This window comes from Dactylosporangium sp. NPDC000555 (assembly GCF_040300025.1).
In the GTDB taxonomy this organism is placed as follows: Bacteria; Actinomycetota; Actinomycetes; order Mycobacteriales; family Micromonosporaceae; genus Dactylosporangium.
In genome coordinates this window covers 1-48,545 of record NZ_JBEPDB010000071.1, presented here as the reverse complement: position 1 = coordinate 48,545, position 48,545 = coordinate 1, and the positions used below count along the sequence as shown (strand labels likewise).

Sequence of the window (48,545 nt, the reverse complement as noted above, 5' to 3'; positions counted from 1 at the left end):
GGCACCCCGCGGCCACGCCCGCGCTGGTGACGACCGGCGGCAGGTGGACAGCGTTGGCCAGCACACCCAGCGCCGCCGGCGGCGCGAGCGTCTGAAGACTGAGCACGGCTCGGACCGGTTGCAGGCCGAGCCGGCCGAGCGTACGTTCCATCTCTTCGAGCGGGTGCGCGACCTTACTGTCCACATGATTGCGCAGCTTGGCCGCTCGCACGTCCGGGTCCCGGACCCCGCTGATCGCCACGAGGTCCGGTGTGAGCGAGTTGAGGAACTCGCGATAGCGCATGAGCTGTGGCAGCAGCCTCCGTCGCGCCTCGATGATCCGCTCGACCGGCACCTCGGCCAGGTCTCGCGGAAGAACTGTCTGCAGAGCCAGCACCGCGAACACCTGGCTGTAGTCCGTCCGACCCTCCGGCGCCACCTCGGTGTCGTCGGCGAGCAGGATCTGTGCCATCGCCTCGATCGTCCAGCCCGAGGTGACGGCGGATACCAGTGGCTGATCGGTGACCAGCGTCATCCCGTTCTCGCGGGCGACAACGTCCGCCAAGATCGCCAGATAGACCCCGGCCAAGCGGGCGTGCATCGCCAGGTCGCGGACATGGAGCAACTGCCCGTCGGACGCGCGGCGCCACTGGTAGCTCCGGGACACCAGCAACCCGTCCTTCGCCAGCCGTTGCGCCAACCTGTAGGACATCTTGCCCGGATGGACCTTTTCCAGACGGGAATCGAGCGGCAGGAGCTCGTCGTACACGTCCCAGGTATAGAGGGATTCGACACCGAGCGCCTCGGCCCCGTACCGAGGTGTCAGCTCGTCCTTGTACCGGTCGAGGAAGTCGTAGAACAACGCATCGATCTGGTCCTCGGTGCCCGGCCACGGGGACGGGCGACCCACCCTCGCGAGGACGTCGTCGTCCACCCAGGACCGGCGGCTGCCCCGGCCGGGTCGCACCTCGATGACGAAGTCGAGCTCGTCCCGGAGCCGCTTGACCGTATCGGAGTCGCGCAGGCCGTAGTAGTGAAGCGGTCGGATCCGGCCGAGCCGGGGCCAGAGCAGGGCTGCGGCCTTCACCCAACTGTCACCGGGCAGATTGACATAGGGGAAGTAGAGGGCAACGTCACTCACAGGGACCACAATGCCTTCTCCGCGCTACAGCCGGGAGGTAGCCGATCGAAGCTCTGACGCCCGCGCTGTCCGCGAATCAGGGCTCGGTCGGCGCCGTATCGTCGTCCGACGAGGACGAACGGGGACGTGAGGGCTTGGCCTTCTTCGCCTTCTTCTTCACGGGAGGCGTGGCCCGGGCCTTCTTGGAGGAGGTCCGGCCTGACGGGGTATGCGTTGCGGCCCCGTCCGTCGAGGACTCCTCCGGTGCTGGTGCCGCCGGCGCCACAGCCGCGGCCATGGCCGGCAGCGGAGCCGGGGTCGGACTCGGAGTCGGAGGCGAGTCGTCGTCGATGGGCTCCGGCTCGCCGGCGGCCAGCAGGGCGCGACGGCGGCGGCGGGATCGGATCACCGCGGCCACGCCGATGACGATCATCAGCACGCCGAGCAGGCCGATGCCGATCACGATTCTCGTGATGTCGCGCAGGGACAGGCTGTCGCGGAACGAGCGGTGCGCCGCCGTCGGGGCCTGGGTCTGAACGGCCGGGGCCGCCGAGGGCGGGGCCGGGGGCTGATGCGGGGTGTACCGAAGGATCGAGCTCGTCTTCGGCTGGTCCGACGCGGTCAGGTAGTACGCGCCGTCGCGGGTGAAGGCGATCGCCTCTCCCTGAGGCTCGTTCGGCAGGGGCGTGATCCGCGGGGTACCGGTCGTGATCGCAGCGACGACATCACCGTCGGTCACGTCGAACTCGTACGCGTCGGACATCGTGCGCACGACCGCGCGCTTGCCGTCGGGGCTCATCGCGGCGCCGGTCACGACCGCGGTGCCGACGATGCCGTACGGATTGGGGGTACCCGTCGACTGAGGCTTGAACGATCCGGCGCGGGTCAGCGGCACCGGATTGACGTTATTGGCCGGCAGCGGCTGCGTCAGCGTGTACACCTCGCCGATCGGGTCCTTGGTGATGATGACCGGGCGGCCCTCGCCGTCGATGATCAGGGCCTCGGCGTCGCGGGCACGATCGTCCGGGTACGCCAGGCGGTGGATGACCGGGGTGCTCGCGCCTGGTGCCAGGCTCCACAGCGCGATCGACGAGCGCCGGGTGCCGGAGCCGCCGGTCAGGGTGGTGTTGTCCCCGACGTCGGCGACCCACAGCGTCCCGTCCTCGGCGACGGCCAGGTCCTCCGGGTCGAAGGCGCTACTGGGGTACCCCACGCTGCGGATCAGCCGGCACTGCTCGTCGAGGAAGAAGATCTTCTGCCGGGATCGATCGATGTTACTGTCGTTGATCACGGCGTAACCGTTCGCCGTCGCGACCAGGCCGGACACCTCGGTCACCTGCGGGTCGCTGATCGTGCACATCACGGTGCCGTTGACGGCGGGTCCGATGTTCGGGTTCGTGGCCGCCGAAGCACTCGGCGACGGACTGGGCGCCTTCGCCGCCGCCGGTGACCCGAACGCCACGACCCCCGCCGGCAACACCATCAACGCCGACACCACTGACGCTCCGAACGCGCCCCCGACCCGCTGCAGCATGCGCGACAGTCTCGCAGACGCGTCTGGGAATTCAGCCGGAGGTTGCCCCGGTGCCGACGCCGGGTGCCGCGCCCCCGCCGGACGGGCAGGCGACCAGCCCGTCATCGAGCGTGGTGATACCCCCTTCACCGGCGTCAATGACGTCGGTGCCACTGGATGCGTGGCGCGGATCGTTCGCGGCGGCCGCGGCGGCGAGGCCAGAAGACCGGCCGAGCAGGCCACCCGGCGTAGCCGGGTCCGTACCACGGGTCGTCGAACGCGTGGGCCCGGGCGGTGCGGGTGCCGGCTCCTGCCGTACGCCGGCCGGGGCGGGACGCAGCACGAACACCGCGCCGGCGATGGACAGTGCCAGCAGGACCGCGCCGATCGTGAAGGCGAGGCGGTAACCGTCGGTGAGTGCGACCGCCTCGGCTGCGCCGGCGTTCAGGCGGTCGCCGGTGCGCGCTGCGGCGACGGTGGACAGCACGGCGACGCCGATCGCCATGCCGAGTTGCTGGGTGGTGTTGAACAGGCCCGATGCGAGGCCGGCGTCGTCGGCGCGGGCGCCGGACATGCCCAGGCCGGTGATCGCGGGCAGGACCAGGCCGCCGCCGGCGAGGAGGAACATCACCGGGAGTATATCGGTGGTGTACCGGGCGTCGAGCGGTAGCCGGGTGACCCAGCCGAGCGCGCCGGTCAGCATGACGAGGCCGGCGATGAGCACGGCGCGTTCGCCGAAGCGATGGATGAGGCGAGCTGACACGCCGAGCGACACCGTGGCGATGGCGAGCGCGGCGGGCAGCATGGCCAGGCCGGTCCGCAAGGCGGTGTAGTGCTGGACTCGCTGCAGGTACAGGGCTATGAGGATCTGGAACGAGAACAGCGCGCCGACCATGAGGATCTGCAGGGCGTTGGCGCCGGAGACCTGGCGGGAGCGCAGCACCCGCAGCGGCATGAGGGGCGTCTTCGCCGTGGCCTGCCGCAGCACGAACCCGGCCAGCAGCGCGGCGGCGACACCACCGGTGAGCAGCCGGCTACCGCTGGTCTGCACGACCGCGTGGATGCCGATCATGAGACCCGCGGTGACCAGGAGCGCACCGAGCGCGTCCGCGCCGGCGCGCAGGCCCAGGCCGCGATCGGCGGGCAGGTATGGCACCGCGAGCGCCAGCGTGGCGAGGCCGATCGGCACATTGACCAGGAAGATCCAGTGCCAGCTCAGCATGTCGGTGAGCACGCCGCCGAGGACCTGGCCGAGGGAGGCGCCGGCCGCGCCCGTGAACGAGAACACGCCGATCGCGCGGGCCCGTTCGCGCTGGTCGGGAAAGAGCGTGACGAGGATGCCGAGGCTGACGGCGCTGAACATCGCGCTGCCCGCACCCTGCAGGAAGCGGGCCGCGATGAGCGTCGCGGGGCCGGTGGCCAGGCCGGCGAGCACGGATGCGACGACGAAGACGCCGGTGCCGGCGATCAGGACACGCTTGCGGCCCAGCAGGTCACCGAGCCGGCCGGCGAGCAGCAGCAGGCTGCCGAACGCGATCAGGTACGCATTGATCACCCACGTCAGTCCCTCCGGCGTGAAGCCGAGTTCACGCTGCATGGAGGGCATCGCGACGGTGACAATGCTCCCGTCGAGGACGACCATGAGCATGCCGGTGGCGAGGACGACGAGGGCGAACCATCGGTTCTGTCTCATGAGACCGACCGTAGCAGATCGTCTACTACGGAACTATATTTGCAGAGACGAGATGTTGTGACGTTTCCCGAGCCGACCGTGCCCGCCGCCGCCGGGCGGGCCGAGGTCTTCCTGCGCTACCTCGACTACTTCCGCGAGACCCTGCTGCACAAGGTCGCATCACTGCCGGCGGACGCGCTCGGCCGCAGCTCGCTGCCGTCCGGATGGACCCCGCTCGAGCTGCTCAAACACCTTCGGTACGTCGAGCTGCGCTGGCTGGAGTGGGGCTTCGCGGGCCGCGCCGTGCCCGAGCCGTGGGGCGATCGACGCGACGAGCGCTGGTACGTCGCACCGGGCGAGACCCTCGACACGCTCAGCGAGCAGCTGCGCCGGCAGGGCGAGACCACCCGCCCCATCATCACGGGTGGCGATCTCGACACGCTCGGTGCGCCCGGGCCGCGGTGGGACGGCGCCGACCCGCCGCCGCTGGAGCGGATCCTGTTCCATTTGCTGCAGGAGTACGCCAGGCACGCCGGCCACATCGACATCGTCGCCGAGCTGGCGGGCGGCACGCAGGGGGAGTGACCGGAGTCCGCCGGCCCGCTCAGGCCACGAGTGCGGGCTGCGGCGGGAAATACGATGCGTGCGGACCGGGCGGAACGGTTGAATCCGAGGCATGAGGCACGATCTTGTTCGCCCTCGCAAGGCCCGTCCGGGGGATCAGGTCGCCGTCATCTCGCCGTCCTTCGCCGCGGCGGGTACCTACCCCGAGGTTCATGAGCAGGCCATGCGGCGGCTTGCCGAGGTGACCGGCCTCGTTCCGGTCGAATACCCGACCACCCGTGACGTTGGTGCGACGCCGGCAGCGCGGGTGGCGGACATCAACGCCGCCTTCGCCGACCCCCGAGTCCGTGGAATGCTGTCCGTCGTGGGAGGCGAGGACCAGATCACGGTCATCCCGCACCTGGACGCCGACCTCGCCCGCACCGATCCGAAGCCGTTCCTCGGTACGAGCGACAACACCAACCTGCACCATTGGCTTTGGGGACTGGGCATCGCGAGTTTCTACGGCGGTTCCTCCCAGGTGCATCTCGGGCCCGGACCGGCCGTCGACGACATTCATGCGAAGCGGCCCCGTCACCGTTGATGGTGCAGCACGCCGAGTCTTCGCCGACTACCGGTAACCGGTTGCGTCGACGCCGCCCGACTGATAATTTCGCGCGGCGATCCGTGCATCAGGCGCGCGATCCCCGAGTGCTCGAGAGTGTGAAGCCTGTGACCCCCGCGGTCTCCAGCGGCCTCTGCCGCTGACGTCTGTCCTCGCTTCGCCTTCTCTTCCGAGCCCTCGAAAGGGTCAGTTCACCATGGATCTGCGCATTCAGCGCGCCGTTGTCGCCAACCTGTGCACCCGCCCGAACGCCGTCAAGTCCGGCCCGTTCGTGCTCGGGTTGGACCACGGGACCGACAGTCCGCACATCAACTACGCGACGCCGGTTCCCGGCGCCGAGATCACCGCGGCCGACGTCGCCGACCTGGTCGCGGCCTTCGCGGGTCGGCTGCCGCGGCTGGAGTACGTCACCAGTTGCGCCCCGGGGCTCGAGCAGCTGCTGCTCGACGCCGGGTTCGCCGTGGAGGCCCGCAACGAGTACCTCACCTGCACGCCGGCGACGCTCGTCGCGCAGTCCGTTCCGGTGGGCTTCGAGCTGTTCGTCCCGGAGACCGATGGTGAGATCGCCGGCGTGATCGGCGTCCAGAACGAGGCGTTCGGTTCGCCCGGCGACGCCGGCCCCGCGGACATCGACCGGCAGCGCCGCGTCAGCCGGCGCGGCGGGGTGTTCGTGGGCGCCCGCACCACCGGCGGCCGGTACGCCGGTGGTGGCGGCACGGTCGTGCCCAGCGACGGCATCTGCGAGGTCGGCGGCATCGCGGTCGGCGCGGCCCACCGTGGCCGGGGCCTGGCCGGGGCGATCACCGCCGAGATAGCCGGGCGGCTGTTCGACGGCGGCATCGAGGTGGCCTGGCTGGAGGCCGGCGGCGACGACTCGTGGCGGGTCTACGAGCGGGTCGGCTTCCGACCGGCCGGGCAGCGCCTCTACATCGCCAAATACTGAGCGATCGCCGTCCCCGCCGCCGTCCCGGCTTCGGCGGGCCCGCCACCGGTTACCGTAGAGCGTTACTGCCTGGCGCGGCGTACGCCCTGCGCCTCGACCGGGTTGGCCAGGTGCCCCTGCGCCAGCCTGGTCAGCGCGCGCACGAATACTCCCCGCTCGTCCTCCGGCAGCGCGTCGAGGACCGCGGCGTGTACCGAATTGGCGATCTCCTGACTGCGCGCGGCCGTCTCGGCACCCTTCGGGGTGACGGCGATGATCCGCGCCCGGCGATCGGTGCTCGACGGGCGTCGCTGTGCTAAGCCCGCCTTCTCCAGCGCGTCGACGGTCACCACCATCGTGGTCTTGTCCATGCCGCCGATCTCGGCCAGCTGGATCTGGGTGCGCTCCTCGCCGAGTGCGTGCGCGAGCACGCAGTGCATCCGCGGCGTCAGCCCGATCTCGGCCAGCGCCGCGGTCATCCGGGTGCGCAGCACGTGACTGGTGTGGTCCAGCAGGAACGACAGGTCCGGCGTGAGCGTTGCGGCCATTCACCCAGCATAGATACCCGCGGCCGGCGCCCCTTTCCGGTCGATGTCCGCCGGCCCGCTCAGGCACGGCCGAGAGACGAACGGTGACAGCAACCCGGGGTTCTGCTGAGAGCGCTCTCGGCCGTACCGTGCAGGTGTCGTGGCAGCTGCTGCGCGGGGTGGCGGGAAGAACGAGTGCCGGAATGAGCAGATCCAAGCCAACCATCGAGGACGTCGCGCGAGCGGCTGGGGTGTCCCGCGCGACGGTGTCCCGGGTGATCAACAACGTGCCCGGCGCGTCCGGGCAGTTGCGTGCGCGAGTGCATGAGGCGGTGGCCGAGCTGGGCTACATGCCCAATCAGACCGCGCGGGCCCTGGCGTCCGGCCGTCAGCGGGCCGTGGACGTCGTCGCCGTCACGTACAGCCCGGCGACGGGGTGGCTGGGTACGCACCCGTACTACAGCCGCGTCCTGGCGGGCATCATGTCGGTGCTGGAGGGCGCGGGCGTGCAGCTGCGGGTGCACGCGGTGGGCGAGGCGGGCGCGGCCGAGGCGATCGACGCGATCGCGGCGAACGTCACGGTGGGCGCGGTGCTGACCAACATCACTCCGGTGCTCGCCGCTCGGTTCCATCGGCGGTGCCGGCGGGCGATTTCGATGGTGGCCACGGCGGCGTCGGTGCCGGCGGTGGAGGTGGACAACGTCGGTGGCGCGTACGCGGCCGTCGAGCAGTTGTACCGGCTTGGTCGCCGCCGGATCGCCGCGATCCACGGGCCCGACGCCAGCACCTGCGCACTCGACCGCCGCACCGGCTACGCGCGTGCCGTGCGGCAGCTGGGCCTGGCGGACCTCGGCGTCGACGGCGGGGACTTCGTGCGTGAGAACGGGTACGTCGCGGCGGGCCGGCTGCTCGAGCGGCACCCCGACGTCGATGCGATGTTCGTGGCGTGCGACCTGATGGCCGCCGGCGCGGTCCAGGCGATCACCGCCGGCGGCCGGCGCGTACCGCAGGACGTCAGCGTCATGGGGTTCGACGACAGCCTGGCCGCGGTGTGCTCGAATCCGCCGTTGAGCACGGTACGCGTACCCGTGGAGGAGATGGCGGCCGCCGCGACGCGGCTGCTGCTGGACGGCGAGGTTCCGGCGGGCTACCGGCAGCAGTTTCCGGTCGAGCTGGTGCTGCGGGAGAGCACCGGCCAACCCGCTGTCCCATCCTTTCTCTGAAACCGCTCTCGCCCCTACCGTGCGGGCATGGCCGACCCGCTCCGCGCCGCCACCCGGTCCACCTACGTCGTGTTCGCCGCCTGCGGGTTCCTGCTCGCCGGCTGGGTCGCGCGGATCCCACAACTGCGTGACCACCTCCAGTTGCAGCCCACGCAGCTCGGCTGGGTGCTGCTCGGCGCCGCGGGCGGCTCGCTGGTGTCCCGACCGCTGTCCGGTCCGATCCTCGCCCGCTTCGGTCAGCGCAGGACGGTGAGCGCCGCCGGAGCCCTGGCCGGCGCCGGTCTCGTCGTGACCGGGCTCGGTGATGTGGCCGGGCTGGGGGTCCTCGTCGCCGGACTGCTGGCGATCGGCTTCACCGTGTCGGTGTGGGACGTCGCGATGAACGTCCAGGGCGCCGAGGTCGAACGCCGGCTCGGCCGCTCGATCATGCCGCGGTTCCACGCCGCGTTCGCGGCCGGCACCGTCGTCAGCGCGGCGCTGGCCGCGGCACTGATCGCGCTACACGTCCCGGTCGCCGCCCACCTGACGGGTGTCGCCCTGCTCGTACTGGTCGCCGTGCCGGTGGCCGCCCGCGACTATCTGCCCGAGTCGCACGAGCCGGGCAGGGAGCACGCCGGCCCGGCCGCCACGGGACGCCGGAGCGCGCTGCGGGCGTGGCGGGAACCCCGGACCGTCCTCATCGGGCTGTTCGTGCTCGCCTTCGCGTTCGGCGAGGGCGCCGCCGGCGACTGGATCGGCGTCGCGCTCATCGACGGTCACGGCGCCGCCGCCGCGATCGGCAGCCTCGGATACGCCGTCCACCTGGCCGCGACGACCGCGGTGCGCTGGTTCGGCGCCGGCCTGCTCGACCGCTACGGCCGGGTCGCCGTCCTGCGCGCCCTGGGGATCGTCACGATCGCCGGACTGCTGCTGTTCATCTTCGGCCCGAACCTGACCGCCGCCCTCACCGGCGCGCTGCTGTGGGGCGTCGGTACCGCCTTCGGGTACCCGGTCGGCATGAGCGCCGGCGCGGACGACCCCCGACACGCCGCCGCCCGCGTCACCGTCGTCTCCACCCTCGGCAAGCTGGCCTCTTTCGCCGGGCCGCCGCTGATCGGGATGATCGGCGAGCACGTCACCGTCCTGCGCGCGCTGCTCGTCGTCGCCGCGCTGCAGGGCGTCGCCGTACTGATCGCCGGCGTCACCCGGCCGCTGCGACCGGCGGAACCGGCGCATGCGCCGCGGGGAGCTGAGGTCAGTGTAGGGCCGGAGGCGGGTTCTCCACGATCGTGAGCCATGCGGTGGCCTCCGCAGGCAGGGTGCCGCACCGTCACGCCGCGGATCGCGGACCGCAGTGCGGCGGAGCGCGGCGAGTGCGACGCCGGCGGGGTGTGGAGGCACAAGTCAGGGCGGGGTTGCCTTCGCCGCATCGATTCGCACAGGGGGCCGCCACCGGCTATCGTAGAGCGTTCAGGCAACAAAAAGACGCCCTTAGGCGCCTGACTAATGCAAATGTTAGCCGACTGGAGACGGATTGTCAAACTCATCCGACACAGCCGACATCGTCGAGGAACAGGGGCACCTGGACACGCTCTACGAGCACCTCGACACCCTGCGTGAGGACACCTCGGGACAGCTGACGAAGGCGCTGCTGCAGACCGGGGGCACGCCGTCGGATCGTTCGCACCGGGACTCGGCGACCACGCTGTACACCGACCGGCTGGCGCAGTACAGGGCCGTGGAAAACGGGCTGTGCTTCGGCCGCCTCGACTTCACCGACGACGAGAAGCGCTACATCGGCCGGATCGGGATCTTCGACGAGGAGAACGACTACGAGCCGCTGCTGATCGACTGGCGGGCCCCGGCGAGCCGGCCCTTCTACCTGGCCACGGCCGCCGCGCCGGACGGGGTGCGCCGCCGCCGGCACATCCGCACCGACCTGCGCACCGTCACCGGCCTCGACGACGAGGTACTCGACCTCGACGAGGCGCACGGCACCGGCCGCGGCGCCCACGACGGGGTGACCGGCGAGGCTGCGCTCATGTCGGCGCTCAACGCGTCGCGCACCGGCCGGATGCGCGACATCGTCGAGACGATCCAGGTCGAGCAGGACCACGTCATCCGCGCCGACCTGGGCGGGGTGCTGGTCGTGCAGGGCGGGCCCGGCACCGGCAAGACCGCGGTGGCGCTGCACCGGGCCGCCTACCTGCTGTACAACCATCGGCAGATGCTGTCCTCACGGGTCGTGCTCATCGTGGGGCCCAACGCGACGTTCCTGCGGTACATCTCCCAGGTCCTGCCCTCGCTGGCGGAGACCGGCGTGCTGCTGGGCACGATGGGCAGCCTGTTCCCGGGCATCGTCGCGCGCCGCGAGGAGCCCGCCGAGGTCGCCGCGATCAAGGGCCGGGCGGAGATGGTCGACGTGCTCGCCGCCGCGGTCCGCGACCGGCAGCGCGTGCCAGACGAGCCGATCACGCTGCACCTCGGCCTGCTCGACGGCGGCGGGATCATCCTCGACCCGGAGGTGATCGAGGACGCCCGCGAGCGCGCCCGCCGCACCGGCAAGCTGCACAACCTGGCCCGCCCGACGTTCGACACCGAGATCATCCACGCGCTGTCGCTGCTCGTCGCCGACACCATCGGGCTGGACCCGTACGCCGACGACCCGCTCGGCGGCAACGATGCCCCCGGCGATCCGCAGCTGCTGGACGAGGCCGACCTGGCCGAGGTCCGCCGCGAGCTGCGCGGCGAGGCCGAGGTCCTGGGCGCGCTGGACTGGCTGTGGCCGATCCTCACCCCGCAGCAGCTGGTGGCCGGTCTGTTCGCCTCCGACAAGCGGCTGGCCGCCGCCGGCGCCGATCCACGGTTGCGGCGCTCCCCGAAGGGGGGCTGGACCCCGGCCGACGTGCCGCTGCTGGACGAGGCCGCCGAGCTGCTCGGCGAGGACGAGACCGTGCTGGAGATCCTGGCCGAGCGCCGTCGCAACAGCCTGATCGAGTACGCCGAGGGTGCGCTGGAGATCGCGTTCGGCTCCCGGTCCATCGACGTGGAGGACGAGGACGACCCGGAGCTGCTGTCCGTCACCGACCTGCTCGAGGCCGACCGCCTGGCCGAGCGGCAGGACGGCGGCGAGGCGCTCACCCCGGCCGAGCGCGCCGCCGCCGACCGCAAGTGGGCGTTCGGGCACGTCATCGTCGACGAGGCGCAGGAGCTGTCCGCGATGGCGTGGCGGCTGCTGATGCGCCGCTGCCCGAGCCGCTCGATGACCGTCGTCGGCGACGTCGCCCAGACCGGCGACCTGGCCGGCGCGTCGTCGTGGGCGCAGGCCCTCGCCCCGTATGTCGGGGACCGGTGGCGGCTGCGCGAGCTCACCGTCAACTACCGCACCCCGGCCGAGATCATGTCGGTGGCCGCCGGCGTGCTCGCCGGGATCGACCCGGATATCCAGCCGCCCCGGTCGGTCCGCGAGGCCGGCGTCGAGCCGTGGGTGCGCGGCGTCGCCCCGGCCCGCCTCGCCGACGCCCTGGCCGAGGCGGTCGAGCGGGAGGCGGCGGAGGCCGGCGAGGGCCGCCTGGGCGTCATCCTCCCCGCGGGGATTTTCGAGGATTTGGTACCGCATGTGCGCAAGGCGGCCGCCGACGCCGCGCTCGGCGAGCAGCCCGACCTCACCGCACGGGTCGTCGTGCTGACCGTCAAGCAGGCGAAGGGCCTGGAGTTCGACGGCGTGATCGTCGTGGACCCGGAGCGGATCGTGGAGGAGTCGCCGCGCGGCGCCAACGACCTGTACGTGGCGCTGACGCGGGCCACGCAACGGCTCGGCATCCTGCACCCTGGTTCGCTGCCGGACTCCCTGCACGCCGTGGTGGGAATGTAACCTTCGGGGGTGATGGCGCTCGCCGAGCGCCTCGCCCTCACCCAGCCCGGCACCTGGAAGCACCTGCGGGTGCTGCGGGAGGCCGGGCTGGTGCGTGTCCGGCCCGAGGCGCAGCGCCGCATCTATGAGCTGCGCCGCCACCTCGAGCGGGCGCCGGCGGAAGAAGAAGTCGGGAGCGTGATGGGTCGGACTCCAGCACGCTCACCGAACCGACGTGAGCGTAGCAACACCCTGGATGAGCCCTCCCGGCGCGGGGTCGCCCTGCGCCGGAAATCCCACCTCGGCCGGCGCCGCGACCAGGCCCGCCGCGACACACGACCCGCCGTGGGCCAGAGGTGTCGAAACCGAACATCGACTCATGCTTGACGATGCATGGCGGCCGCCGACCGTGTTGCTCGCGGTTGAGCTGGGCATGTTCGCCCTCCCCGGCGGCTTCCTGGCCCACGCTGCGAAGGACCTGTCCGCGGGAGCTGACGGAGGAGGCCGCCCTCCGGGGGAGGTGCTGCGTTTGGAGCAGCTCGGGGTGTACGGCACACCCGGGCGCGATCCTCGGGGCGAGTCGTCTCGGTCGCTTGCCTGACGATCGCCCCACCGCTGCCCGAGCCGACCGCAGACCAAGCTGGAGTACACGGCGCTCGCGGCGGCATTCTGCGGCCCGACGTTCACCATCGCAGAGCTACAACTGGTGTACATCGTTCCCGCCGGACCGATGCGGAAGCCGGTCAACGGGCGCCCGCCCGGCTGTTCCGCACCGTGTCCCGGCCGGGTGCGGCTGCACCCGCCGATCACGCGTCCCGTTGTTGCGGCGACGGAAGCGGCCGAGGCCATCAGCACCGATGCCGTCGTGATCCTCACCGCCCTCAACCTGGAGTACGACGCGGAACGCCAGCATCTGACCGACCCGCGCATGCACCCGCACCCGGCCGGGACACGGTTTCGAGGTCGGCCGGCTCCGCCCCGGCGGGCGCGCGGCCCTCGACGCGGCACTACCGGCTGCGGCCGAGCCAGGTGATCGCACACGCCTTCATCGAGGCGCCCGGCCGGTCCTACCGACGGGCGCGGGTCACCGGCGGCCCCTGGCGGTACTCCAGATACCGTCTGCTGTGTTTCTGCTGACCGACGACGGGGTGCGGCAGGTCGACATCGACCTCGACTTCGTCGGCGGAGAGGCCAGCCTCACGCAACGGCTGAACTATCGTTTCGACGCTGTCGCGGCCGTCCGTATCCACGGCCTCGCCCAGCCTCAGCAGACCTTCGAGCTGATTCTGGTCAACGGCGAACCGATCAGCGTCCGCGTGACCGAATCGAGCGCCGAGACGCTGCAGCCGGGCGAGGATCCGTGGACACTTTCCGCGGTCGCGGTCGACGCTTCCGGGCTGCCGCACACGCTGAATGTGCTGGAGGGCATCGCGGCGGAGGGCAAGGAGTGGATCAAGCACCAACATCGCCGGGCCGACGACAGGCTCGCCGAGCTGGATGCGACCGTCCGCGACCTGATCGGATGACGCTACCGAATATCGAATGACGCTTCGTCAGGGCGAGATTCATGCGGGAGACGGCTGGAGGATCAGCTCCGCGACGACGGCGCGGTGGTCGCTGTTCGCCGTGCGGCGGGTGTCGAACTCGCGCACCCCGATACGGCGGTCGGCCAGCACGTGGTCCAGCGTCACCGGCGGCGTCCAGAACGGCAGCGTCACGATGCGATACGGCCAGGTCGGCCGCAGGCCCCGGCCGCGGACCGCGGCCGCGTCGCGGTAGCCGGCGCGCAGTAATCGGCGCAGCGGCGCGTGGTCGAGCGTGGCGTTGAAGTCGCCGAGCAGCACCCGCGGCGGGCCGTCCGGGTCCGGCACGGGCTGGGCGGCGAGGTTGGCCGCCCAGACGTCGACCCGGCCCGGGCGCGGCGGGTAGGGGTGCGCGGACTCGACCACGACCGGGCCGGCGCCGGGCACGAGCACCGTGGCCCACGGCTGGGTCATCGGGACCAGCTCGAGGGTGCGCACCCCCGGCCCGTCGATCGGGTGCCGGCTGAACAGCCCGGCGCCCCCGCCGCCCGGGGCCGGGCTGACCACCCGGTGCGGCAGCAGCGCGTCGATCCCGGCCTCCTCCAGCGCCGCCAGGCCCTCGGCGGTGAGCTCCTGCAGCGCGAGGACGTCGACGTCGTCGACCTTCACCTGCTCGACCAGCGCCGCCGTGCCGCCGCGGCCGAAGAGCAGGTTGGCCGCCATCACCCGCAGCCGCACCCCCTCGCCGGCCGCCCGGCGAGGGACCAGCCGCGGCGCGACCAGCGCGGCGAGCACGAGGCCGCAGGCCAGGCAGACCAGCCCGGGGGTCGTGGCGCCGGCGGCGAGCAGGATCCCGCCGGCCGCGAGCCCACCGACGGCGGCATACGGCGTGTAGGACACGAGCTGCACCATCGGCGTCCCCCGCTCGACGCCGAGGGCCCGCACAGCCGTGAACGCCGCCGTCAGCCCGGCCACCACCCAGAAGACCACTGTCACGCGGACGACCGTACCCAAGGGGTGTGACAGTTTCGGGCCGCTGCTCCGGTCCGGTGCGGCCGGGAGCTCACCGTGACCCGGCAAGTTCCTTCTCGAGCGGTGCGCGGAAGCGCGGGGTGACCCGGGCATCGCCCAGCCAGCCCTCCAGCTCCTGCGCGGCGCGGTCCACGGCCCGGCGCGTCGCCGCGGGCACCTCCTCCACCAGTTCGACGGCCACCTGGCCGGTCGGGCGCTGCGCCCAGGCGCCGACGACGCGCCCGCCGGCCCACACCGTCGGGCCGGCGTTGCCGGTGCGGTCGAACAGGGCGGGCGCATGGCTCCCGAGGTACCACATCCGGCTCTGAAACCCCATGACCGTCGGGTCGAGACTCGGCAGCAGGGCCACCCACGGCCCGGGGTCGGGCACCGGGTCGGTGTCGCCGGGCAGCACGAAGCCGGTCTCGCCCCCGTCCAGGGTCACCTCGACCGCCTCCAGGGCGCGCAGCGCGGCCTTGGTGTGCGTCATCGTCCAGCCGGTCCACCACTTCAGGTCGGCGGCGGTGCCGGGGCCGTAGCGGGCCAGCCACGCCCGGGCCAGCTCGGTGCGCGCCCGCGCCGGGTCGAGCTCCGGCAGCGGCTCGGGCAGCCAGTCCGGCAAGCACGACCAGGCGTACTGACTGCTGATCCACGTGCCGACCGGCCGGCCGCGCACGATGCGCCCGTCGGCGGCGAGCAGGAACAGCAGCCGGCTGGTGACGTACTGGGTGGCCTGCGGGAACACCATGGGGGTGCGCAGCCGCGGCTCGTCGGCGGCCAGCTGGGCCGCGGTCGCGGTGCCCCGGCGGCGCAGCGCCGCGTACGTCGACTCCTCCACGTCGGCCAGCCATGCCGCGTCGCCGACGCCGGACTCGGCGAGGTGGCGCAGCAGCAGCCGGCGCTGCTCGGCGGCGATCGCGCGGGTGGCGCCGGCCTGCACGACGGCGGCGAAGCCGACCGGCACGACGAACATCGTGCGGCGCATCCCGAGCATCCGCAGCAGGCTGCGCCGCTCGTACAGGGCATCCTCGACGGTCGCGACGAGCGGCGCGTGCAGGCGGGCGGCGACCGAGAGGTGCACCGTGGCGGGGTCGGTGGCGTGCAGCGCGACCAGGTCGGCCGCGACGTCCTCGGGGCCCTTGCCGGGCGGTGTCGGGCCGGCCAGGCCGTGCCGCCAGGCCAGCCGCGCCCGGCGCTGGGCGTTGTCGATGTGGAGGGTCACGCGGTCGAGTATCGTATATCGTCACCGTACCGGGCGGTAACGTGTGTGGCATGACGCGATTCGTGCAGACCGGGCCGTCGCTGCGCGACCCGTATACCGCCGATCCGCAGCTGCGGGGCTGGCTCGACCGGCTGCTCGGCGAGGACGGGCACGCCGCCGCCAAGGAGCGCCTGGCCGACCTGTCCGCCGAGGTCGTGGGGCCGCTGCGGGCAGCGCACCACGACGCCGAGACGCACCCGCCGTCGCTGACCCGCTTCGACGGGTGGGGCAACCGCGTCGAGCGGGTCGACACCTCGGCCGGTTGGCAGGCGCAGCGCGCCGCGGCCGCGCGGCACGCCGTCGTCGCCCTGCCCTACCTGCCGCCCGGTCCGGACCTGACGCAGGGCGCACGCGCCGCCTGGGGCCCGGGCGCGCGGGTCGTCCAGCACGCGCTGCTGCACCTGTGGGGGCCCGAGTCGGCGACGTTCTCGTGCCCGGTCGCGATGAGCGACGGCGCCGCCGCGCTGCTGACCCAGGCCGGCGTGCAGGGTGAGTGGCTGGCCCGGCTGGTGTCCACCGACCCGGCCGTCGCGGTCACCTCCGGGCAGTGGATGACCGAGTCGCAGGGGGGTTCCGACATCGCCCGGTCCACCACCACCGCGCGGCCCGACGGCCGCGGCGGCTGGCTGCTCACCGGCGACAAGTGGTTCTGTTCCGCGATCGACTCGGCGATGGCCGTGGCGCTGGCCCGGCCGGAGGGCGCCGGTCCCGGCAGTCGCAACCTGGTCCCGTTCCTGGTACCGCGGTACGCCGCCGACGGCCGCACGCCCGCACCCGGCCTGCAGGTGCTGCGCCTCAAGGACAAGCTCGGCACCCGCGCGGTACCGACGGGGGAGGTGCGCCTCGACGACGTCGCCGCGTTCCCGCTCGCCGACCCGGGCACGCCCGGCCTCGCCACGATGATGACCCTGGTCGTGGTCACCCGGCTGCACAACGCCGCCGCGGCCGCCGGCGGGATGCGCCGCGGCCTGGAGTACGCGCTGAGCTATGCCGCCGAGCGCACCGTCGCCGGCGGCCGGCTGGCCGGCAACCCGCTGCACCGCGCCACCCTCGGCGGCCTCGCCGTCGACGCCGCCGGCGCGTTCGCCCTCGCCATGCACGCCTTCGCGCTGCTGGGCCGGGCCGAGCACGGCGACGCCGCCGCGGCCGCGGAGCTACGCCTCGCCGCGCCGCTGGCCAAGCTCACCACCGGACGGCTCGCGGTCGCCTCAGCCAGCGAGTATCTCGAGTGCTTCGGCGGCGCCGGCTACGTCGAGGACACCGGCATCCCCCGCCTGCTGCGCGACGCCCAGGTGCTGCCCATCTGGGAGGGCACCACCAACGTGCTGTCCGTCGACGTGCTGCGCGCCCTGTCCAGTGGCCCGCCGAACGACCCGTCCGGCGGTGCGGGCGCGGCGCCGCTGCTGCACCGGCTCACCGCCGCCGCGGACGCCGCCGCGCACCGGCTGCCCGGGGTCGCCGACGCCCTCGCCGCCGCGACCCGCCGGCTCGCCGGTGACGTGGCGACGGCCGCCGCCGACCCGCGCGACCCCCGGGTGGTGGCCGGCGCCCGCGAGCTGGCGCTGCGGCTCGGGCACGCGCTCGCCGCGGCGCTGCTGCTGGAGCACGCGGCGTGGGCGGCGGAGCGCGGCGACGAGCGGCCGGCCTTGCTGGCGTCGCTGTGGATCCTGCGCCGGCTCGGCCAGGCCGACGTCTCGGCGGACCTGCACGAGCACTTCGCGCAGCTGGCCTAGGGTTTGGTACGCCGGGAACGCGCCGCGGCGAGCGTGTACGCCGGGTCCCGGTCCAGGTTGTGCCGGTCCCGGTCGTAGCGACGGGTGGTGCGCGGGTCGGCGTGGCCCATCGCGTCCTGCACGTCCTCCAGCGGCACGCCCTCGTCGCGGGCCGCGGTGGCGAACGCGTGGCGCAGCGAGTGCGGCGAGAGCCGCTCCCAGGCCGGCACGCCCGCGTCCCGCGCGAGGCGGCGCACCAGCCGGAACACCGCGTGCCGGTCGACACGCCCGCCGGTCGCGGTGGCGAACAGCGGGCCGGGCGCGTCGCCGCGCACCTCGAGGTACTCGTCCAGGGCCCACACCACGGCCGGGGTCAGCGCCCGGCGGCGGGCCTTGCCGCCCTTGCCGGTGAACCGCACCGTGCGGTGGCCGCGCTCGGCGCCCAGGTCGCCGAGGTCGAGGGCGACCACCTCGCCGACGCGCAGCCCCAGGTCGGCCAGCAGCGCGAGCACGGCCCGGTCCCGGGCGGCGGTCGGCCCGTCGAGGCGCCCGGCCGCGGCGAGCATCGCGTCGACCTCGCCGGCGCTGAGCCCGACCGTCGCGGACACGTCCCGGGCCACCCGGGGCCGGTCGGCGCCGCCGACCGGGTTGGCGCTCACCGCCTCCAGCCGCGCCAGGAAGGCGTACCAGCTCGACAGCGCCGAGAGCTTCCGGGCGACGCTGGCCGGGGCGAGCACCTTGCCGGTCCGGCCGTCCACGGTCGACTCCAGGTCGCGGGCGTACGCGTTGACGTGCAGGAACGACGCCCGCAGCGGGTCCAGGTCGCGGCCGGCGCACCAGGCGAGATACTGCTGCACGTCGCGGCGGTACGCGGCCCGGGTGTGCACCGACAGCCGGCGGTTGGCCAGCCACGCCTCGGTGAAGTCGTGTTCGCCGGCCGCGGGCAGGCCCGGCGGCGGGATGCGCGAGGGGGTCGACATCTACGGGTTGACCGCCCACACCGTGGTGCGTTTGACCGGCGCGTCCTCCAGGGTCCGCGGCACCGGCACGTCGTACTCGGCCAGTAGCGTCAGATGGTCCTTCGGCAGGTACGCCCGGCCGGGGTCGCCGACGAGCACCGTCGTGCCCTTGCCCGCGGCCCGGCGCAGGTACGCCAGCATCCGCCGGGTCATCTCCCGGCTGTAGAAGACGTCGCCGGCCAGCACGACGTCGGCGTCCGGCTCCTGCTCCAGCACGTCGCCGAGCAGCGCCGTGACCACCACGTCGTTCGCTTTCGTGTTGACGTCGATCGCGGCGATGGCTAGGGGGTCGATCTCCACGGCGGTGACCCGGGCGGCGCCGGCCTTCATCGCCGCAATCGCCACCAGCCCCGACCCGGCGGCCAGGTCGAGCACGTCGCGCCCGGCCAGCAGCGCCGGGTGGTCCAGCACGTAGCGGGCCAGGGCCTGCCCGCCCGCCCACGCGAACGCCCAGAACGGCGGCGGGAGCTGCCCGCCCTGATCGGATTCGGTCCGCTCCCACAGCTCGATGGCCTCGTCGGCCAGGTGCAGGTGTACCTCGGGGGTCAGCGGCACCGGCGAGAGGCTCGTGTTGGCCAGGACGAATTGCGCGGTCATCGCAGCGGACGGTATCAAGCCCGGCTGTCACTCGTGCGTGCGACGCCCCGTGCCGGGTGGCTTCGGTACGGTTCCCGCATGGCAGGCAGTGCCGCATTCGTCTGGATCATTCTCGGCCTCGCCACGGTCGTGCTGGTCCTCATCGCCGTGTACGTCGGCTCGTGGCGGAGCAACGACGACGCCTGAGTTATCCACAGCGGTTATCCACAGCCGCCGATTGCCTCTTCCGGGGCCGCGCCCGTCCGTGATGTCGTCGGCACATGGCACCACCCACACCGCAACGCATCGCCGCCGGCATCGCGGCACTGCGCGACGACGCCACGGCCTGGCTGACGGCGGCCGCCGCCATGTCCACCGCGGCCACGGCCGCCCCGCCCCTGGACGGCGGCCAGTTCTCCGCCCTCGGCGACCTGACCGGCCTGGCCGGCGTCCACGCCGAGCTGCGGCACACCGTCGCCACCCTGCTCGCCGAGGCCGCCCGCACCGGCGCCGCGACGGCCGCGGCCCTGCACGAGGCCGCCGACGGCTACGAGCGCGACGAGCGCGACGCCGTCCACCTCCTGCGCGGGATCTGGTGAGCCGTGCTGAACGATTTCGGTCACCTGCCGCGCGCCGCCGAGGACCTGCTGGACGCGGTCGCACGGCACGCCGCCCGGGTCGTCGCCGACTGCCACCGCTGGCTGCGCCTCCTCGGCCCCGCCGCGGCGGTCCTGGAGCGGCCGCTCGCCGAGCTGGAGCGGGCCGCCGCCGACGTGGCCGGTCACCTGCGCACCATGCTCGACCGCCCGGGCGACCCGGTCGCCCTGTGGCGGGCCGGCGAGCGCTGGCGGCTCGCGGTCGCCGTCCCGGCCGCCGCCCGCGCCGCCACCTTCACCGCCGGCTCCCTGCACGCCGACGACCGCTGGCAGGGCCCGGCCGCCGAGGCGTACACGCGGACCCTGCCCCCGCAGCACGAGGCCCTGCTGCAGCTCGCCGACGCCGCCGGCGACACGGCCGCGTCGCTGCGGGAGGCGGCCGCGGCCCTGGTGGCGTACTGGACCGCGGTCGGCGTGGCCCTGACCGGCCTGACCGCCCAGCTGGCCACGGCCGCGACCGCGACCGCCACCCCGGCGACGGCCCCGGCGGGCGCCCTGCTGGCCCTGACCGCGGCGTCGGAGTGCATCGCCACGCTCAACGCCCTCCACCGGGCGCTGACCCTGGAGCTGGAACGGGCCCGCCGCACCCAGCAGACCCTGCTGACCCGCCTGACCGACGGCCCCGCGTTCCCGTCCGGCCACTGGCCGGTCGTCGCCGCCGCGTCCCTGTCCGACGCGAGCCTCACCGACGGCGACGCCTCGGACTGGAGCCTGCGACGGTGACGTCCGGCGGCCGGGAATCCCGCTCGCGGCCACCGCGCTCGTTGATCCTGTGTAGGAAATGGCCGCCATGACAGCCGTTTCTTACACAACGGTCACGACCGCAATCCACCGACGACGCCCTGCGGGGGCTGCGCTGCGCTCCGGCGTGATGCCCTGCTTCACCCGCTACGAGCGGACCTCCGCACCGCCGCGGCGACGAGCTGCGGCAGGCACCGGCCGGCTGACCCGGCCCTGCCCGGCCTGCGGCCTGCCACCGCGGACGGAAGCCGTGCGGGTGATCAGACCAGGCGCAGCTGCCCGCCGGCGCGGGCGGCGGGGCCCAGGTTGCCGGCGCGGTGGTGACGGCGGCACAGCACCTGGTAGTGCACGTCGGCCGGGGGCGTGCCGGCCACGCCGTCGGCCGTGGTGTCGCCGAGGACGACCTGGTCGCCCTCGCGGGCGATGACGCCGTCGACGACCCGGGCGTTGAGCAGGCCCGAGCGGCCGCACCAGCACAGCACCTCGACCTGGACCCGGGTGACCTCGTCGGCGAGTTCGAAGAGCCGCTGCGCGGCCGGGAACAGGGCGGTGCGGAAGTCGGTGGCCAGCCCGAACGCGTAGACGTCGACGTCGGAGTTGTCGACCAGATCGGCCAGTTGCTCGATCTGCTCGACGGTGTAGAAGCTCGCCTCGTCGCAGATGAGGTAGTCCACGCGGATGCCGCGCGCCCACCGGTCGCGCACCAGGGCGCGCAGGTCGAGTCCGGCCACGTCGACGGCTTCCTTGCCCAGGCCGATGCGGGTGCTGAGCCGGCCGGGGCCGGCCCGGTCGATGGTGGTCAGGACCAGGCCGTGGCGGCCCTGGCGGGCGTGGTTGTAGTCCATCTGCAGCGCGAGGGTGGATTTTCCGCAGTCCATCGGGCCGTAGAAGAACTTCAGCCGGCCGCCGCGGCGCAGGCGGCTGTCGCCGGCGGCCACGCAGGCGTCAGGGGCGTCGTCGGTTGCAGTCACGGCCTGAGAGACTACTTGCCGGGCGGCTCGTCGATGGCTCGCAGGCGCGCCGCGACCACGTCGCGTCCCGTGACGCCCATCGCGTCGTAGAGCTCGAGGGCGGCCTGCAGCCGCTGCCGCGACAGCCGCGGGTCGGTGCTGCACAGTCCGAGGCCGTAGTAGGCGCGGGCCTGCTCGTAGCGGTAGCCGATGCGCATCGCCCGCTCCAGTGCCCGGGCGTGGACGAGCTTGGCCTCCTCCACCCGGCCGGCGGTGAACAGGCCGGCGCCGAGGTTGTTGCCGGTCAGGCACGCGGTGTGCGGGTCGAGGTGCTCGGCGTCGCGCTGGGCGGCGTGCAGCAGCTCGAGGCCCTCCGCGGTGCGGCCGAGCGCGGTCAGGCTCAGCCCGAGGATGCTGCGGGCCTCGCACTCCACGGAGGGCCCGACCTCGGGGCCGGAGTGGCCGAGGATCCAGCGCAGCAGCAGTACCGCCTGCCGGTGCTGGCCGAGCCGCTGCCGGATGATGCCGAGCTCGAGGGCGCCGTTGACGGCCAGCCGCGCGGAACCGCTGGCCCGGCCGGCGGCGTGGGTGTGCCGGGCCGCGGCGATGGCCTCCTCGGTGCGGCCGAGCTGCCACAGGACCGTCGACAGGCAGGTCCACTGCACGCCGAAGATCACCGCCTCGTCGGCGTAGATCGCCGCCATCGAGCGCTCCAGCAGCTCCAGGGCCTCGGCGAGCCGGCCGGAGAACTGGTACACCGCGGCGAGGTTGCTCTGGGCCCGCGGCCCCCACACCGGGTGCTCGACGATGCGGTTGAGGTGCCCGGCGGCGGCGTCCTGATGTCCGGCGCGGGCGTAGGCGGAGGCGAGGTAGTTGTGGGTCATCGCGACGAGGTTGTCGTCGCCGATGGCCTCGGCTGCGGCCAGGGCACGGCGGTGCAGGTCGATGGACACGTCGTTCATCGAGTTGCGGAACAGGTAGGTCCACAGGGCCCGGGTGAGCAGGCAGGTGTGCCGGTGCCGGCCGAGCCGGTCGGCGAGCAGGGTGACCCCGACGAGGTTGCCGATCTCCAGGTCGAGCCAGCGGCGGGTGCCGGCCATGTCGGTGAAGCGCGGCACCGACGGCAGCACCTCGCCGGTGTCGATCGCGCCGCGGTGGCGGTTCTGCTCCCACCGGCGGGTGGCGGCGGCCGTGGACTGCAGGTAGAAGTCGAGCATCCGGCCGGTGGCCGCGTCGCGCTCGGGATCCTCACCGGCGAGCCCGGCGGCGTATTCGCGCAGCATGTCGTGCAGCCGGAACCGCCCGGCGACGGGCTCGATGAGCAGGTGCGTGTCGACGAGCCGGCCGAGCAGCTCGTCGGTGTCGCGGACGGGCAGGTCGGCGAGGGCGGCGGCGACACGGACCGCGAACTCCCCGGACGGGTGCAGGCCGGCGAGCCGGAACATGCGCCGGGCCGGCTCGTCCAGTTGCCGGTAGGACAGCTCGAACGCGGCGTGCGGGGACCGGCCGTCGACGGTGAGGTCGATCGGGGCGGGGTTGGCCTGGCGCAGCCGTTCGGCGAGGTCGGCGACGCTCCACGACGGCCGGTGCGCCAGCCGGGCGGCGGCCAGCCGCAGCGCGAGCGGCAGCCCGCCGCACAGCCGGACGACCTCGGCGGTGGCGTGCGGGTCGGCGGCGGCTCGGGCGCCGACGACGGTGGCGACGAACCGGGCGGCGTCGGTGTCGTCGAGCACGTCGAGGGAGACGGAGTGCGCGCCGTCGAGGCCGCCGAGACGCCGCCGGCTGGTGACGATGACCAGGCTGGCGGAGGCGCCGGGCAGCAGCGGGGTGACCTGGGCGGGGTCGGCGGCGTTGTCGAGCACGACGAGCATCCTGCGGTGGGCGAGCTCGCTGCGCCAGCGGGCGACGCGCTCGTCGGGGTCGGCGGGGATGCGTTCGGGGTCGATGCCGAGGTGGCGCAGCAGCAGCCCGACGGCGTCGTGCGGGGCGTGGGGCGGGCGTTCGCTGTGGGCGCGCAGGTCGACGAAGAGCCGCCCGTCGGGGTAGCGGTCGGCGACGAGATGCGCGACGTGCACGGCGAGGCTGGTCTTGCCGACGCCGGCCATGCCGTCGATGGTGAGCACGACCGGCAGGTCGTCGCGGACGGCGCGGGCGGCGGCGACGAGCCGGGCGACGAGGGCGTCGCGGCCGGAGAAGTCGGCGATGTCGCGGGGCAGCGTCCACGGGGTCGGCACCGGCACGACCCGGGCGGGGTGGCCCAGCGGCACGGCGTGGGCGGACCGCTCGGCCGGGGACACCGCGGGCTGGGGCTGCAGCAGCCCGCGGTACAGCTCCTGTGACGCCGCGCTGGGGACGAGGCCGAGCTGTTCGTCGAGGGCCTCGGCCAGACGTAGGTAGACGCTGATGGCGTCGGCGGTGCGCCCGACCCGGGCCAGTGCCGTCATCAGCTGCCCGTGCAGCCGCTCCCGCAGCGGGTGCTGCTCGGTCAGGCCGGTGAGCTGGCTGATCAGCTCGGCCTGCAGGCCCAGCTGCAGCTCAACGTCGATGCAGTCCTCGACGGCGGCGTTGTACCGCTCCTCCAGCGTGACGGCGGCGGCCTGGACGCCGGGGCTGGCGACGCCGGCCAGCGCCGGGCCGCGCCACAGCTCGAGGGCGTCGCGCAGATGCTTCCGGGCGGTGTTGAGCTCCCCGGCGTTCAGCGCGGCCCGCCCGTCGGCGACGAGCTGGGCGAAGACGAGGGTGTCGAGGTCGTCGTCGGCGACGACGGCGCGGTAGCCGGCGGTGTCGGTGTGGATGGTGCCGGGCAGCTGCCGGCGCAGCCGCGACACACAGGTGTGCAGCTGGGCACGGGCAGTGACCGGGGCGGCGTCGCCCCAGACGGCGTCGACGAGCCGGGGCAGCGTGACGACCCGGTTGGGGTGCAGCAGCAGCATGGCCAGCAGGATCCGGTCGCGGGCCGCGAAAATCTCCAGCCGCCGGCCGGCGACGTCGACCTCCAGCGGACCGAGCAGCCGGTATCGCACGAAGCGAACAGTAACGCAGGGTGTCATGTAGGCGACACCCTCCGGTCACAAGCGGGCCGGAGGGGTGTTACCTGCCTGTTCGATGGCGCGGCGCATCGGCACGGCGGCGAGGACCACGAACCCGACCACGAAGAACACCAGCAGGGAGACGATCGCGACGCGGTAGCTACGGGTCAGGTCGTAGGCGAGGCCGAACAGCAGCGGCCCGAGCCAGCTGGTGCCCTTGTCGGATATCTCGTAGATGCCGAAGTACTCGCCTTCCTTGCCCTTCGGGATCAGCTGGGAGAACAGCGACCGGGACAGGGCCTGGCTGCCGCCGAGCACGAGGCCGATGGCGCCGCCGAGCACCACGAACAGCACGGCCTGCTTGGCGGGCAGGAAGAACGCCACGAGGACGACCAGCGTCCACAGCACGAGGCTGACCAGGACGGTCTTCCAGGCGCCGATGGCGCGGGCGAGGCGGCCCAGGGCCAGCGCGCCGACGAAGGCGAGGAACTGCACCATGAGGATGGTGGGCACCAGCACGCTGTCGGCCAGCTGCAGTTCCTGGGTGCCGTACTGGCTGGCCAGCGAGATGACGGTCTGGATGCCGTCGTTGTAGATCAGGTACGCGACGAGGAAGAGCAGGGTCAGCGGGTACGCCTTGAGGCTTTTCAGGGTGCGCCACACCTGCCGGAACCCGTCGGTGAGGACGTTGCCGGCGGCGCCGAGGGCCTCGGCGGCGGGGGGCCGGTTCCGCAGCGTCAGCAGCGGGATGGTGGTGAACCCGGCCCACCACAGACCGGCGGAGACGAGACTGTAGCGGGCGACCTCGCCGGTGGACAGGCCGAGGCGCTCCTTCATCAGCACGGCGGCGACGTTGAACAGCAGCAGCAGGCCGCCGCCGAGGTAGCCCCAGGCCCAGCCGAAGCTGGAGACCCGGTCGCGGTCCTCCTCGTCGGCGATCTGCGGCAGGAACGAGTTGTACACCACGACCGACGCGCCGAAGGCGACGTTGGCCAGCAGGAACAGCCCGGCGCCGAGCAGGTATCGGTCGCCGGTGAGGAACAGCATGGCGGTGGTGGCGCCGGCGCCGATGTAGGCGAACAGGGCCAGCAGCTGCTTCTTGCGCGGCGAGCGGTCGGCGATGGCGCCGACGACCGGCAGGACGAACACGGTGAGGAACACCGACAGTGACACCGTGTAGGGGAACAGGGCGCCCGGGGCGATGGCGATGCCGAGCGGGCGGATGACGGCGTCGGCGCAGCCGTCGTCGTGGCAGCCGGCGGCCTTCTCGGCGATGGAGGTCAGATAGGGGCCGAGGAAGACGGTGATGACGGTCGTGGAGAACGCGGAGTTGGCCCAGTCGTAGAAGTACCAGCCGGTGCGTTCCCGGCGGGTGCTCAGGCGTGTTTCCTGCGCACTGTCATCCACAGTGGACACGGGGGACCCTTCCTCGGGCGCGTCAGTGCCAGATGCCGCGCGTCCGGTACACCTCGCGCAGCACCTCGATGTGATCGGTCATGATGCCATCTACGCCGATGTCGAGGAAGTGGGCGATCTCGTGCGGGTCGTCGATCGTCCACAGGTGCACGTGCAGCCCGGCCCGGTGGCAGTAGTCGACGAACTGCTCGGTGGCCAGGGGGATCCGGCCGTACCGCGGCGGGATCTGGACCGCCACGACGGTCTCGGCGGGGGTGTAGCGGCGGCCCACCTGGAACGCCGCCCACAGCGCGGCAACCTCCCGCATGCCCATCGAGGTGGCCACGGCCGGGCCGGCGTGGCGGCGCATGCGGCGCAGCCGGGCGGAGGAGAACGAGGCGAGCAGGACCCGCTCGTGCGCCTTGAGCCGCTCCACGACCTCCAACGTCGGTTGTACCGCATGGTCGGTCTTCGCATCGATGTTGAACCGGATGTCCGGGTAGGCGGCGAGGACCTCGTCGAGGCGGGGCACCGCGGCGGCACCGCCGACGCGCTCGGTCCGCAGATCCGCCCACCGTAAGTCGATCATCCGACCCGGGCGCCCCAGGAGCCGCTCCAGCGTGTCATCGTGGAACACGACCGCGACCCCGTCGGCGGTGGCGTGCGTGTCGGTCTCGATGTACCTGTACCCGAGCCCGGCCGCACGGGCGAACGCCGCTGTCGTGTTCTCGTCACCGGCCGCCGCCCCGCCGCGGTGGGCGAAGCCCAGCGGTCCTGGCGTGTCGAGGTAGGGCACCTGCTGTCTCACGCGGCCAGTATGCAGCGGTCTTCGGTCAACTTCGTGCAACGGCGGGTTACGGCAGGCTTGACGGCCGACGCAGAGCGCGGAACGGCAAAGGTAGGGTGACGCACATGCGCGTGCTCGGCATCGACTTCGGCACGTCGAACACGGTCGCGATGGTCCGCACGCCGGACGCGCGGATGCGACCACTGCTGTTCGACGGTTCCCCCTTGCTGCCCTCTGCCCTGTACTTCAACACCGACGGAAAGGTCCTCGTCGGCCGGGACGCCGAGCGCAACGCACGGCTGGACCCGGCCCGTTTCGAACCCAACCCGAAGCGGCGCATCGACGACGGCGAGGTGTTCATCGGCGACCATCCGATGCCCGTGCCGCGCCTGTTCGCGCACGTGTTGTCGCAGGTGAACACGGAGGCGCGGCGGCAGCTGGGCGGCGCGCCGGACGAGGTGCGCCTGACCCACCCGGCGCGGTGGGGCGAGCGGCGCCGGTCGCTGCTCATCGAGGCGACCCGCATCTCGGGGCTGGGCACGCCGCGGCTGATCGCCGAGCCGGTCGGGGCGGCGTCGTACTTCACCGCGGTGCTGGGCTCGGCGGTGCCGGTGGGCCGCAGCCTCGCGATCTACGACCTGGGCGGCGGCACGTTCGACGCGACCGTGGTGCGCCGCACCCAGTCCGGGTTCGAGGTGCTCGCCGAGGACGGCCTGGCCGACATCGGCGGCCTGGACTTCGACCACGCGATCGTGGAGCACCTGGGCAAGACGTATTCGCAGAGCCACCCGCAGAAGTGGGCGTCGCTGTCCAACCCGACCGACGCCTCGGACCGGCGGCTGCGCCGGATGCTGTACGAGGACGTGCGCGGGGCCAAGGAGATGCTGTCGCGCACGGCGTCGACGGACATCCACCTGCCGTCGATGGAGATCGACGCGCACATGACCCGTGAGGAGCTGGAGACGCTCGTCCGGCCCCAGCTGGAGCGGACGGTGGCGTGCCTGCGCCGGGCGATCGAGTCGGCGCGGCTGCAGCCCAAGGATCTCGTCGGGATCTTCCTGGTCGGCGGGTCGTCGCGGATCCCGCTCGCGGCGCACCTGATCCACACCGAGCTGGGCGTGGCGCCCACGACCCTGGAGCAGCCGGAGACGGTCGTGGTCGAGGGGGCGCTGTGCATCGGCGTGGCGGCCACCCCGGCCCGCGCGTCGGGCATGCCGCGGCAGGTGACCCCGCCGCCGCAACAGCAGCGGCCGGTTCCGGCGGCGACGCACGCGCCGGTGTCGGCGGCGCCGATGTCGGGCGTGCCGGTCTCCCCGGCGGTGCAGCGCCCGCCGGTGGTGCCGCCGCGGCCCGCGGGGGTACCGCAGCCCGTCGTGCAGCGTCCGCCGGTCGTCCCGCCGCCGGTGCAGCAGCCCGTGTTCCGGCCCCAACCGGCGCCGCAGCCGATGGCCCCGCCACCGGTCGTGCAGCCGGGAAGGCCCGGCCCGTTCCCGCCGCAGGCGGCCCGGCAGGCCCCGGCGCAGCCGGGCGAGGCGGCGGAGCGCAACTGGATGGCCGTGATCATCCTGGTCCTGGTGGTGGTAGTGGTGCTGTTCGTGATCCTGCTGAGGATGGCGCTCTGAACGACGAAGACCAAAGCGGCGGCGGTACCTGCGAGGGGTACCGCCGCCGCTTTGGTCTTCGGCTCGTTACTGAGGTGCCCAGAAGGTGGCGAGGCTGCTGGCGGCCGGGTCGTCGGAGCCCAGCAGCAGGCTCCACGCGTCGGCGCCGGACGGGACGTCGACGCCGGCGTAGTCGGCCAGGCCGCCCGGTTCGGCGGGCCCGTGGCCGGTGACGGCCGGGTCGAACGCGGCCGACAGGCTGTGGTCGGGGCCGCCGAGGACGTCGGCGTCGCTCCACGGGAACCCGTCGACGGGCTCCGGCGGGTCCTGCAGGTGCAGCGGCTCGGGGAACTGCGCCTCGTGCCAGGCCGGGTCGTCGGCGCCGGCCTGGACGTCGGGGTCGGCGCCGAACGCGGCCTCGTGCTGGTCGTCCGTGGTATCCGCGTGGTCGCTGTCCGTGTGATCCCTGGTGTCCGTGTGATCGTGGCCGGGGTCGTGGGCGTCCGTGGTGTCGTGCAGGGCCTGGTCGTACTCCGCGGCGGCGTGCTCGGTGCCGAGCGGCTCCTCGAGGTCGTCGCCCCCGTGCCGGGAGTCGAGGTGCCCGCCGCCGAGGTCGTGGTCCTCGGCACCGAACTCGGCGTGCAGGTGCCCGTCTGCGAAGTCGGCGCCATAGTCCTCGGCGAAGCCGCCGTGCAGGTCGTGCCCGGTGTCGCCGGACAGGTCCGCGGTGTTGGCGTCGTCGCCGCCGTCAGACCATTCCCAGTGCCCGTCCATGGAACGTCAACCCCCTACGCCTCGGCCAACGCGTCGGCCGCATCGGCAGGCGCGTTCGGGGTGAGCGCGCGGATGCGCACGAGCACCTCGTCGACCTGTTTGATGCGGGCGCGCAGGCCCTCTCGTTCGGTGTTCAACGCGGCCTTGCGCTTGGCGCGCTCGGCCTTGTCCTCGGCCAGCGACTTGTCGATGTTCGCGATGTGCGCGTCGAGCTGCTTGAGGCGCCGCTCGATCGCTTCGTCGAGGGCGAGCGTCAGCGCGTACTGCAGGTCGGTGAACCGGTGCATGATCTCGTCGGACAGCGCGGCGCGGGCCTCGCCGAGGACCTCCCGCAGCCAGGCGCGGGCCTGGGCCTTGTCCGCCATACTCTTCCGCTTGAAGATCATGTAGGCGCCGGCGGCGAGGCCGAGGCCGACGCCGACGACGGGCAGGACGAGCCCGGCGCCGGCCAGGCCGATCGCACCGAGCGCGCTGGCGCCGCCGAGCATGCCGGGCACGCGGGCGGCCATCATCGCCATACCGGCCGAGGACATGACGACCATGGCGCCGTCGCCGGACTGCTCGCGGCGCGGCTTGGTGCCCAGGGCGTGGCGCAGCCGGGCGTTGAGCCCGCGCAGCACGTGCTGCAGCTCGTTGGGGTGGAACACCTGGGCCAGGACCCGCTCGCCGACCTTGCGGAACCGGAACTCCAGGTCGTGCGACAGCCGCACGCTCAGCGCGTACAGCGCCTTGTCCAGTTCGGCGGGCAGCTCCTGCATGTCGCTGCGGCCGCCCTTGTCGATCTTCTCCATGAACTGTTCCTGCAGCTGCGTCACGTAGTTGCGCAGCCGCGTGGTGGCCTCGACCCGGGCCCGCTGGGTCTCGGTGGACAGCGCCAGGGACCACTGCCGCGACTCGGTGCGTTTGCGGGTGGCGACCTGGGTGCGTTCCTCCTTGGCCCGCTCCGCGTCGGCCGGGTCGGGGTCGGTGGCCTTCATCCGGTCGCCGAACTCCTGGTCGACGCGGATGTACTCGGAGCGCACCGAGCGCAGCACGTTGGCCTGCGCCAGCAGGTGGCCCTTGCCGGCCAGGTTGATGAGCGCGTGCTGCAGCTCGGCGATGCGCGACTCGCGGATCAGTTCGCCGGCGGCCTCCTTGGGCATCTGCATCGCCAGCTCCGCCAGCCGGGCCGAGACCGGGAACCACGGCGCCGAGGCGAACCGGGGCGCGTGGGTCTGCAGCTGGCCCTTGTTGTCGGCGAGGATGGTGCGCCAGCCGGGGTACGCGTCGACCTTCGTCAGCGCGAACAGCACGAAGTTGACCTTCTTGCTGGCCTCGATGAGGAAGTTCATCTCCGGCTTGGAGAACGGCGAGGACGAGTCGACGACGAACAGCAGCGCGGTCGCCTTCTCCACCGCGTCCATGGCGACCTCGGCGTGCATCGAGTCCAGCCCGCCGGTGCCGGGCGTGTCGATGAGCGTGAGGTACTGCAGCAGCGGCGCCGAGTGCTGCACCTCGATGCGCCGCGGCGGCCGCATCCCGTCGGGCAGCCGGCCCAGCACGGTGCCCCAGTCGCGCAGGTCGCCCAGGCCGAGCGGGACGGGGTCCTCGCGGCCGGGGATGTAGGCGCGGGCGCCGTGCTGCGGGTTGTGCTGGAACTCCAGGTAGGAGGCGGTGGCCACGGCCGCGTCGACCGGGGACAGGTTGGGCACGCCGATGAGCATGTTGGTCAGCGAGCTCTTGCCGCGCTTGGTCTCGCCGACCACGACGATGCGGGGTCGCTGGACGTCGCGGCGCCGCTCGGTGTCGATGTCGGCGGCCGCGTCCGGGTCGATCTTGCGCAGGTAGGCGAGGCTGCCCTCGACGCCGGCCTTGAGCAGCTTGCCCAGGGCGGCCGTGGGGTCGGCGGGCTTGTTCGGCGCCTGCGGCCCGGCGGGTGCGTTGGAGGTCGAGGTCATCGTGGCTGCTCTCTGCGCGGCTGCTGGGTCGTCTGGACGGTCGGGTGGGCGCCGGTGGCGCCGCCGGCGTTGCGGGCGGCCTGGAACACCGTCACGATCGGGGCCCGCAGGACCCGCCCGTCGCGGTCGAGGTAGCCGGGGACCTCCACGCCGGAGATCTGCCCGCTGAGGCTCGGATCGTTGGTCGGGGTCGTGCCGCCGGCCTCGTGGTGCGCCGGGTCGAAGCGCACCCCGATCGGTTCGAGGGTGGTGACGCCGGCCTCCTGCAGTGCGGCGCCGAGCCGGTCGCCGAGGGCCTTGCTGGTGACCCGGTCCCGCACGTAGATCGACGCCTGGACCAGCGCCCGGCGGTCGGCGTCGGCCTGGCCGCCGCCACGGCCGGGCGGCGCGGACACCGGGGCGGTGGCGGCGCCGGAGCCGCGGGAGGCCAGCAGCAACAGCAGCAGCAGGGCCGCCCCGACGAACAGGGTGCCGACGAACGAGACCAGCGCCGGCTCGACCCCGAACGACTTCCGGTCCGTGCACGGCTGCGTCTTGACCGTCTGGGCCTGCGTGAGCGGGTTGTCCGGCTGGTCGGGCGTGCCACTGCTCTTGGCCGGGCCGTTGGCCGTGTTCGTCGCGGGCGGCGCGGTGACCGTCCCGCCCGGGCAGTCCGGTCCGCCGCCGATCAGGCCGGCCGCCGCGCCGGTGAGCACCGCGATGATCAGCGCGACGGCGACCGCGACGAGGCGCAGGCTGTTGGAGGACATCTTCGGCTCCTGGGGGTGGGGGCCTCGGCTACTGGCTGGGCTGTTGACGGGCTTGCTAACGGGCATGTCCCTGCCCCCCGCCGCGGATGCGCTGGGACAGCAGGTAGAAACCACGGTGGGCGACGAGCGCGACCCGCGACTGCGAGGGGCTGGCGCCGGCCACGGCGTAGGCCCGCCAGCGGGTCGCGGCGTCCAGCGCGGCGCGGACCATCTGGTCGCGGTCGGAGGCCGGCAGGTTGAGGATCCAGCCGGGGTCGTTGGACAGCGCCAGGCGGGTCAGCTCGCCCTCCATCTGGTCGGGCAGGTCGACCGCGCCGGTGGTGACCAGCTGCGCGACCTCCAGCAGCCGCAGCCGGTGCGACTCGGGCTGCTGCAGCACCCGCTCGATCGCGTCGCGCAGCAGTTCCCGGTCGTGGGGCCGCTCGGCGTGGCTGGCGATCTTCTCCAGGCTCGACAGCGCCCACCCGGCCTTGATGGCGTCGGTGCGCCACCGGAACGCGTGGTCGAGGGTCTGGCGCAGCCGCGGGAACCCGGAGGCCTGGAACAGCGTCCGGACCAGCTCGCCGGTGGCCAGGGTCGGCTTGGCGACCAGCTGGGCGATGGCGAAGCTGATCCCGTAGAGGTCCAGCAGGCGCAGCAGCCGTTCCCGCGACTCGCGGGTCACCGTGCACTCGCGGCTGGTGAACAGGTCGACGGAGGCCAGCAGCACGGTCCGCTCGCCCTGCGGCAGGGCGGCGAGCTGGCGCAGGGCCTCGCAGTCGGCGGCGGTGAGCCGCCCGGCCTCGGTGGTCTCGGCCAGCAGCCCGACGACCGGCACGACATCGGAGACGACCCGGCGCAGCACCTTGGACTGGTCGGTGGCCAGCGGCGCGACGATCGGCCACGGGTCCTGCCCGCCGCCGGCGAGCTTGTCCACCTTGTTGAACAGGCCGAGGGAGTTGATCGGGTTGCTCGACAGCCGGGCCGAGATCGACCGGAACGCCTCGAGGGCCTGCACGTCGTCCTCGCGCACCGACTGGGTGAACACGTAGATGATGGCCTCGGCGCCGGACAGTGCCCCGGCGGAGTCGGAGTCCAGGTCGTCGTCGATCGGCGCCTCGGAGAACAGGAACCGCCGCGCCTGGTCGGACACGGACGTGTTGGCGCTGGACAGGCCGGGGGTGTCCACGACGGTCAGGTCGCGCAGGTGGTCGCTGGTGAGGGTCACGTCGACGTAGGCGACCTCGTGGCGGGCGACGCCGAGCCGCTGCGGGATCATGCCGGCCTCGTCCAGCGGGAGGCTGACCCGGGCGCCGTTGCGCTTGACCACGTCGACGCGGTCGGACGTGCCGTAGCGGAACTGGGTGACGATGCGCGTGCACTCGCCGACCTCGGTCGGCGCGACCCGCCGCCCGATGAGCGCGTTGACGAGGGTCGACTTGCCGGACTTGAGCCGGCCGGCGATCGCGACCCGCAGCGGCTCGCCGAGCCGCCGCCGCACGTCGACGACCTGGGCCTGGGCGGCGCCTCCGAGACGGTTGCCGACCTCGCCGCACAGGTCGGCCACGCGGGAGCTCAGCGGTCCTGGAGCCACGGGGTCAGCCCCGCTTCGACGTCGCGCACAGACTGATCACCGACTGCGCGAGGCCGGTGTGCTCAGCCACAATGCCGACGTACCCTCGGGTGTCCAAGGGGTGGACCTCGCTCATTATTCGCTCCTGGGTGCAAATCAGTACCGTCATGTCCCGCACGTACGGCACACACATTACGAATATCCTGCGCGCGCAGGATCCCATGTTCGTGCCAGGAATGGAGGCGCCCCGTGCCTGAGGCACCGACTGATGAACCCGCCGCCTCGGCGGCCGGGTCGGCGGTGGTCGGCCGGGCGAGCGTTCCTGCCGCGGCGTGGCCGCCCGCCGAGCTGCTCACCGTGGCGGTGGACGCCCTGCGTAACCCCGGTCTGGTGGTCATCGCCGGCGCGCCGGGGACGGGCCGCACGAGCGTGCTCAAGCGCCTCGGGGAGTCCTTCCGCGGTCAGGTGTTCAGCGGCGGCGCCCTGGCGATGCTGCGCGGCGTGCCGGCCCTGCCGCTGTCGCGCGCGGTACGGGTGCGACTGCCGTCACACGAGGCGCCGCTGCTCGCCGAGGCCGTCCGCTCCCGTGTCCGTCACGGGCTGCTGCTCGTCGATGACCTTCAGTGGGCGGATCCGCTCACGATGGCCGCCCTCCCGGCGATCGCCGAACACTGTCGGATAGTTGTCACGCTGCGCACACCCCATCGCCTTCCCGGCGACGCCGAGCGCGCGCTGCGCACCGCGGCCGCCAGCGCCGGCGCATGGCTGTCGATGCCGCCCATGCCGCCCGACGCCGCCGCCGCACTGGTGCGGCAGCTGGCCCCGTCGGCGTCCACCGCCGTCGTGGCCGACCTGGTCCGTCGCGCCGGCGGGGTGCCCCTCGCGGTGACGGCCCTCGCCAAGCACGTCGCCCAGGGCGGCACGCCCCGCGACGGCGGCGACGGCCTCGACAAGGGCCTGGCCTACACCGTCGCCGGCGCCCTGGCCGACCTGACCCGCCCGGCCCGCACCGCCATGGCCGCCCTGGGCCTGCTCGGCCGCCCGGTCACCGCGACCGTGCTCGGCGAGGGCCTCACCGAGCTGGTCGAGACCGGCCTCGTCGAGCTTGCCGAGGGCGTCGCCGCGCCCGTGTCCCCGTATACCGCCGAGGTCGCCGCCGGCCTGCTCGACACCGCCGAGCGCGCCGCCCTGCACCGCCGCCTCGCCACCCTCGTGCCGCCCCGCGAGGCCGCCCGGCACCTCGCCGCGGCCGGCGCCGCCGCGGAGGCCTACCGGGTCGCGGTGAGCGCCGCCGCGACCGCCGAGTCCTCCGGCGACCGCGCCGAGCTGCTGCTGCTGGCCTGCGACCTGCCCGGCGTCGACGCCGAGCCCGAGGTCCGCGTCGCCGCCGCCCGCGCCGCCCTCGCCGCCGGCCGGCCCGGCTCCTGCCTGCGCGTCATCGACCCGGCCACCACCGACCCGGTCGGCGCCGTGCTGCGCGGCGAGGCCCTGCTGCAACAGGGCAGCCCGGTCGCCGCCGCGGCCGCGGTCGCCGCCGTGCCCGACGACGCCCCGGCCGAGATCGTCGGCGGCCGGGACCGCATCCGGCTGCTGTCCATGCTCACCACCGACCCCGGCGGGGCGCTGGCCCGCGCCGGGGAACTGCTCGCGGTCCACGGCGACACGCCCGCCCACGCCGGGCTGCGCGCCGCGATCGCCGCGGTGCGGGCCGGCACCCGCCAGCCCGGCTGGGAGTACGGCCTGGCCTCCGCCGCCTCCGCCGCCGGCCAGGCCGGCGACGCGCTCGCCGCCCGCTGGTCGGCGTGGCTGCTGGTGGAGACCCTCACCGCCGACGCCCGCCTCGCCGAGGCCGCCCAGGCCGCCGCCGCGGCCGCCGCCGCCTGCGCCGGCGACCTCGCCTACAGCTGGCAGACCCGGTTCCTGGCCGCCCAGCTGTGGTGCGACGCGCTGCGCGGCGAGGAGATCGACGAGGTCGTGCGCCGGGCCGGGGACCTCGCCGACCGGACCCTACCCGCCCTGGCCCGCGGCTACGCCGTGGCCGCCGCCAGCCTCGCCGAGGCCGACGGCGGCCTGCTCGCCCCGGCCCGCGCCCGCCTGGAGGCACTGCAGAATCGGCCCGCGTCGGCCGGCCCGGTCCTGGACTGGGTGACCCGCGAGGCGGCCTGGCTCGACGGGCGCCCCGACCAGGCGTACGACCCGGCCCGCGACCTCGACGCCGCGGCCTCCTCGCCGCTTGTCGACGGGCTGCGCCGCATCACCGCCCGCTGGGCCGCCTACGACGCCGGGGTTGCCGCCTCCGGGTTCGAGGACTCCGCCGGCGCCGACGGTTCCGACGGTTCCGCCGATGCCGCAGCCTCCGCCGCGCTGCCCCTCGCGCCGGTCCGGGCCACCCTCGAGGCGTGGAAGGCCCCCGACCGCTTCGCCGAGGCCGCCGCCGCCTGGCGTGAGCTCGCCCGCCGCGAGGAGGTCCGCTGCCTGCTCGCCCAGGGCCTGCTCGAGGACGGCGCGCAGCTGGCGGTGCCGCCGCTGCTGCAGGCCGAGCGCCTCGCCGAGGAGGCCGGCCTGGTCGTGCTGCTCGGCCGGGCCCGCCGGGCGCTGCGCCGGCACTCGATCCGCCGGGACACCCGCGGCCGCCGCGCCGGCGACGAGCTCACCGACCGCGAACGCGACGTGCTGCGGCTGGTCGCCAACGGCGAGCCGACCCGGCGCATCGCCGGCCAGCTGGGCATCTCCCGGGAGACGGTGGAGACACACATCCGCTCCGGCATGCGCAAGCTCGGCGCCCGGACCCGCACCGAGGCCGCCGCCCTGGCCATCGAGGAACTTGGATGAGTGGCCGCGTGCCCTTGTGCCGGACGGCATCTTCATCGCATGGTGGGCGCATGTCTTCACCGATGGGCCGCTGATGGCGGAAGATCCGGCACTCGCACCGCGGTACGTCGTGGCGACCGGCGCGGATGCCACCGCGGTGCTGCGCAGGCTCGCCCGGGCCGGCTGGACGACCCGGGAAGGCTTCGCCCTCACCGACCAGGCCTGGGACGTCTCCGAGGCCAGGCTCGCCCTGTTCGGCCGGGTCGCCGACGCCGACACCGCCGAACTGGCCCTGCTGGCCGCCGCCCGCGGCGCCGGCATCGTCGCCATCAGCGACGCCGCCGGGGACATCGGCCGCGCCCTCCTCGCCGACCTTGGCCGCATCGGCCCCGTCACCACCGACCCCGACGCCGACCTCGGCACCGCCCCCACCGAGGACGCCGGCGGCCCGGTCCTGGCCCCGGAGCAGCGCGCCCTCCTCGAACGCCTCGCCGGCGGCGAGACCATCGCCGCAGCCGCCGCGGCGGAGTTCCTGTCGCTACGCACCGCGAACCGCCGTATCGCCGAGGCCCGCGAGGTCCTGGGCGTGCGCACCACCCGCGAGGCGGTCCTGGCCTACCTGCGCATGCGCCGCGAGGGCGCCTGAGACATACCCCTGCCGCCGGTGCACGCCGCCGGGGGCGGCGCCGCACGCTCAACGGCCGGACCGGCGCTCCGGTCGCCGGCTCAGTCGGCAGCCCGATGTGCCGCGGGAGCCTCGACCCGCGTTCCCGCCGCCGCTCAGGCGGCGGGGCGGTGCCGGCGCTGGACGCTCAGCGGCCGGACCGGGTCGATGTACCGCGGCAGCCGCGGCTCATCGACCCGCAACGGCCGCAGCTCGGCCGTGATCGCGTCGATGATCCGGTCCGTGGCCCGCTGCGCCGCCCCGGCCGCCGCCGGGTCGATCCCGGACAGGTCGACCGGCGCCCCGAAGTGCACCCGCACCACGGGCCGGCGCACCAGCGCCCGGCACAGCGTGCGCACCGTCGGCCCGAACCCGCCCCACGCCGCGACCTCGTGCGCACCCCACTGCGCGACCGCGACGACCGGAGCCCCGGTCGCGAGCGCCACCCGGGCCAGCCCCGTCTTGCCCCGCTCCGGCCACATCCCCGGGTCGAGCGTGATGCGCCCCTCCGGATACCCGAGCACATGCGCCCCGCCCGCCAGCGCCGCGGCCACATCGTCGACGGCCGCGGCCACGTCCGCCTGCCGCCGGTTGACCCGGATGTGCCCGGCCGCCCGCATCACCGCCCCGACCACCGGCGCCCGGAACAACCCACCGGTCGCCATCAACCGCGGCGCGAGCCGGGCCGCCCGGCACGCCGCCGTCATCGCGACCGGATCGAACGGCCCGATGTGGTTGACCGCGAGAATGACCGGCCCGCCGCGAAGCCCCTCCGGCACGCCCCCGGTGACCCGCAGCCGGGCGACGGGCATGATGACGACCCGCGCGAGCCCGAGCAGCACCCGCCACGTCCGCGGTACCCGCCACGCCACCGCCGCGGCATCCGCGTCAGGGGACTGCCGCAGCCCCGACGACGCGCCGGGGGAGGAGCCGGCACCCGGGGGCACGATGGAAGCCGGATCGGCGTCGAGGGGCGCCCGCAGCCGGGGCGCCACAGGAGATCCGGCCGCGGTGATCGTCGCGTCGTCGGCCTGCCGCCCGCCGTCTGGCTCCCCGTCGCTCACGTGCCGCCTGTCCGTTTCTGCATCTCGGGTTCTACATCTCGGGTGGCGCCGCCGCGCAGCGCCATGTCGTTTCGGCCGGCGCACCGGGTGCGCCGATCCGGACACTGGAACGGTATCGCCGCCGCCCCGCGGCGCAACCGTCCCGACGGCTGTTCTTTACCCGCGACACATCGCCGCCGCTCGTCGCCGGCCGCCCCGGTGTGGCCCGGGCGGCCGGCGACCTGATCGGTCCCGCGGTCCCGGCCTCGCTATTCGGCCTCGCGCAGCTCCGCCAGTCTCGCCTCGATCTCGGCCAGCTCGGCGCGGAGGCGCTCCGCCTGGGTCTCGGCCTCGGCGCGGGCCGCGGTGACGATCTCCTCGACCGCCTCGTGCACGCCCGGCACGTCGAGCATCGCGACCATCTTCAGGGCCTCGCCGGCCTTGATGACATACGGCTTGGCGAGGGCCTTCGAGCCCTGGTTGGCCGCCACCGTCCACTCGCCGTCGGCGTAGGCCAGGGTGACCGTCAGGCCCACCGGGGCTTTCGCCTTCGGGGCGGCCTTCTTCGCCGGCGGCTTGCCCGACGACCTCGGCTCCGCGTCGGCGGCGGGCGCCGCGGGCGCGGGCTTCGCGGCCGGCTCCGGGGCCGCCGGCGGTGCGCTGGGCGCCGCGGTGGCGGTGGGGGAGTCGGGCTTGGCCGGGGAGTCGCTGGTCGCGGTGTCGGCGGTCACGGAAGGGGCTGGCACGGGGCTCTCCTCACGAGGTGCGGGAATGACGGAGGCGCGCTTGGCCGGTGGGGCCTTCGGCGCGATCGCCAGGTCGGCGGGGGAGAAGGGCAGCTCGTCGCGGCCGAACCGGACCACGACCCACTCGTCGGACAGCTCCGGGTCGGTCAGTGCGACGACCTGGCCCAGCTGCCCGGCGATCTGCCCGGCCTGCTCGGTGAACATGACCTTCGGTTTCCGGCCGGCCGCGAGGACGACCCGGATCTGCTCCAGATCCACCGTCGACAAGCCCTCGGCCGCGGTCTGCGCGGCAACCATCGCACCCTCCAACCCATCATTCGAACATGTGTCGGAACAGTCATACCAGCCGCCTATGACATTTTCCGAGTGCGACACACCGTACGTGGGTCAGGGCAGCTCGTCGATCTCCGCCTGCGGGTCGAGGATTCGCAGCATATCCGCCCGGTCCGTGACGATCGCCCAGCCCGGTCGCGCCTGCGCCCGCCGTACCACGTGCGCCGCCGCGACCAGCGACGGGCCGCCCTCACCGGCGAACAGCGCCCCGCTGTCCACCGCGTCCGCCGCCGTCAGGTCGTCCACGACCACCACCGGCAGACTCAGCAGCACCTTCAGCACGTCGTAGTCCTTCGGCGACGTCTGCGCCCACGCCTCCGCCAGAGCTGCCGCCGGAACGGCGAGCACCACGCCTTGGTCCACCGCGTGCCACACGATCGCCGAGCTGTACGGCTTGCCGGCCACGAACCCGAGAATGGCCGAGCTGTCCAGGATTCGTCCCCCCACCGCGGTCACGACACCGGCCCGCTCGCGGGCGCCACCCCCAGCACCTCGCGCGCCCACGCGTGGTGCTCCGGATCCAGCCGTACCCCGCGCCGCGCATACAGTTCGTTCAGCGTCAGCAGCGCCCGGTCCCGGGCCAGCCGGCCCCGCACCGCCTCGGCGACGTAGGCCGACACCGACTCCGCACCGCCCGCGTCCACGAACCGCCGCACCGCCGCGGCGTCATCGGCGGGCATCGTCACCGTGACCCGCTCCTTGCGCACCTCACGCATACGCATAGGGTAGCGGCCGCATACGCCGCATCACAGAGCGTCGCATCACCCAGCCAGGTGAATATTCGCGCCGAGCTGCATGGATAAGGCCCGAACGGACCCGGTTTCGCTACCCAACGTGACAGGATTCTCCACCCAGCGCCGCTGCGCGTCGATAACCGGGCCGGATTCGGTTTGAAGCGACGGCGCGGTCGTCTGCGGGACCTGCGGTGAAGGCCCGTGCCCACATGCCGGTGCCCGCGCCGAGGTCGAGCAGGCGGGTGCCGGGTCGCCGCGTCACGTCAGGCGGCGAGTCCCTGGCCGGATAGCTGGCGGGTATCCTCGAACACCGCCGCGTCGCGACCGTTGTAGGCGATGCGAGCCATGTCACGACCCAACCGCTTCGTCCCGGATCGCGGCAGGGAGGCCGCCGGGGATCTGGGCGAGTGCTTGCGTGATCTTTTCCAGGGGATACGGGGTGGCCCGGCTTTCGCCGAAGAGGCTCCAGTAGAAGTCGTTGATGACGGTTGCCGCGGGCGCGTAGCGGTTGATGAGCGCGGCCACCCGGGTTGGGACGCCGGTGGGCCTCGCCCCGGCGGCGCAGCGGCGGATGTAGGCATTGCGCTCGACGGGTCCACCGGCGCCGGGGTCGGTCACGCCTGCGACATTGGTGACCATCCAGTTGACCAGTTCCGTCATGGTGTGACAGGCGTCGTGACTGAGGTTCCGCGCGACGAAGTCCCGTTCGGGCGGGGACAGGTCGAACCGGGTTGAGGTGGCCAGGCCGAGGTCGGCCAGGTAGAGACGGCGGCCGTCGGTCAGGACGTTGCCGAAATGGGCGTCGAAGTGCAGCAGCCCGTTGGCGTTCATGAAGGCGACGTCCGTACGCAGGCAGCGCTCGACCATGGCGCAGGCGTGCTCGAGCGCGCCGGGACCGGCCGCGAGCTGCTCGGCCAGCCAGTCCCGGAGATTGTGGGACACGTACTCCAGGAACAGCACCAGGCTGGCCGACGCGCCGGCGAGGGCGTGCAGCCGCTGCCGTACCGCCGGTGAGCCGTGCCAGTAGTCGACGACACGATCGATGTCGGCGTGCTCGCCGGCCAGTGGTGCCGCGCCGGGCAGCACCCGCCAGTGGTACATCAGCGGGAAAGCCTCGCTCTGCCCGGCGAGCACCCAGTCGGTGGTCATGGTGCTGGCGGCGAGCTCCCGCCAGGCGCCGAATCCTGGGGAGCCGACCCCGTAGTAGCAGTAGGTCGGGAGGGCGAACAGGTTCGCGGTGGACATGACGTTGGATGGGCGGCGTTCGAGGTCGGTGAGCGGGATCTTCTTCACGAAGACCGGGATGCCGTCCAGGATCAGCAGCGCTGAGGTACCGCCGATACCCGACCCGGTGTCGTGCGCGCCGGCCACGAGACGACCGAGTCCGTCGTCACTGAGCGCGGCCAGCGCGGTGGACACGTCGCCGTACCTGGTCACACGCGCCTGGTGAGACATACCCGCGAGCGTACCCACCGGCGGCCGCTCGACATTGACGGCTGACCTACTCTTTGGGCATGCCGGACCGCCTTGATGGCCGATTGGCCGAGTTCGCTGCGCTGCGACGGGAAATCGACCGTCGCGCGGCCGCCCAGCAGCAGATCTTCATCCTGCAGGTCCTGACGGCCGGCGCCTTGTTCGTCATCGCGTTCTGGCACGCGTCGTGGGCGCCGTGGCTGCTGATCGTTCCGTTCAGCAGCTGCCTGCTGTGCACCGCATCCGTCGCGCAGGTCGGGGCGATCGCCACCATCGTCGAGTACATCCGTGACGAGTTGGAGCCCACGATCGAGGGGCTCGGGTGGGAGCGGTACCGGCAGCAGGTTCCGTACCCGTTCCCGTTTCCCCGGGCGTCGCACCCCAACCTGCTGCTGTTCGGCGGGGTGCCCGCCCTGGCGCTGGTCCTGGCCCTGAAGCCGCTGTTCATCGACGAGCCCCAGGCGCCGGCGCCCGGGTTCCTCGCGGCGTGGCTCGTCGGGGTGATGGTCACGATTTACGGCGTCTACCTGGCGGCGACCTCAGCGACCGGGTCGTTCGTCCCACGTCGTCACGAACCGCAGGTAAAGCCGGAAACCTGAACGCGATGAGCGTGATCATCGGGATGGACCCGCACAAGCGTTCCGCCACCATCGAGGTCGTCGACGAACGCGGCCGGGTGCTCGCGATGGGCCGCTTTGGGACTGACAAGGCCGGCTACGCCGACATGCTCGCCGCCGGCCGCAAGTACGCCGATCGGGTCTGGACGGTCGAGGGCGCTGCAACGGCCCGCCTGGTCCACGACGGTGAGACGGTGCTCGACGTGCCCGCGAAGCTGTCGGCGCAGGTGCGGGTGTTCGCCACCGGCAACGGCCGCAAAAAACCGACCTGGTGGATGCGCACTCGGTGGCGATGGTGGCGCTGCGAGGCCGCGCCACAGGCCCGCGCGACGATGTCGCGGGTCAAACCCCGCGACATCGTGGGCAAGTCCAGAAGCCGCCTCGCCGTCGAGCTGATCAGTGAACTCGAGGGGATCGACAAGAAGATCAAGGCCGCGGAGAAGGACCTCAAGGAGTTGGTGGCCGCCCGCAGCGCCACCCTGATGGAGCTGCGCGGCATCGGCCCCACAGGCGCAGCCCACCTACTGGCAGACGTCGCAGACATCAGCCCGATCAACCGCACGGTGCACATCATGGCCGTGGTCCAGCTACGCAACCGCACCGAAGACCGCGCCTACTTCGACGCGAAGAGGCCACCGGGAAGACCTCACGCCCTTCGGACAAGCCACTTCCCGGACCCGCCACCAAACCACCCTAAGCCCTGGTATCAGCGGCGCCTAGACATAAAGGGGTGCCATGAGCGTGCACCATTTGACATTGTGGACTGCTGTTCGGGGCGGTGGTTTCGGTCGGGTTCTGGGATAATTGTATGTATGGGGCAGCTGGGGTTGTTTTCAAGGGCGGAGTTGGCTGCCATGCGTGACCGGACCAGGTCACGTCGTTATTCTCCGGCGAAGGAGCAGTTCCGCCGGGAGCATGCAAGGCATCGGGACTGGGGCCTTGCGAGACGTCACGCCGAGAAGCTCCGCCGTGTCCGCGGTGACACCCCGCCGGGGGTCAGCGACCAGCGGGACGGCTCGGTGCACGGATCGGTGCAGGGGCCGGTGCCGCCCTCGCCGCCTCCGCCGGTCACGCAGCCTGAACAGGCACAACGCCCCGCGAGCGGCACCGCGGCAAGCGACTGTGATCCCGCGCCGCGCCAGGTGGGCGGCGACGGGCGGTCCGCTCCTGTCCCGAAGCATCGGCGTGCATGCACGCCACAGCTACGCCGGCCCGCTGGCCCGGCAACGCATCGAATGATTGACGGAAATACACGGCCGCCGGTGCATCGCGACCATTTTTCGACAATGCCGCGCACGGCTGGGCGGCATTTCCGCCGAATGCTCCGCAAGGCGGGAACAGGCAACCGCTGTACTTGTGGACCGCCGGTGCAGATTCCTGAATGTCTCGACAAACGGCGATGGCCCACGACACGAGCAATGCCGATCGTTCGCTACGGAGAGCGACGGGCATAGCGGCGCCGTGGCGGAGTTGGGACGTCGTACCAGGTGGCTCTCAAAGCCGGTGCGTGACGCACACGCCCCCCACCAGCGGTCCGACGTGCCCACCGCTGTGGGTTGAACCACCAGAGCCCCGGAAAGCCGCGGCGCGGAGAGCGCTCGACGCCTCGACAAGATCGTCGTGTGCCGCAGCGCCTGAGCAGCCCCCGGCAGTTGTTCGATAATGTATATTATGTCAACTTGAGCGGCTCCGGGAATCAGCCGATGTCGCGGTGATGGCGGTCAGCCAGGTCGGCGGCGCGGCGAGGATGCCCGGCCGGTGCGGGCCCCGGCAGGTGTGGTGTGTGCGTGTACGGCGACAGGTTCTGCACCCATCCGGGCGCCTTGAGGACCGGGCCGAGGAACGCTATGAGCAGGAACGCGCCCACGGCGCGGTGGCGGCGCGTGGCAGCAGCCCGTACAGCGCCGCGGCGATGCCGCCTCGCGCCGCGCCTGACGCCCGGCGACGAGCAGGCCGACCCCGCCGCACAGCTCTCGACCATGCTCTATCAAGCCACCAGCCAGCTGACGCCCGGCCGGCAAGAACCACCGCGCACGAGTAGCCGGACTCGTCGCTACCCCGGCCGACCCGGTTACCGACGACGTGCACGCGGCGCTTGTTGAGCGGCAGGCCCTGATCGAAGACGCCGCCCGGCGACTCGCGCAAGAAGCGCAGGACGCCGAGGCCGCGTGGATCGCCCGTCTCGGCAAGCCCCGCCCGCAGCTGAAGGCGCGAGCGCAGTGGCAGGCGCACGCGGCCACCATCGCGCTGTACAGGTATCGCTACGACACCTGGATCAGGGGCAGGAGCACGTTGTCGACGACGGATTCGATTTGGCTGTCGGTGCTCTTGTCCTGTCCGTTGAGGCAGTGGTACATCAGCATCGCCGGGCCGACGGTGGCGAACATGTCGTCCCGGAATCGATGGTTCGGTGTCGTGCCGGAGGACGCGATGTGCCGGTGAACCAGTTCGGTGATGTGTTCCTGGCAGGGGGCGGTCACACGGGTGTGGAAAATCTCTCGGAGCACGGTCACATCGGTGCCGCTCTCGGCGGCCACGGCCTGGAACGCGGCGCCCTTGGAGTCGAACAGTGCGGAGTTGAAGTACGACAGCAGTGTGATCAGACCCGTCCGCAGGTCGGTGCCGTCGGCGATCTCTGGAGGCAGGGGTAAGAGCTCCTGTAGCGCCTCGCGGACCAGTGCCTCCTTGCTGTCCCAACGCCGGTAGAGGGCCGCCTTGCCGGTCTGCGCCGCGGCGGCCACGCCTTCCATGCTCAGCCGTCCGTAGCCCACCTCGCCGAGCTGGTCGATGACCGCGTCGAAGATCGCACTTCGCAACTGCTCCCCCCGGCGACGGGTCTGGGCCGGTACGGACATCGAGACTCCTCCACTCGGGCGCCGGCGGGTGGCCCGGTTGGGCGGGGCATCCGGCCCTATAGTAGACGCTGCCGTTCACTAATTGGGAACGTCGCTGTTCACTGTAGTCAGGAGGAACCATGTCGAACTCGCCGACCCCTGGCGTCACGAAACCCGAGGCACGCCGACCGAGGCTGGGACGGGCAGGCGCGTTGACTCTGATGGTCCTGGTCGGCTGCGAGTTGATGCTGATGCTCGACAGCACGATCTTGAACGTCGCCCTGCCTGCCATCCGCGAAGGTCTGGGATTCTCGGCGTCGGGCCTGGCCTGGGTACCCAACGCGTTCCTGCTGGCGTTCGGCGGGCTGTTGCTGCTCGGTGGGCGCGCCGGAGACATTCTCGGCCGACGCCGCATATTCGTGATCGGCATCGTGGTGTTCACCATCGCCTCCTTGCTCGGCGGCCTGGCACCGAACGCGGAGTGGCTGATCGTGATGCGCGCCGTCCAGGGCGTGGGGGCCGCACTGGCCGGCCCGGGCACTTTGGCCCTGATCATCACCAACTTCCAGGGCACCGCACAGACCAGGGCGCTAGGCATCTACTCCTCGGTGACCGCCGCGGCGATGACTCTGGGGCTGGTTCTCGGCGGGCTCATCACCACGACGCTTTCGTGGCGCTGGACGCTCCTGGTCAACGTGCCCATCGGCCTGCTCATGGTGCTGCTCGCCCCCCGATACGTCACCGAGACGCCCCGCAACCCCGGCCGGTTCGACCTGATCGGCGCCCTGACCTCTGCCCTGGGTGCTACCGGCATCGTGTTCGGACTCGCACGCGCCGCCGACCACGGCTGGACTGACCCGTTTACGCTTTTACCCCTGATCGCCGGTGCGGTGGCACTGATCGCCTTTGTGGTGCTCGAACGCCGCGCGGCCCATCCGATCGTGCCGTTGGGACTGTTCGCCGACCGCTCCAGAGCTGGGGCGTACCTCGGCATTCTGCTCGTGCCGATGGTGACGTTGAGCATGCAGTTCCTGCTCGTGCAGTTCATGCAGGAAGTCCTCGGATTCAGCCCGCTGCTGGCGGGCCCGGCGTTCCTGCCGATGGCCGGCGGAATGCTGATCACCGCGCAGAACGCGGCCAGGCCGCTGGGCAGGTACGGGGCACGGGTCACGGCGGCGACCGGCATCAGCCTGATCCTCGCCGGCGCCTTGTGGTTGACGCAGATCTCAGCGGCAACGGGCTTCTGGACAGGGATCTTCGGTCCGCTGCTGCTGGCCGGAGCCGGCCTTGGCCTGGTCGTGGTGCCGTTCAACGTCACCATCATGTCCACCGTCGACCCGAAAATCTCAGGCGCCGCCTCCGGTGTCCTGCAAGCGGCGATGATGATCGGCGCCTCGCTCGGCATCGCGATCCTCGCCACCGTGTCCTCCATCAACACAGCAGCCGGCACTCCAGTCGGCACTCCAGTCGGCAACGAGGCGATCGCAGAAGGCATGCGGGCGGGATTCTGGACCAGCAGCGCCTTCGCGGCCCTCGCCCTGGCCGTAACGCTCATCCTGCTCCGCCCCCTCCGAGACTCCCCACCACCACGAGCAAGCGACCTGGGCAGGCGAATCGAGGCTACGAACCGCACCTAGCACGTACGCGGACGCGGAGCTGCCGGCGGTGCTGGGCCGCTGGAAAACCTATCGTGAGCAGCGCCAGGCCTGACTAGGCTGCCCGCATGCTCACCGACAGCGTGGAGTACGACTACACCGCCACCGCCGCCGGGCACGTCTGGACCGCCGGCGCCTGCCCCCTCGACGAACACGGCACCGTCGTCGCCCCCGGCGACCTGGCCGCGCAGACGGTACGCACCCTGGACAATCTCGAGGCGGCGCTCGGCGGGGCCGGCGCCGCCCTCGGCGACGTGGTGAAGACCACCATCTACGTCGCCAGCACCGACCGCGGCGACCTCGTCGTGGCCTGGGACCTCTACCGGGACCGGCTCGGCGCGCACCGCCCGCCCGCCACCCTGCTCGGCGTGGCCGTGCTCGGCTACCCGGGGCAGCTCGTGGAGATCGAGGCCGTGGCCTGCATCGCGGGACGGTAGCAGGACGTACGACGCCGGGGCGATGCGCCCGGCTATGCGAACCGGCCCGGAAACGGGACAGTGGCCGGCCCCGCCCCGGCGCAGACTGGTGGGGTGGGGTGCGCCGGTCGTCGGCGTGCCGGCGCGTCCCACCCGCACCGTGCGGTCAGACGGTCAGGTCCACGTGGTGGCCGTCGTCGGCGGACGGCTGCCGCGGCCCCTCCACCGGCTGCGCCGTGCGGGAGGCCGCGAACGCCATGATGAACGACCAGGGCGGGACCGCGCGGGACGCGTTCGTCACCGCGCCGGTCGGCGACAGCTGGTAGCCGGTCGCGCCGGCGATCGCGGCCCGGTCACCGGGGGTGAGCTTGCTCAGCACCTGCTGCGAGGCGGGCAGGCCACCCATCGGCGGGGGCGGCGGCGCCTCCACCGGACGCGGAAAGGCGGGTTTCGGCGGGGCCGGCGGCTGGGCGGCCGGCGCGCCGGCCGTCAGGTGTCGAATTTCCATCTTCGAGCCTCCCGAAGCGTCCGTGCTCCTCCCAGATCCTCGCCTACATGACAGCATCCGCGCAGGTGAACCGGCAGCCCGGCGGCCGGGGCGGACGAAATGGGCCGAACGGCCGACACGGATCCCACCCGCCTCAGCGCCACCGCGCGGCACACCTAGACTCGGCGGGTGGACGCACCCGACGTGGACGAGACCCTGCGCGCGCTGCGGATGCACCGAAGCGACCTCGTCGCCGATTTCTCCGCAGCGGTACCGCGGGCCAGAGCGGCCATCCTGACCCGCCTGTGGGGCGCCCTATGGCGCGAGGACATCGTCGCCACGGGCCGGCTGGACGGTGCGCCGCCGCCGCTGTTCGGCCCGACCGTCGCCAAGGTCGTCGCCGACGGCGTCACGCACGACGACCCCGGCGCCCTCGCCGCCGCGCTCGGCCTGGACCCGCGGCTGGTCCGGGAGCTGGACAACTCGGTGGCGAACCTGGCCCTGGCGATGACCGCCCCGCCCAGCCCCGGCGGCACGCTCGCCGACGCCGAACAGTCCATCGTCGACGGCCATCCGCTGCACCCGTGCTGCCGGACCAGAATCGGGATGAGCACCCTGGACGTGCTCGCGTACGCGCCGGAACACCACCCGACCGTGACCCTGCGCCTCATCGACGTCGACCCGGCCCGGTGGCGCACGTCGGGCCGGCCGGTGCCGCCGCGGCTGCCGGTGCACCCGTGGCAGCTGCCCCGGGCCCTCGCCTCGGGCCTGGTCCGCGACGCCGGCGTGGACGTGCCGGCCCGGCCGCTGATGTCGCTGCGCACCCTGCAGCCGATCGGCACGCACTGGGCGGGGCTGCACCTCAAGACCGCGGTCGAGGTGCAGATGACCAGCGCGGTACGGACCCTGTCCGCCCCGGCGGTGCACAACGGGCCGCTGGCCTCACAGCTGGTGGCGGAGCTTTCCCGGCGTACACCCGGAATCCATGTGCTGCGGGAACTGTCCGCCGGCACGGTGCTGGACGCGGCCGGCGAGCCGCAGCGGGCACTCGGCGCCCTCTGGCGGCAGGCGCCCCCGGCCGGCGCGACCGTCGTGCCCCTCGCCCTGCTACCGCAACGGCCGGACCTGCTCACGCCCGGGTTCTTCGCGCAACTGGTCGAGCTGATGGTGCCGCCGCTGCTGCGGCTGCTCGAACTCGGGGTGGCGCTGGAGGCGCACGGGCAGAACACCCTCGTCGAGATCGCCGACGGCCGCCCGGTGCGGCTGCACTACCGCGACCTGGGCGGCATCCACGTGCACCCCGGCCGGCTACGCCGGGCCGGGTTCGAGATGCCGCCGCTGACCGGGGCCCTGCCGACCGAAGACGAGGACGCGCTGCGCACCAAGCTGCTCGCGGCGGCGTTCACGACCGTGCTGTACAGCCTGGTCGCCGCGCTGGGCGACGAGCGGCTGTGGGACCTCGTCGCCACCGCTGCCCGCGCCTCGGCCGGCCCGGACGACGCG

Annotated in this window: 42 protein-coding genes and 1 pseudogene; 19 read left to right on the top strand and 24 right to left on the bottom strand. The window is 73.0% G+C overall.

Annotation, left to right across the window (positions count from 1 at the left end; genetic code table 11):
• From ABT297_RS32315 to ABT297_RS32305, 3 genes are all read right to left on the bottom strand, one after another.
• On the bottom strand, window positions 1-1,120 hold a 1,120-nt coding region (locus tag ABT297_RS32315), incomplete at its 3' end, for a DUF6236 family protein (protein ID WP_350556198.1).
• Window positions 1,121-1,196: 76 nt separating this feature from the next.
• Window positions 1,197-2,633: a WD40 repeat domain-containing protein gene (locus tag ABT297_RS32310; protein ID WP_350556197.1), complete on the bottom strand. Its 1,437-nt coding sequence runs from the start codon at window positions 2,631-2,633 to the stop codon at window positions 1,197-1,199.
• 31 nt (window positions 2,634-2,664) lie between these two features.
• On the bottom strand, window positions 2,665-4,305 hold the full coding sequence (locus tag ABT297_RS32305) for an MFS transporter (RefSeq protein ID WP_350556196.1): 1,641 nt from the start codon (window positions 4,303-4,305) through the stop codon (window positions 2,665-2,667).
• Window positions 4,306-4,362: 57 nt separating this feature from the next.
• Between ABT297_RS32305 and ABT297_RS32300 the strand changes: the two genes are divergently transcribed.
• From ABT297_RS32300 to ABT297_RS32290, 3 genes and pseudogenes are all read left to right on the top strand, one after another.
• Entirely contained in the window at window positions 4,363-4,869 is a 507-nt protein-coding gene (locus ABT297_RS32300; protein WP_350556195.1) for a mycothiol transferase, read from the top strand.
• Between the two features lie 91 nt (window positions 4,870-4,960).
• A pseudogene (locus tag ABT297_RS32295) lies at window positions 4,961-5,422 on the top strand (LD-carboxypeptidase); the annotation flags it as partial.
• Window positions 5,423-5,648: 226 nt separating this feature from the next.
• A complete protein-coding gene (locus ABT297_RS32290; protein WP_350556194.1) occupies window positions 5,649-6,395 on the top strand; it encodes a GNAT family N-acetyltransferase in 747 nt (248 codons plus the stop codon).
• A gap of 62 nt (window positions 6,396-6,457) precedes the next feature.
• Here ABT297_RS32290 and ABT297_RS32285 read toward each other — a convergent pair whose 3' ends face one another.
• Complete coding sequence (locus ABT297_RS32285) at window positions 6,458-6,922, bottom strand: MarR family winged helix-turn-helix transcriptional regulator (protein WP_350556193.1); 465 nt, start codon at window positions 6,920-6,922, stop codon at window positions 6,458-6,460.
• A 182-nt stretch (window positions 6,923-7,104) separates the two neighbouring features.
• On the opposite strand from ABT297_RS32285, the gene ABT297_RS32280 reads away from it, so the two are divergent.
• The 5 genes from ABT297_RS32280 (at window position 7,105) to ABT297_RS32255 (ending at window position 13,482) form a co-directional block, all read left to right on the top strand.
• Window positions 7,105-8,124: a LacI family DNA-binding transcriptional regulator gene (locus ABT297_RS32280; protein ID WP_350556192.1), complete on the top strand. Its 1,020-nt coding sequence runs from the start codon at window positions 7,105-7,107 to the stop codon at window positions 8,122-8,124.
• Window positions 8,125-8,151: 27 nt separating this feature from the next.
• Window positions 8,152-9,396, top strand: coding sequence for an MFS transporter (locus ABT297_RS32275; RefSeq protein ID WP_350556191.1), 1,245 nt, complete (start codon window positions 8,152-8,154; stop codon window positions 9,394-9,396).
• 241 nt (window positions 9,397-9,637) lie between these two features.
• Window positions 9,638-11,977: a HelD family protein gene (locus tag ABT297_RS32270; protein ID WP_350556190.1), complete on the top strand. Its 2,340-nt coding sequence runs from the start codon at window positions 9,638-9,640 to the stop codon at window positions 11,975-11,977.
• A gap of 12 nt (window positions 11,978-11,989) precedes the next feature.
• The gene (locus tag ABT297_RS32265) at window positions 11,990-12,343 is read left to right on the top strand and encodes a hypothetical protein (protein WP_502885685.1); all 354 of its coding nucleotides are present in this window, start codon (window positions 11,990-11,992) and stop codon (window positions 12,341-12,343) included.
• A 737-nt stretch (window positions 12,344-13,080) separates the two neighbouring features.
• A complete protein-coding gene (locus ABT297_RS32255; RefSeq protein ID WP_350556188.1) occupies window positions 13,081-13,482 on the top strand; it encodes a hypothetical protein in 402 nt (133 codons plus the stop codon).
• Between the two features lie 39 nt (window positions 13,483-13,521).
• On the opposite strand, the gene ABT297_RS32250 is transcribed toward ABT297_RS32255, so the two are convergent.
• Both ABT297_RS32250 and ABT297_RS32245 read right to left on the bottom strand, forming a co-directional pair.
• Window positions 13,522-14,475 carry an endonuclease/exonuclease/phosphatase family protein gene (locus tag ABT297_RS32250; RefSeq protein ID WP_350556187.1) on the bottom strand — a complete coding sequence of 318 codons (954 nt, stop codon included), beginning with the start codon at window positions 14,473-14,475 and terminating at the stop codon, window positions 13,522-13,524.
• A 67-nt stretch (window positions 14,476-14,542) separates the two neighbouring features.
• A complete protein-coding gene (locus ABT297_RS32245; protein ID WP_350556186.1) occupies window positions 14,543-15,712 on the bottom strand; it encodes a winged helix DNA-binding domain-containing protein in 1,170 nt (389 codons plus the stop codon).
• Window positions 15,713-15,762: 50 nt separating this feature from the next.
• Here ABT297_RS32245 and ABT297_RS32240 point away from each other — a divergent pair, with 50 nt between their 5' ends.
• Entirely contained in the window at window positions 15,763-17,484 is a 1,722-nt protein-coding gene (locus ABT297_RS32240) for an acyl-CoA dehydrogenase family protein (RefSeq protein WP_350556185.1), read from the top strand.
• Here ABT297_RS32240 and ABT297_RS32235 read toward each other — a convergent pair.
• Both ABT297_RS32235 and ABT297_RS32230 read right to left on the bottom strand, forming a co-directional pair.
• Window positions 17,481-18,443, bottom strand: a complete 963-nt coding sequence (locus ABT297_RS32235) for a tyrosine-type recombinase/integrase (RefSeq protein WP_350556184.1) — start codon at window positions 18,441-18,443, stop codon at window positions 17,481-17,483. The genes ABT297_RS32240 and ABT297_RS32235 overlap by 4 nt on opposite strands.
• On the bottom strand, window positions 18,444-19,079 hold the full coding sequence (locus ABT297_RS32230; protein ID WP_350556183.1) for a class I SAM-dependent methyltransferase: 636 nt from the start codon (window positions 19,077-19,079) through the stop codon (window positions 18,444-18,446).
• A 260-nt stretch (window positions 19,080-19,339) separates the two neighbouring features.
• Here ABT297_RS32230 and ABT297_RS32225 point away from each other — a divergent pair, with 260 nt between their 5' ends.
• Both ABT297_RS32225 and ABT297_RS32220 read left to right on the top strand, forming a co-directional pair.
• Window positions 19,340-19,657: a hypothetical protein gene (locus tag ABT297_RS32225; RefSeq protein WP_350556182.1), complete on the top strand. Its 318-nt coding sequence runs from the start codon at window positions 19,340-19,342 to the stop codon at window positions 19,655-19,657.
• Between the two features lie 3 nt (window positions 19,658-19,660).
• A complete protein-coding gene (locus tag ABT297_RS32220; RefSeq protein WP_350556181.1) occupies window positions 19,661-20,437 on the top strand; it encodes a hypothetical protein in 777 nt (258 codons plus the stop codon).
• A gap of 278 nt (window positions 20,438-20,715) precedes the next feature.
• Here the strand turns inward: ABT297_RS32220 and ABT297_RS32215 are convergent, their stop codons facing one another.
• From ABT297_RS32215 to ABT297_RS32200, 4 genes are read right to left on the bottom strand one after another with little or no spacing between them, the layout of a single operon-like run.
• On the bottom strand, window positions 20,716-21,426 hold the full coding sequence (locus ABT297_RS32215; protein WP_502885683.1) for a thymidine kinase: 711 nt from the start codon (window positions 21,424-21,426) through the stop codon (window positions 20,716-20,718).
• A gap of 11 nt (window positions 21,427-21,437) precedes the next feature.
• Window positions 21,438-24,428: an AfsR/SARP family transcriptional regulator gene (locus tag ABT297_RS32210; RefSeq protein WP_350556180.1), complete on the bottom strand. Its 2,991-nt coding sequence runs from the start codon at window positions 24,426-24,428 to the stop codon at window positions 21,438-21,440.
• A 45-nt stretch (window positions 24,429-24,473) separates the two neighbouring features.
• A complete protein-coding gene (locus ABT297_RS32205; RefSeq protein ID WP_350556179.1) occupies window positions 24,474-25,850 on the bottom strand; it encodes an MFS transporter in 1,377 nt (458 codons plus the stop codon).
• A gap of 22 nt (window positions 25,851-25,872) precedes the next feature.
• On the bottom strand, window positions 25,873-26,637 hold the full coding sequence (locus ABT297_RS32200) for a glycerophosphodiester phosphodiesterase family protein (RefSeq protein WP_350556178.1): 765 nt from the start codon (window positions 26,635-26,637) through the stop codon (window positions 25,873-25,875).
• A gap of 104 nt (window positions 26,638-26,741) precedes the next feature.
• Between ABT297_RS32200 and ABT297_RS32195 the strand changes: the two genes are divergently transcribed.
• Entirely contained in the window at window positions 26,742-28,238 is a 1,497-nt protein-coding gene (locus tag ABT297_RS32195) for an Hsp70 family protein (protein ID WP_350556177.1), read from the top strand.
• A gap of 66 nt (window positions 28,239-28,304) precedes the next feature.
• On the opposite strand, the gene ABT297_RS32190 is transcribed toward ABT297_RS32195, so the two are convergent.
• Genes ABT297_RS32190 through ABT297_RS32175 form a run of 4 tightly spaced genes read right to left on the bottom strand, consistent with a single transcriptional unit; the run spans window position 28,305 to window position 33,250 of the window.
• The gene (locus ABT297_RS32190; RefSeq protein ID WP_350556176.1) at window positions 28,305-28,991 is read right to left on the bottom strand and encodes a hypothetical protein; all 687 of its coding nucleotides are present in this window, start codon (window positions 28,989-28,991) and stop codon (window positions 28,305-28,307) included.
• Window positions 28,992-29,005: 14 nt separating this feature from the next.
• A complete protein-coding gene (locus ABT297_RS32185; protein WP_350556175.1) occupies window positions 29,006-30,928 on the bottom strand; it encodes a dynamin family protein in 1,923 nt (640 codons plus the stop codon).
• A complete protein-coding gene (locus tag ABT297_RS32180) occupies window positions 30,925-31,677 on the bottom strand; it encodes a nucleotide exchange factor GrpE (RefSeq protein WP_350556174.1) in 753 nt (250 codons plus the stop codon). The genes ABT297_RS32185 and ABT297_RS32180 overlap by 4 nt, the downstream gene beginning before the upstream one ends.
• 55 nt (window positions 31,678-31,732) lie before the next feature.
• Window positions 31,733-33,250 (bottom strand): dynamin family protein, encoded by a 1,518-nt coding sequence (locus ABT297_RS32175; protein ID WP_350556173.1) that lies wholly within the window; start codon window positions 33,248-33,250, stop codon window positions 31,733-31,735.
• Window positions 33,251-33,478: 228 nt separating this feature from the next.
• Between ABT297_RS32175 and ABT297_RS32170 the strand changes: the two genes are divergently transcribed.
• Window positions 33,479-36,061, top strand: coding sequence for a helix-turn-helix transcriptional regulator (locus tag ABT297_RS32170; protein ID WP_350556171.1), 2,583 nt, complete (start codon window positions 33,479-33,481; stop codon window positions 36,059-36,061).
• Window positions 36,054-36,686, top strand: a complete 633-nt coding sequence (locus ABT297_RS32165; protein ID WP_350556170.1) for a helix-turn-helix transcriptional regulator — start codon at window positions 36,054-36,056, stop codon at window positions 36,684-36,686. The genes ABT297_RS32170 and ABT297_RS32165 overlap by 8 nt, the downstream gene beginning before the upstream one ends.
• 134 nt (window positions 36,687-36,820) lie before the next feature.
• On the opposite strand, the gene ABT297_RS32160 is transcribed toward ABT297_RS32165, so the two are convergent.
• The 5 genes from ABT297_RS32160 to ABT297_RS32140 form a co-directional block, all read right to left on the bottom strand.
• Entirely contained in the window at window positions 36,821-37,609 is a 789-nt protein-coding gene (locus tag ABT297_RS32160; RefSeq protein ID WP_502885684.1) for a lysophospholipid acyltransferase family protein, read from the bottom strand.
• 407 nt (window positions 37,610-38,016) lie between these two features.
• Window positions 38,017-38,790: a hypothetical protein gene (locus ABT297_RS32155; RefSeq protein ID WP_350556169.1), complete on the bottom strand. Its 774-nt coding sequence runs from the start codon at window positions 38,788-38,790 to the stop codon at window positions 38,017-38,019.
• Between the two features lie 90 nt (window positions 38,791-38,880).
• The gene (locus ABT297_RS32150; RefSeq protein WP_350556168.1) at window positions 38,881-39,273 is read right to left on the bottom strand and encodes a hypothetical protein; all 393 of its coding nucleotides are present in this window, start codon (window positions 39,271-39,273) and stop codon (window positions 38,881-38,883) included.
• A gap of 5 nt (window positions 39,274-39,278) precedes the next feature.
• Window positions 39,279-39,542 carry a ribbon-helix-helix domain-containing protein gene (locus tag ABT297_RS32145; protein WP_350556166.1) on the bottom strand — a complete coding sequence of 88 codons (264 nt, stop codon included), beginning with the start codon at window positions 39,540-39,542 and terminating at the stop codon, window positions 39,279-39,281.
• Between the two features lie 366 nt (window positions 39,543-39,908).
• Window positions 39,909-41,015: a serine/threonine protein phosphatase gene (locus ABT297_RS32140; protein ID WP_350556165.1), complete on the bottom strand. Its 1,107-nt coding sequence runs from the start codon at window positions 41,013-41,015 to the stop codon at window positions 39,909-39,911.
• A 59-nt stretch (window positions 41,016-41,074) separates the two neighbouring features.
• On the opposite strand from ABT297_RS32140, the gene ABT297_RS32135 reads away from it, so the two are divergent.
• Together ABT297_RS32135 and ABT297_RS32130 are read left to right on the top strand one after the other, a co-directional pair.
• Window positions 41,075-41,632 carry a hypothetical protein gene (locus ABT297_RS32135; protein WP_350556164.1) on the top strand — a complete coding sequence of 186 codons (558 nt, stop codon included), beginning with the start codon at window positions 41,075-41,077 and terminating at the stop codon, window positions 41,630-41,632.
• Window positions 41,633-41,637: 5 nt separating this feature from the next.
• Window positions 41,638-43,104, top strand: a complete 1,467-nt coding sequence (locus tag ABT297_RS32130) for a hypothetical protein (RefSeq protein ID WP_350556163.1) — start codon at window positions 41,638-41,640, stop codon at window positions 43,102-43,104.
• 242 nt (window positions 43,105-43,346) lie between these two features.
• On the opposite strand, the gene ABT297_RS32125 is transcribed toward ABT297_RS32130, so the two are convergent.
• Window positions 43,347-43,517: an efflux permease Rv1217c-related protein gene (locus tag ABT297_RS32125; protein WP_350556162.1), complete on the bottom strand. Its 171-nt coding sequence runs from the start codon at window positions 43,515-43,517 to the stop codon at window positions 43,347-43,349.
• A gap of 394 nt (window positions 43,518-43,911) precedes the next feature.
• Window positions 43,912-44,505, bottom strand: a complete 594-nt coding sequence (locus ABT297_RS32120) for a TetR/AcrR family transcriptional regulator (protein ID WP_350556161.1) — start codon at window positions 44,503-44,505, stop codon at window positions 43,912-43,914.
• 119 nt (window positions 44,506-44,624) lie between these two features.
• Here ABT297_RS32120 and ABT297_RS32115 point away from each other — a divergent pair, with 119 nt between their 5' ends.
• Both ABT297_RS32115 and ABT297_RS32110 read left to right on the top strand, forming a co-directional pair.
• Window positions 44,625-46,121: an MFS transporter gene (locus tag ABT297_RS32115; protein WP_350556160.1), complete on the top strand. Its 1,497-nt coding sequence runs from the start codon at window positions 44,625-44,627 to the stop codon at window positions 46,119-46,121.
• A gap of 86 nt (window positions 46,122-46,207) precedes the next feature.
• Window positions 46,208-46,576, top strand: coding sequence for a RidA family protein (locus ABT297_RS32110; RefSeq protein ID WP_350556159.1), 369 nt, complete (start codon window positions 46,208-46,210; stop codon window positions 46,574-46,576).
• 145 nt (window positions 46,577-46,721) lie between these two features.
• Here ABT297_RS32110 and ABT297_RS32105 read toward each other — a convergent pair whose 3' ends face one another.
• Window positions 46,722-47,063: a hypothetical protein gene (locus tag ABT297_RS32105; protein ID WP_350556158.1), complete on the bottom strand. Its 342-nt coding sequence runs from the start codon at window positions 47,061-47,063 to the stop codon at window positions 46,722-46,724.
• Window positions 47,064-47,231: 168 nt separating this feature from the next.
• On the opposite strand from ABT297_RS32105, the gene ABT297_RS32100 reads away from it, so the two are divergent.
• The coding region (locus ABT297_RS32100) for an IucA/IucC family protein (RefSeq protein ID WP_350556157.1) at window positions 47,232-48,545 on the top strand (1,314 nt) is incomplete at its 3' end.

Excerpts from the sequence above, each read along its gene's own strand:
- ABT297_RS32310 (WP_350556197.1), bottom strand. The coding sequence starts at position 2,633 with ATGCTGCAGCGGGTCGGGGGCGCGTTCGGAGCGTCAGTGGTGTCGGCG.
- ABT297_RS32305 (WP_350556196.1), bottom strand. The coding sequence starts at position 4,305 with ATGAGACAGAACCGATGGTTCGCCCTCGTCGTCCTCGCCACCGGCATG.
- ABT297_RS32290 (WP_350556194.1), top strand. The coding sequence starts at position 5,649 with ATGGATCTGCGCATTCAGCGCGCCGTTGTCGCCAACCTGTGCACCCGC.
- ABT297_RS32285 (WP_350556193.1), bottom strand. The coding sequence starts at position 6,922 with ATGGCCGCAACGCTCACGCCGGACCTGTCGTTCCTGCTGGACCACACC.
- ABT297_RS32280 (WP_350556192.1), top strand. The coding sequence starts at position 7,105 with ATGAGCAGATCCAAGCCAACCATCGAGGACGTCGCGCGAGCGGCTGGG.
- ABT297_RS32275 (WP_350556191.1), top strand. The coding sequence starts at position 8,152 with ATGGCCGACCCGCTCCGCGCCGCCACCCGGTCCACCTACGTCGTGTTC.
- ABT297_RS32265 (WP_502885685.1), top strand. The coding sequence starts at position 11,990 with ATGGCGCTCGCCGAGCGCCTCGCCCTCACCCAGCCCGGCACCTGGAAG.
- ABT297_RS32240 (WP_350556185.1), top strand. The coding sequence starts at position 15,763 with ATGACGCGATTCGTGCAGACCGGGCCGTCGCTGCGCGACCCGTATACC.
- ABT297_RS32235 (WP_350556184.1), bottom strand. The coding sequence starts at position 18,443 with ATGTCGACCCCCTCGCGCATCCCGCCGCCGGGCCTGCCCGCGGCCGGC.
- ABT297_RS32230 (WP_350556183.1), bottom strand. The coding sequence starts at position 19,079 with ATGACCGCGCAATTCGTCCTGGCCAACACGAGCCTCTCGCCGGTGCCG.
- ABT297_RS32225 (WP_350556182.1), top strand. The coding sequence starts at position 19,340 with ATGGCACCACCCACACCGCAACGCATCGCCGCCGGCATCGCGGCACTG.
- ABT297_RS32195 (WP_350556177.1), top strand. The coding sequence starts at position 26,742 with ATGCGCGTGCTCGGCATCGACTTCGGCACGTCGAACACGGTCGCGATG.
- ABT297_RS32190 (WP_350556176.1), bottom strand. The coding sequence starts at position 28,991 with ATGGACGGGCACTGGGAATGGTCTGACGGCGGCGACGACGCCAACACC.
- ABT297_RS32185 (WP_350556175.1), bottom strand. The coding sequence starts at position 30,928 with ATGACCTCGACCTCCAACGCACCCGCCGGGCCGCAGGCGCCGAACAAG.
- ABT297_RS32180 (WP_350556174.1), bottom strand. The coding sequence starts at position 31,677 with ATGTCCTCCAACAGCCTGCGCCTCGTCGCGGTCGCCGTCGCGCTGATC.
- ABT297_RS32155 (WP_350556169.1), bottom strand. The coding sequence starts at position 38,790 with ATGGTTGCCGCGCAGACCGCGGCCGAGGGCTTGTCGACGGTGGATCTG.
- ABT297_RS32145 (WP_350556166.1), bottom strand. The coding sequence starts at position 39,542 with ATGCGTGAGGTGCGCAAGGAGCGGGTCACGGTGACGATGCCCGCCGAT.
- ABT297_RS32140 (WP_350556165.1), bottom strand. The coding sequence starts at position 41,015 with ATGTCTCACCAGGCGCGTGTGACCAGGTACGGCGACGTGTCCACCGCG.
- ABT297_RS32135 (WP_350556164.1), top strand. The coding sequence starts at position 41,075 with ATGCCGGACCGCCTTGATGGCCGATTGGCCGAGTTCGCTGCGCTGCGA.
- ABT297_RS32130 (WP_350556163.1), top strand. The coding sequence starts at position 41,638 with ATGAGCGTGATCATCGGGATGGACCCGCACAAGCGTTCCGCCACCATC.
- ABT297_RS32120 (WP_350556161.1), bottom strand. The coding sequence starts at position 44,505 with ATGTCCGTACCGGCCCAGACCCGTCGCCGGGGGGAGCAGTTGCGAAGT.
- ABT297_RS32115 (WP_350556160.1), top strand. The coding sequence starts at position 44,625 with ATGTCGAACTCGCCGACCCCTGGCGTCACGAAACCCGAGGCACGCCGA.
- ABT297_RS32110 (WP_350556159.1), top strand. The coding sequence starts at position 46,208 with ATGCTCACCGACAGCGTGGAGTACGACTACACCGCCACCGCCGCCGGG.
- ABT297_RS32105 (WP_350556158.1), bottom strand. The coding sequence starts at position 47,063 with ATGGAAATTCGACACCTGACGGCCGGCGCGCCGGCCGCCCAGCCGCCG.